This is a genomic window from Streptomyces sp. NPDC126499 (assembly GCF_040302485.1).
GTDB lineage: Bacteria > Actinomycetota > Actinomycetes > Streptomycetales > Streptomycetaceae > Streptomyces.
The window spans coordinates 339,407-394,640 of record NZ_JBEOUO010000002.1 but is presented as its reverse complement, the minus strand read 5'-3'; the positions used below and the strand labels follow the sequence as shown (position 1 = coordinate 394,640).

Here is a 55,234-nt window from a genome sequence, read left to right as displayed (position 1 = left end):
GAGGAAGTAGCTGAGGCCGCCCGCGTGGGTGTGCGGCATGAGCGACATCAGCCGGTCGTAGCTCTCGGCGGGGAAGCGCACCATGCGCGGCTGCTTGCCCTCCCAGAACTGGCGGTGCGCCAGCTTGGTGGACTTCGGCGTGCCGGTGGTCCCGGAGGAGTGGATGAGCGCGACCACGTCGTCGGGGGCGTGCCGGTACGGATAGACCTCGGGCAGCTCGGCCGACTCGGCGTCGAAGACGTGGAGTTCGGCGGCCATGGCGATGAACCGGGGACGGCGGTGCGGGGTCTCCCGGTAGGCGGCGGCGAGCCGGGTCGGGTCGTCCGCGACGACGCCCACGACCCCGACGTGGTTCAGGTACCGCACCATCACCTCGTGCCGCATGGCGTCGTTGACCAGGGCGGGGACGGCGCCCAGCGCGGAGAGCGCGAGGAAGTGCAGCAGGGGCTCCATGCCTTCGCCGACCACCACGCCGACCGGGTCGCCGGGCCGGACGCCGTTGGCCCAGTACCACGTCGCGTAGCGGTCGCGCAGCGCGGCGAGGTCGAGCAGGCTGTGGCCGCGCAGTTCGACGGCGCCCCGGTGGTCGACGCGGTGGGTGTACGCGTAGGGGACGGCGCGGTGCGGGTTGACGGCGATGGCGTGGTCGAGGAAGTTGCCGGCTCCGAGCGCGGGCTCGGCCATCAGACGCTGTCTGGCTTCGAGAGGGGCGATGGAGGTGTGCTCGCTCATGAGGGTCTCCCGTTACGGGTCGCCGGGGCGGGCCCTGTGGAGCCGGGGCCCGGCGACTGGTCGAAGGCTTGCTGTGCTCGGCGGAACGTGTGGTTCGGCGGCCTTGCCGGGGTGGTCGTGAGGCGGGCCGTACGGGCCGGGGCCGGGGCGCGTGGCGACGCGTGTGGCGGCCGGCGGAGGTGCGCCCCTCGGCGCGGTGGCGGCGGACGGGGGCGGTGGCGGTGGCGGCGGACGAGGGGGCGTCCCCGGCGGACGGGGGGTCCGTGCGGACGAGAGGGTCGGCGGCGGTGGACGAGGGGGGCGGTGGCGCGGACCGGCCGGTGCTCCGTGCCGCGGCGCTACGGGCGGGCGAGGACCTCGGCCGCCACCCGGCGGCCGGAGCGGACGGCTCCCTCCAGGAGGCCGAAGAACTCGGTGCTGGTCTCCGTGCCGGCCCAGTGCACCCGCAGGTGCGGTGCCGTCAGCGTCGGGCCGTGCCGCACCCAGTCGCCGAGGCCGAAGAGGGACGCGTAACAACCCTTGCTGTAGGGCTCGTTGACCCAGTCGGTCACATGGAAGCCCACGGGTTCGGGAAGCATCGGGAAGAGCCGGGCCGCCTGCCGGGTGGCCGCCGACCGCTGGGCGTGCGGATCGAGCGCCGCGAAGCGAGCGGCCTCGGCACCCGTGACGAAGCCGGTGAGGACACCGACCCCGGCCCCGGCTCCGGCCGGCGAGTCGTCCACGGTGGACAGCAGCGGCCCCTCGGCGTTCACCGACCACCCCGACAGACCGTGGTCCCGCCAGACGGGTGCCGGATACACCAGGTGCACCTTGACCGCGCAGCCCCGTGCGGTGCGGTCGCTCGCCCGGCGCACCGGCGGCTCGGGCCGGTGGTCGACGGCGTCGGCCAGGAGCGGCGGCAGGGCCATGACGGCGACGTCGGCCCGGTACGCCCCGCCCGTGCTGTGGACGGTGACGCCGTCGTCGTCCTGGTGCACGGCGTGGACCGGCTCGCCGAGTCGCACCCGGGTCCCGAGGCGTGCGGCCAGCCGCTCGCAGACCTGGTGGGCCCCTCGGTCGATCCGGTCCTGCTGGGCGCCGCCCTCGAAGGCGTTGAGGTAGCGCAGTCCGCCGCCCGACCGCAGGTAGAAGGCGACGTGGAGCATGGACACCCGGGCCGGGTCGGCGGCCATCATCTCGCCCAGGAAGAGCGGGAAGAACAGCCGGGCGTCCGGATGGGTGAGGTGCCGTTCCGCCCATGCCTCGGCGGTCAGGGCGTCCAGCTCCTCGGCCCCGGGGGTGAGCCACGGCGCGTCGGGCCGCACGGTCGCGGTGAGTGCGTCGAGCCGCTCGAAGAGGTCGCCGAGGGCCACGGCGTTGAGCGGCGGGAAGCGGCCGTCGCGGGTGGTCTCCCCGGTCCCGAGGGCGAAGCGGCTGGCTCCCCGCATGGTGGTGGGAGTGGTCTTGAGGTCGAGGTCGGCCAGCAGCGCGTGGAGTTCCGTGTGCCGGTCCCCCAGGTAGGCGGCGCCGGCGTCCACCCAGCCGTCGGCGGAGACCTTGATGCCGCGGGCCCGGCCGCCCACGTGCCCGCGTGCCTCCAGCACGGTCACCTCGACCCCGCCGGCGGCCAGTTCGGTCGCGGCCGTCAGTCCGGCGAACCCGGCTCCGACGACCACGGCGCTGGTGACGCCGCCGGGGCGCCGGGAGGCGGCTTCGGTGGCGGGGGAGGCCGCGAGAGCGGTGTCACGGGCGGTGGCGAGGGAGGTGTCGCGGGCGGCGACGGGGGAGGTGTCGTGGACGGTGGCGAGGGCTCTCTCGTCGGCGGTCACCGGGCGGCCGCGATCTTCTCGGCGAGCCGTCTCGGGGTCGGGGCACCGACGAAGTCCTCGAAGGTCAGCTCCACCCCGTGGAAGCGGGCGATGGCGCTGAGCACCCGGGTGGCGACCAGTGAGTCGCCGCCGAGGAGGAAGAAGTCGGAGTCCGCCGAGACGTCCTCGGTCTCCAGGACGCGCCGGAACATCACCACCACGTCCTCGGCGTCGGCACCGGCGCGGGAGCCGGCGGGCGCGCCTGGTGCGGCGGGCGGGTCACCGGCGGCTGAGGCGGAGGTGTCAACGCTCATCAACGGTCTCCTTTGACCTGTTCACGGTTGCGTATCGCTGGTGCGAGGCTCTCCTGTCGACCTTGCCGCTCGTGGTCAGCAGGAGGTGGGGGACGACGGTGATCCGGTTCGGCACGAGGTGGGCGGGCACCCGCTCGCGCAGATAGGACCGCAGGCCGACGTCGAGGTCCCGCGTCTCGGTGTCCGGCCGGGGCACCACATAGGCGACCAGTGCGGTGCGGCCCGCGGTGGTGGCTCCGGTGACGGCCACCGCGTGCACCGCGGGATGGCCGGCGAGGTGCGCCTCGACCTCACCCGGGTCGACGCGGATGCCGCGGATCTTGAGCTCGTCGTTCAGCCGGCCCTCGTGGGTGAGGAGGCCGTCGGGCGTCCTGCCGACCCGGTCGCCGGTGCGGAACCGGCGCTCGCCGCCCTCGCCCGCGAACGCCTCCTCGGTGGCGCGGGGCATCCCCAGGTAGCCGAGGGCGACCGCCGGGCCGCCGATCGACAGCTCGCCGCCGTCGCCGATGTCCTCCACGACGTGGGGCAGGGGCCGTCCGATCGGCGCCCTGGCGCCGCCGTCCCAGTCCCAGCGGGGGGTGGTGGCGCCGGGTCCGTGCAGATCGACGGCGTGGGTGATCAGGGTGGTCTCGGTGCACCCGTACGTGTTGAGCAGGCGGATCCGGCCCGTGTCGAGGCGGCTCCAGTCGGCCAGCCGGGCGGGGCTGACGGCCTCCCCGCCGATCACCATCAGCCGGACGTGCGGGGGAAGGCCGGTGCCCTCCTCCGCGAGGTGGAGCACGAGTTCGTGCCAGAAGGCGGTGGGCAGGTCGAGGACGCTGACGCGTTCGCGCTCGACCGTCCGCAGGAACCGGGGGAAGGAACCCGAGTGCGCCTCGCGGTCGAGGACCAGGGTGGCTCCCGTGGTCAGCGTCGGGAGGATCTCCTCCAGCGAGGTGTCCCAGTTCAGCGAGGCGAACTGGAGCACCCGGTCCTGCTCGGTGAGGCCGAAGAGGCCGCGGAGCGAGCGCACGGACACCGAGAGGGCGCGGCGCGGTGTCACGACCGGCTTGGGCCGGCCCGTGGAGCCCGAGGTGAAGAGGATGTACGCGGCCGCTTCGGGATCCTCGTCCTGCCCGAGGCGACCGGTCACCGCCCCTGCCTCCCCCACCCGCTCCCCCCGGAGGTCGACGACCGGTAAGCCGAGTCGGGGGTCGAGCACCGCGTCGGTGGCGATGGCCGACCGGCAGTCGGCCGCGGACGTCATGTCCCGCTGGCGTGCCAGGGGAAAGGCCGGATCGACGGGGCAGTAGACACCACCGGCCGCCAGCACCCCGAGCAGCGCGACGACGGTCTCCGGGGTGTGCGTCGCCGGCACGGCGATCGCTCCGGGCCGCCGCCCGAGCCGCCTCGCGAGGCCGTCCACGAGCTCGTACAGCCGACGGTACGTCAGGACCCGCCCGCCGTGGACGAGTGCCGCGCGCTCCGGGTTGCGGAGAGCGACTTCCGTGAAGGTCTCGATGAGGTCCGGGGTGTTTCCCTGGGTCTCGCACTGCATCGACGTGATCGCCCCAAAAATGCTTGAAAGCGCCTGTCCGTGCCCGACGAACGGGGACTCTACCTTCGAACTACCGTCGCCACAACGGAAGTTGAGGGGATTCAGGCGATCTCCGGGAAAGCGGCCCGTGCCTTCGTGATTCCGCAGGTCAGGGCCCCTGCGAAGGCTCCGCTTCCACTTCGACACGGCGGGCCGTCACCGGAGGGATGCCTTCCTGATCGGCCGGCCGATCGTCGTCCGCGAGCCGTCGCAGGTGGCGGTTTTGCGCTGCGCGGCGAGGGGACGGGCAGCTCGGCTCGGGGGCCGGCGACAGACGCGGCACCGCGGACGCGGCCGCAGACGCCAGGCCGGCTCCCGTGGCGGCTTCGCGCGTCACCTCGCCCGCGGGTCGCTCGCCGTCGCCCAGTCGCGCGTCTCGATCTTCACGCCCCCTTCGTGTTCCCCGTCGCCGTCACATGGTGCGGCGTACCAGCTCTGCAACCAGTCGAGGACGTTCTCCGATGCGGACATGGAGCGAGATCCTGGGCGACCGCGCAGGGGCCCTCGCGTGGCGGCGCGAGGGCCCCTGGTGATCGTTCCTGGTCCGCCGGCCAGGTGCGGCGCGGCCAGGCGGGCTAGGCGAGGGGAGGGCAGGGGTCGCAGCAGGCGGGGGCCGGTTCGACGCAGACGGTCACCGCGTCGGCGTCGTTGCCGGGGGCCGGGTCCTTCTCGGCGGCGGTGACCGAGGCGGCGTTCGTGATCCGGCCGGGCCTGGTCGCCTTCGCCCGCAGGACGAGCGTCGCGCCGGTGCCGGCGGCGAGTTGGCCGACCGTCCATCGTCCGGTGCCGGGATCGTACGAGCCGGGTGAGGCGTCGGCGGAGAGGAACGCGAGGCCCTCGGGGAGCCGGTCGCCGACGACGACCCCGGTCGCGGTGCTGGGGCCGGCGTTGCGGACGGTCACCCGGTAGGTCACCGTCTGCCCGACGGTCACCGTGGTGGTGTCCGCCGCCTTCGTCACCGCCAGGTCCGCGGCCGGCATGACCTCGGTGACGGCCTCGTCGGACGTGGCGGTCAGCGGTTCGGGGGTGGGGCCGAGCCGGTTCTCGTACGTGGCGGTGGCCGTGTTGGTGACGCGGGTCCCGGCCGTCTCCAGGCCGAGCACGACCCGGTACTCGACGGTGGTGCCGCCCGGCAGCGTCTCGGTGTTCGCGAGGCTGCCGCCCTCGGTGGCGGAGGCCCCGGTGCCCAGCCGGAAGACGACCGCGCGGGCCGCCGCGTCGTAGGAGGCCTGGTCGTCCCCCGCCCGGTCGGTCTTCACGCCGGCGTTCGGGCCGTCGATCACGCGGAGCGAGCCGGGCACATAGGTGGTGCCGGCGGGCAGGACGTCGGTGAGGGTCAGCCGTTCGGCCGCGCCGCCGCCCTCGTTCCTGGCGGTGATCCGGTACGTCACGACGTCGCCGACGTCCAGCGGACCGGCCGGCACCGCGGCCTTGGTGAGCACCACGTGCGGGGCGGTACCGAAGAAGATGCCGTCCAGGAAGTTGCCGATTCCGCGGTTCCCGCCCGCGGCCGAGACGGAGCGGAAGGCGAAGCGCGTGGTGGTCTGGCCGGCCGGGACGGTGTAGGTGCCGGTGTAGTGGCCCCACGCCGTGTTGCCGTCGGTGAAGGTGCGCTGCTCGACCACGCCGCCCGGGGCGCCGATGTCCAGCGCCATGGTGTCCTGCCCCTGGCGGCCGCGGTGGTAGAGCCGCCAGTAGAGCGTGGTGCCCGGCGTGGTCGCCAGGTCCTGGTAGAGCGTGGACACCTCGTTGGCGTTGAGCTCGGCGAACTGCTCGCCGTCGGCCGCCGGTACGCCGTTGAAGCCGGAGTGCCATAACTCGATCAGGTGGTCGGTGGCGGTGGTGCGCCAGCCGGGGACGTGCTGCGGGGCCTGGGTCTGCGAGGCGTCGGGGAGGAACGCCATGTCGGTGACGGGCGGTTGCTCGAAGCTTCCGTTCACGAGCGCGACGCGCGAGGGGGTGGGGGGCGGTGTGGTCATGCCGGCGTCTCCAGTCTGTCGACGGTGCACCGTGGCCCCGCCGCGCCGTACGCCCAGGGGGCGGGCCGGACGGGGGCGGGACCGGGAACGGTCACCACCTCACCGGCCGGCGAGGGCCCCGTACAGCCGGGACGGAGGAGTCCCGGCCAGTGGCCCTCGGCAGGTTTGGGCGGGCGGACACGGCCCTGGGGGTGCGGCCCGTTCCTCCCGCTCCCGCGCCCGGCGCCTGTCCCGTCACCTGCGGCACCGAGCCCCCTCCCGCCCCTGCCGTACTGACCGGAAGGGTCCGCCTCGTGACCACCCTCCGCCACCCGATGGGATTAATCGAGGAACGTCGAATTGACGCACGCCTGTGCGATCGATCCCGTCGGTCGCGGCCTCAGACGCCCTGCTGCCGCCCGGTGCCGGCCCCGTCGATGCCGGCCTCGTCGGTCGCGGCCTCGTCCCCGAGGAATGCGACGGCGGCGCCCCTCCCCGCCCGCGAGGCGGTGTAGGCGGCTTCCCGCAGGCGGCTCAGACGAGCGGTCGGGTGCAGATCCGGAAGGCGGTGCCGGTACGGGTCGTACGCCTCGGTCTCCTGGAGCACCGGGGCCGACGGCGCCCCCGTGGTCAGCGTGCCCAGTGGCCACAGCGCCGGGCGTCCGGGCTCGGACGCGCAGAGGGTGAGGACGACCGGGCCCGCCGCGAGAGCCCGGCGCAGCCCTTCGAGATCGGCCGGAAGGCCCGTCCGCGCCGTGTCGGGCCACAGCGTCAGCAGGGCGGTGCGGCCGCCGACCCGGTACGACAGCAGAGAGGAGTAGGGGCCGGCGAGCGCGCCGAGACGCGGCAGCGGCAGGTGCCTGGAACGGGACCCGCTGCCGCTGCTGGTGAACAGCAGGTCCAGCGGGTGCCCCGGCCCTCCCGCGTCCGCGACGCGCAACGCGATGCCCAGCGCGTCGGGAAGGCGCCCGGGAAGTCCGAGAGCGCGCGACCACCGCATCCGCACCGGATACTCGGCGTTCCGGTCCAGCCACGGCACGCCCCAGGGGCTCGGGGGCGGGCCGGCCGAGGTCCGTATCCGGAGCGTCGCGTGACAGGTGATGCCGTGCGGATGGAGGGCGGGCGCGGAACGCCGGGCGGCCGTCCGCTCCACCAGACGGCTCACCGCGTCAAGGGCGGCGGGCCGCAGCCGTCCCGTCTCCGGTCGGATCGCCATGCGTGACTCCTCGCATCCGTGCCGTGCGGCTTGCAGCGCCGCGTTCTCGCGTCCGTGCGGCCGTGCGGCGCTGCGTCCGTGCGGCCTTGCGTTCCGTACACCGTGGGTCCGTGCAGCCCTGCGCTCTCGCGTCCGCGCGGCCTGCGTCCGCACGACCTCGCACCGCGTCCGTGCGGCCTTGCGTCCCTGCGTCTCTGGCGTCCCTGCGTCCCTGCGTCCGTCGAGCCGTACCGACTCTGCGCCGTTACCCCTCCCGCCGCCGTTCAGTCGTGCCGCGCCCGCACCTCGCCTCTCCCCTCGCTCTCTCGTCCCGCGCGTGCGGGAGGCAGGACCGGGTAGGGGCTCGGACATGCACGAGACGCACGCCCCGGCCACGATGACGACCATCCGGTCCCTGGACGAGCTGACCGAGCTGATCGCCACGCGGCGCCATCTGTACCTGCGGTGGTCCCTCGGCCCGCAGACGGACCTGTCGACGCCCACGAGCCGGGACGGACTGACCGGCGTGGAACTGCCCGGCCTCTCCGCGAACCCGCTGGACGTCGAGGACTGGTGGGGCGAACGCTCCCTGCGTACGTGGGCGGCGCGCCGCCTGTACGACTACTCGCACCTGCCACGGGTCAGGGACGGCCGGGTCCGGCCCTGGCTGCTGTACGGCAGGGAGGTCGCCCGGGGCCCCGACAACGAGCCGCTGGTGCGGGACGTGCGGCCCGTCGGCTGGGTGGACGAGGAGGTCATCGCCCAGGCGGAGCAGGAGATCGCCCGGCAGAAGGGCCCCTGGGGGCCGCTCTCCCGTCCCTGACCGTCCGGACGGCCGAGCGAGCCGACCGAGCGACCCGAGCGAGCGACCGGCCACGCGGACGGGCGCACGCCGGCCCGCCACCTCCTAGGGTGGCGGCATGCGGCTGCTGCTCACGTCGGACACCCATCTCCCGTCCCGCGCCAGGCGTCTTCCGGAGGACCTCCTCGCGGCCGTCGACCGGGCCGACGTCGTCCTCCACGCCGGCGACTGGACCGAGGAGGCCGTCCTCGACCTGCTGGAGGCCCGTGCCCGCCGCCTGATCGGCGTGTACGGGAACAACGACGGCCCGTCCCTGAGGCGGAGGCTGCCCGAGGTCGCCCGGGCGGAACTGGGCGGACTGCGCTTCGGAGTGGTGCACGAGACGGGGGCGGCGGCGGGCCGCGAGCAGCGCTGCGCCCGGCGCTTTCCCGACCTTGACGTCCTCGTGTTCGGTCACAGCCACATCCCGTGGGACTCCACGGCCCCCGGCGGGCTGCGCCTGCTCAACCCCGGCTCCCCCACCGACCGCCGCCGCCAGCCGCACTGCACGTACATGACCGTGGACGTCTCGGACGGCGCCCTCGGTGACGTCGTCCTGCACCGACTGCCCCCGAGGGGCACCTGACGACCGGCCGGTCCGCCCGGCTCCCGGCCGTCGGAGCCGCGATGCGCCGGAGCCGGACGCCGTCGGGGAGCTTCCGCAGAGGAGACCGCGCCATGACCGGACCGCTCGATCCCGAGCCGATCGATCCCCGACCGGCCGAACCCCAACCCCTCAAACCGCACCCGCTCTTCGCCCGCTTCTACGCCGGATACGCGGGCCCCGCCCTGGAGAAGGCGGGCATCGCCGAGCACCGCGGGCGGCTCCTGGACGGCCTGGCCGGTGAGGTGATCGAGGTCGGCGCCGGCAACGGGCTGAACTTCCGGCACTGTCCGCCCGGGGTGACCCGGCTCGTCGCCGTCGAGCCGGAGCCGAACCTGCGCCGGATGGCCGAGCGTGAGGCGCGCCGCGCCCCCGTCCCGGTCGAGGTCGAGGCCGCCCGGGCCGAGCGCCTCCCTTTCCCCGACGCGTCGTTCGACGCGGCCGTGGTGTGCCTGGTCCTGTGCTCCGTCGCCGCCCCGGACAGGGCGCTCGCCGAACTCCACCGGGTGCTCCGGCCCGGCGGACAGCTCAGGTTCTTCGAGCACGTGCGGGCCGACTCCCCCGCGATGCGGCGCGTCCAGCGCGCCCTGGACGCCACCGTCTGGCCCCGGCTCGCGGGCGGCTGCCACACCGGGCGGGACACCCTGACGGCCCTCGTCACCGCCGGTTTCGCCCTCGGCACGGTCGACCGCTTCGCCTTCCCCCGGACCCGCGTCCCCCTGCCGACCGCCACCCACATCCTCGGGACCGCCGTCCGGCCCGGTGCGGACGACACCCGCTGACCGGTCCGCGCCGCCTGCCGTCACCCGGGCGGCGCTCCGCCGGTCGGCCGGTTCCATCCGCTGGGTGTACGGGCCGTCGCGGGACGGACCGTCGGCCTCGGTGCCGCCGGGCCCCGGCGTACGCCGCCCCGCCTGCCGTGAGGCGCGGGCCGAGCGGCCGCCGTGCGAAGCATCGGCCCTGGCATGTGAGATGCGGCCCGGACGGGGCAGCCGCACCATGACCGTGACATCGCAGTCGAACCAGGAGGTCGTCATGCCCCGAGGATCCAGCCCCAAGCGTGAGCGCCAGTACGAGCACATCAAGGAGTCCGGAGAGAAGCGCGGGATGTCGGAGGACCGCGCGAAGGAGATGGCCTCCCGCACGGTGAACAAGGAACGCGCCCGCTCCGGCGAGAGCAAGACGGCGAGCCGCAGTTCCACGCAGGGCAAGTCCGCTTCGCAGCGCGGCGGGGAGAAGTCCCGTGGCGGTGGCGGCGGGTCGTCCGAGCGCACCAGGGACGAGCTGTACGAGGAGGCGAAGAAGCGCGGCATCGAGGGCCGCTCCACGATGAACAAGCAGCAGCTCAAGAAGGCACTGGGCCACTGATCCCGGCCCCGCGCGGAGCGCTGGAGCCGGGCGGGCCGCGCCCGCGCGCACCAGCCCGCCCCCTCCGTCGCCCGCCCCTGGCCGATACCGGGGGCGGGCGGGACGCGCGGGTCAGGAGGGCCGGGACCAGGTGGCGGCCACCAGGGATCTCTCGGCCGCTGCCAGATGGACGGCGGAGGCGAGCCAGGCGCGGGCGTAGCCGTCCGAAGAGGCGTCGACGAGGCGGCCGAAGGAGTCGCGGGGTCGGCGGTCGGCCTCCGCCGTCAGGGCCTCGGCGAGCTCCGCTGCCACGACCAGGCCCGCCCTGCGCAGCCACGCCATCAGCCGCGCCCCTCCGCCCGTTCCACCACTCGTCAGCGCAGCACGAACCAGGGGCGCGACGCCCCTCGGCTGCGTATGCGAGCGAGATTACGCAGGGCCACTGACAACGGGTGCGGGGCCCCGGGTGAGGGACCGTCCGGAGGGCGTCGCGGCGAGGGGCCCTACGGACGGCCGGGGCAGGAACGAGCCGCCGCGGCCTGGGGCGGCCGTGGCCGGATCACCGGGCGTCGCGGTCGTCCGGGGTGGTCCACGAGTCGCCGCCCGCGCGCTGCGCCCGCGTGGGGTCGCCGACCGGCCGGCGCCTGCGGGCGACGCGACGGCTGCCCCACCAGAACGCTCCGATGAGCAGGGCGACGACCACGACTCCGATGACGACGGCGAAGAGCACGGCGTTGGAGCCGGCCGATGCGAGTGCGGGCGCGGTGGCGAGGGCGGTCATGGTCACCTCTCAGGTCTTCTCGGGCGGTCCCGGGACGCGGACGGTCGGTCGACGCCCCGTGGCGGTCCGGCAGCCCGGCGCTGCGGGCGTGCCTCCGCTCCTGTCCCCTCCTGGCCTCCGTAAACGCGCCGTCCGGCTGGCCCGCGCGGGTCCGCCCTGTGGTCAGGGTCGGTCGGCCGGCGGTGGACTGTCGGTGGGCCGTCAGCCGACCGCGTCCAGGAGGTGGGGCCCGTTGTTGCGGACGTCGTTGACCGCCGGGGAGACGGGACGGGCGTCGAGCCGGCCGTTCCCCGGCTGGACGAGCAGGGCGCGCAGGTCGTCGGTGTCCTGGTGGCGGGGGTCGAGCCAGGCGTCGTAGTGGTCCGCGGGGAGCGCGAGGGGCATGCGGGGGTGGACGCGGCCGGCCGCGTCGGTGGCCTGTGTGGTGAGGATCGTGCAGGTCACCAGCCAGGCGGCGGGGTCGTCGTCGTTCGTGACGTCCGGGTCGCGCCAGTACTCGTACAGGCCGGCCATGGCCATCACCTGACCGTCGCTGGGGTGGATGAAGTAGGGCTGTTTACGCGTCCTGCCCGTCGCCTCGTCCTTGACGGGATCCCATTCGTAGAAGCCGTCGGCGGGCAGCAGGCAGCGCCGCCTGGCGAAGGCGCGCCGGTAGGCGGGCTTCTCGTGCACGGTCTCCACGCGCGCGTTGATCAGCCGGGAGCCGATCTTGGGGTCCTTCGCCCACGAGGGCACGAGTCCCCACCGGAGCGCCCGCAGCTCCCGGCGCACCTCGTCGTCGCGGTCGTCCCGCGCGGCGCGTTCGAGGACCGCGTAGACCTCGTCGGTCGGTGCGACGTTCCAGCTGGGCGCCACTGTCTCCTCGGGGCGCCAGTCGGTGACGCCGAACAGCCGGGTCAGGTCCTCGGGCCCACGGGTGGAGGCGTAGCGGCCGCACATGGGCCCACTGTGCCACGGCGCCCCCGTCCCGCTCGACCGGACACTCCCCGAGGACCTCGAAGACTCCCGGCCGGCGCCCTGGGCGCCCTCCCGTCTCCCTCTCGCCCCTCACCGCCGAGCCGCCCGGGGTGCGGTTCTCCGAACCCCCGGTTCGGGGGCCGGCACGATCGATCGGCGGGCGCGGCGCTCCGAGGATGGGGGTCATGACGGAAACGGTGACGGAGAACGGTACGGGGACCGCGGCGCGGGCGGAGGGTCTGCACCGGGAGTACGGGCGGGGCGCGGCCGCGGTACGGGCGCTGCGGGGGGTGTCGGTGGCGCTCGCGCCGGGGACGTTCACGGCGGTGATGGGGCCCTCCGGTTCCGGCAAGACGACCTTGCTGCACTGCCTGGCGGGGATGGACCGGCCCACCCGGGGCTCGGTCTGGTGGGGTGACACGGAGGTGTCGCGGCTGCCCGAGCGGCGGCTGGCCGAACTGCGGCGCGAACGGGTCGGGTTCGTGTTCCAGGCGTTCAACCTCATGCCGGCGATGACGGTCGCGCAGAACGTCGAGCTGCCCGGCCGGCTCGCCGGGCGGCGCCCCGACAGGGACCGGGTGCGTGACGCCCTCGCCCGGGTGGGGCTGGCGGGGCGCGAGCGGCACCGGCCGGGGCAGCTGTCCGGCGGGCAGCAGCAGCGGGTGGCGATCGCGCGGGCGTGGGTCTCCCGCCCCGAGGTGCTGTTCGCCGACGAGCCGACCGGTGCTCTGGACCGGAGCACCGGCCACGAGATCCTCGCCCTGCTGCGCGAGGGGGTGGACCGGGACGGCCGGACCTGTGTGATGGTGACCCACGATCCGGTCGCCGCCGGGTACGCGGACCGGGTGCTGCTGCTGGCCGACGGCGTGGTGGTCGACGAGCTGGACCGGCCCACCGCCGCGCGGGTCGGCGAGCGCCTGAGCCGGCTGGGCGGGTGAGCGTCATGGTGTCGCTCGCTCCCGGTCCGTCGGTCGCGCTGGGTCAGATGCGCCGGCGTCCGGCCGCCTTCGCCGGTCTGGCGGCGGCGCTGTTCCTGGCCATGGCCACCGTGACGCTGTTCGGTTCGCTGTTCGCCGCCGACCTCGCCGCCCCCGCGCATGCCCGGGGGGCGGTCGACGGGCCCGACCTGAAGGTGATCGCCGGCGCCTTCGGCGAGATCGCCGTGCTGGTGGCGTTCTTCGTCGTGGTGAACGCCCTGGGCTTCGCCCTGCGTCAGCAGCACCGCGAGCTGGCGCTGCTGCGCACCATCGCGGCGACGCCCCGGCAGACCCGGCGGCTGGTACGCGGGCAGGTCCTCGCGACCACGCTGCTGGTCGCCGTACCGGCCTGGCTCGTCGGGGCGGCGGCGGCCCGGCGTTTCCTCTCGGCGCTGCAGCACCGGGGGATGGCGGCACCGGGCCTGCGGGTGCCGTGGACACCGGTCCCGATGCTGGTGGCGCTGGCGGCGGCCCTCGTCGTCGGCCTGGCCGCCACGGCCCTCGCGGCCCGGCGGATCTCCCGTATCGCCCCCGCCGCCGCCCTCACCGCGAGCACGACCGAGCACGGGCGTACGGGTGTGCCGCGGCTGCTCGCCGGCATCGGCGTCCTGGTGGGCGGCGGCCTCCTGCTGCGTCTCGCCGCCACCCGGCCGCCCCACGAACTGGACAAGGCGGGGCAGGCGGCGCTGCTGGGCTCGCTGGTGCTGCTCGTCGCCGTCGCCCTGGCCGGGCCGTTCGCTGCGCGGCTGCTCTCGACGGCGCTGGGCACGCCGGTACGGGTCCTGGCTCCCGGGGCCGGGTGGCTGGCCGACGCCAACCTGCGCGGCTACGCACGGCGGTTGTCGTCCGCCGTGGTGCCGGTCGCCCTCCTCGTCGGCCTGTCGGGCACCATGTCGATCATGACGAGCACCGCCCTCCGCTCCCCCGCCGCGACGACGAGTGCCGGCTCCGCGACGGACGTCTGGCTCCGGCAGACCGAGTTGGGGCTGCTGCTCTGCTTCGCCGCCGTCTCGACCCTCAACACCCTCGTCGCCGTGACCGCCGACCGGCGCCGCGAGTTCGCCCTGCTCCGCCTCGTCGGCGCGACCCGCGCCCAACTGCTGCGCGTGCTCACCGCGGAGGCGGTCCTCACGACGGCGGTCGGCGTCCTCCTCGGCGCGACGGTCGCCGCCGCCGCGGGCGCCGCCTTCAGCACGGCGGCGACCGGCTCCCCGGTCCCGTCCGTCCCGATGGCCGCCTGCTTGTGGACCCTCGCGGGAGCGGCGGTGCTGACCGTCCCGGCCGTCCTGGCCACGGGCCTGCGCGCCGTACGCGGCCGGGCGGCGGAGCTGGTGGGCGGCGGCCGTGACTGACGGCACGGGCGGGGCGGGGGCGCGGCCGCGTGGTGCGCGGACGGGCGAGGACGGTGTGGTGGAGACCGGGACGGGCAAGACCGGGACGGGGGACGCGGTCGCCGGGGCGGCCGGGCGTGGGGGCGGCGCGGCCGGGGAGTGGGTCTTCGCCGTCGTCGGGCTGCCGCTCGCCCTGCTCGGGGGTGTCTACGCGCTCGCGGTGCTCTACGCGGGGGCGTTGCTCTCGCTCACGGTGCTCGGGCTGCCGTTCGTCGTCGCCGGGCTGCTGGGCGCGCGGGGGCTGGGGACGGCGCACCGGCGCCTGGTCGGGCGGCTGCTCGGCGCGTACGTGGAGGGGCCGGAACCGTTGCCGCGTCCGCGCGGCGTGCTCGCGCGCGGGCGTACCGTCCTTGCCGACCCGGTGGCGTGGCGGGCGCTGCTCTACCTGGTGCTGCGGCTGCCGCTCGGGGTCGTCGGCTTCGCGGCCGCCGTCGTGCTCCCGCTCGGCTGTGGCTGGCTGGTCGGCTTCCCGCTGTGGGTGCGGCTGCTGCAACCGGGTCCGCGTCCGGCCGGCCTGCTGGATGCCGGCGCCGTCCTGCTCGGCCTGCTGCTCCTGGTCTGCGTGCCCGGAGCCGTACGGATGCTCGGCCGGGCGAACCGGTGGCTGGCGCGGCTGCTGCTCGGCCCGGCCCGCGTCCAGCGGCGGGTACGAGAGCTGGAGGGCGCCCGCGCGTCGCTGCTGGCGGAGAGCACCGAGCGGCTGCGCCGCCTGGAGCGCGATCTGCACGACGGCACCCAGGCCCGTCTGGTGGCCCTGGCGATCACCCTCTCGCTGGCGGAGGACGCGCTGGCGCCCGGGGCCGCCCCGGACCTCGGGCGGCTGCGTACCCTGGTGGACCGGGCCCGCGGCCAGACCGACGAGACGATCGGCGAGCTGCGGCGGCTCACCCGGGGCATCCACCCGGCCGCCCTGGACGGCGGTCTGCACGAGGCCCTGCCGGGGCTCACCGCCACGTCGCCGGTGCCCGTCGCGGTCCGCGTCGACCTGCCCGAGCGCCCGGATCCCGCGATCGAACGGGCCGTCTACTTCTGTGCCGCCGAGCTGCTCACCAATGTCGCCCGGCACAGCGGTGCCGCCGCGGCCGCGCTCACGGTGACCGCCGCCGACGGGCGTGTCCGTCTGGTCGTACGCGACGACGGACGCGGCGGCGCGGCCTTGGGCACAGCGCCTGCCGGGAGCCCTGCGGCCGGGACCGGTCTTTCCGGTCTGGCGGAACGGCTCGCGGCCGTGGACGGCTTCCTCCGGGTCGACAGTCCGCCCGGCGGCCCCACCGTGGTCACCGCGGAGCTGCCCGTCCGCCTGTGACGGGCCGTCAGCTGCCGTTCTCCGCGAGGTAGGTGAGGACGGCCTTCACCCGCCGGTTGTCGGTGTCCGTCGCCACCAGCCCGAACTTGCCGAACACGGCGGCCACGTGCTTCTCCACCGCCCGCTCCGACACGACGAGGGCGGCGGCGATGGAGCGGTTGGAACGGCCCTGGGCCATCAGTTCCAGCACCTCGCGCTCGCGCGGGGTCAGGGCGTCCACCAGGCGTCGCCGCCGTCCGCGCATCAGCTGGGTGACCACCTCGGGGTCGAGCGCCGCTCCCCCGTCGGCGACCCGGTGCAGCGCGTCGACGAACTCGGAGGTGCGGGCGACCCGTTCCTTCAGGAGGTATCCGACGCCCGCCGCGCCGTCCGCGAGGAGCCGGGACGCGAAGGCCGTCTCCACGTGCTGGGAGAAGACGAGGATGCCGACCTCGGGCGTCGTCGCCCGGATCTCGACGGCGGCGCGGATCCCTTCGTCCGTGTGCATGGGCGGCATCCGGATGTCGACGACGGCCACGTCGGGCCGGTGTTCGGCGACCGCGGCGAGCAGCGCGGGTGCCGTCCCGACCGCCGCGACCACCTCGCAGCCGCGGGCGCCGAGCAGTTCGGTCATGCCGTCCCGGAGCACGACGGAGTCCTCGGCCAGTACCACGCGCAGCTTCCTGTTGATCACGGCGCCATTATCGGCGGACGGGGTCCTCGGCCGTCGAGCGCTGGGTCGGCAGGGAGGGTGGGCGGAGCCGTGGTGCGGTGTCGGCGCCGGTGGCGGGGCCGGTGGGCTCGACGTGGTCGAGGAGGCGTCGCAGGGCGCGGTGGGCCTGGGGCGCGTCCAGGCGGGGGTCGAGGTGGGCGAGCGCGCGGCGGGCGCGGTGGCGGGCCCGGCCGGTGCGGCCGGCCCGGTGGTCGGCGAGGGCGCGGGCGTAGTGGGCGAGGGCCCGGGCCCAGGTGTCGTCGCGGGCGGTCGGCTGGGCGAGCGCGCGCCGTGCGGTGTGGAGTGCGGCCTCGGTGTCGGTATGGGTCTGGACGATGGCGAGGGCCGCGAGGCTGACGACGGCCGGTGGCCCGGCGGTGGCGTGTTCGGGAATGGTGGCGGCGGCGTGACGGTAGTGCTCGGCGGCGGCGCGGAGGTCGTGCCGCTGCCAGGCGAGGGTGCCGTGGGCGTGGGAGATGCGGCCGATGAGGGCGTCGTCACCGGCGAGGACGGCAGCCGGCCAGGCGGCGTCGAGGAGCCGGCGGGCGGTGGTGGGGTCGGCGGCGGTGCTGAGCCAGGCGGCGAGCCACTGCGCCCGGGCCTTCGCGGGGCCTTCGGAGGGCAGGAGGGGCAGCAGGCGCAGGAGGTGTGCGGCGCCTTCCTCGGCGTGGCCGTGGGCCGCCCACCAGAACCACAGGTGCAGCACGCTGTCCACGGCGGCCTGGGCGAGCGCCGGCCGGTGGGCGGCGCGGCGCATCAGGCCGAGCAGGTCGGCGTTTTCGTCGAGGACGAGCTGGGCGGCCTGCCGCTGCAGACCGCTGTTCCACAGGGTCTCCGCGACCACGGCCACGCTCCGGCAGTGGCGGGCGTGGCGGTCTCGTACCACGGCGGTCTCTCCGGAGGCGGTGAGGCGTTCGCGGCCGAAGTCCCGGGCGGCCCGCGCCATCCGGTAGCGCACTTCCCGTGCGGTGCCGATCTCGCCCTGCGGCTGGAGGACGCCCGTCGCGGCCAGGACGGCCAGCGCGGGCGGCACTTCGTCCGGGTCGACGCCGAGTCCTTCGCAGACGAACCCGGCGGCGGCCTCCGTGAAGGCCCCCGCGAAGACGCTCAGGCAGCGCCAGACCGTACGGACGGTGGGCTCGCACAGGGCGTGTACGGCGCCGATCGACGCGCGGACCGACCGGTGCCGGTTCACCGGGGAGCCGGCACCGGCCAGCCAGCACAGGCCGGTCTCCAGGCGTTCGGTCAGCTCGCTCATGGTGGTGTCGCCGAGCTGGGCGGCGGCGAGCTCGATCGCCAGGGGCACGCCTTCGACGAGGCGGCACACCCGTTCGACCGCGCCGAGCTCGGCGACCGCGTCGGGCCGGCCGGGGGTGGCGCGGGCGAGGAACAGCTCGGCCGCCGGGGAGGGGTTCGCGGAGTGGGCGGGGTCGCCGACGGGCAGCGGCGCGAGGCGCAGTACGTGCTCGTCACCGAGCCCCAGCGGACGGCGCGCGGTGACCAGGACCCGGAGGTCGGGCAGGCGCATCAGCAGGGACTGCACCAGCCTGGTGCATTCGGCGTGCACCGGGTCGACGTCGTCGAGGACGAGCAGCGGCCCGCCGGCCGGGGGCGGTGGGGCGGACGGCTCGACGGGAGAGAGCGGGCCGGACGGCTCAACGGGAGAGGACCGGCCGGACGGCTCGGCAGCAGAGGACCGGCCAGGCGGCCCGGACGGCTCGACGCGAGAAGGCCCGCCCGACAGCTCGGACGGCTCGACGGACGGCTCGACCGCGGAGTCCAGGGCCCGCAGGATGCGTGCGGCCAGAGCGCTGGGGGCCGCCGGGATGCCGTCGTGCCAGCGGACCTTCACCGTCCCCGCCCCCGGCACCACCCGGTCGCGGCGGTCGGCGGCCGCCATCGCCAGGTGGCTCTTGCCCACACCGGCCGCGCCCACGACGGTGACCAGCCGGCGTGCCGCCAGCGCCCGTTCCAGTGCGGCCAGCTCCGCCTCGCGGCCCACCAGCCCGCCGTGACGCCCCTCGAACGGGGCGCCGTCCCCCTCGGATCCAGCCCGCACGTCCGCTCCACCCGTCATCCGGCCCATTGCCTTCGTACGCGACGCCGCCGTCCGCCGTGCGGCGCATGACCGCAGGTCCAGCGTGCAGAACCGTCACTGCAAGCGGGTCGCACCACCCCAACGTGCGGCGGACGCTCAGGGTGGCGAGGATCCGCGCCGGACCACACGTGCGAGTGAACGAGGGCCCGGCCCGTCCCGCCTCGCGAGACCTCGTACGCCGGCATGGTCACGCCTCCTGAACCGGGCGGCCCGGCGTTTCCTGACGGGGACGGGGCGCGAGGAGTCACATCCCTGACGGCGCCGGGCCGGGCGGGCGGGTGTCGCGCAGCGGAAGGGCGCCGGCGAGTCGGGTCAGGAGGGGGCCTGCGAGGGCGAGGACGAAGACGTACGCGGTGACCAGCGGGCCGAGGGCGTCGTGCATCGTGCCGAGGAGGCCGACGATCACCAGGGAGAACTCGCCCCGCGCGATGAGCACGGTCCCGGCGCGCAGCCGTCCTTTGCGGCCGACCCGGTCGCGGGCGGCGGCGAAGTGGCCGGTGGCGACCTTGGTGACGGCGGTGACGGCGGCGAGCGCGAGCGCGGCGGGCAGCACGGGCAGGAGGTCGCCCGGGTCGACGGACAGCCCGATGGCCAGGAAGAACACCGCCGCGAACAGGTCCCGCAGCGGCCCGAGGACCGCGCGGGTACGGGTCGCGGTCTCGCCCGTCAGGGTGAGGCCGACGAGGAAGGCTCCGACCGCGGCGGAGGCGTGCACGGCCTCGGCCAGGGCGGCGACGATGAGTGTGAGGCCCAGGACGCGCAGGAGCAGTTGTTCGTCGTCCGGGTGGGCGACGAGCCTGCCGACGTGGTGGCCCCACCGGTAGGAGACCGTGAAGGCGACGACGACCGCGCCCAGGGCGGCGAGCACGCCGAGCCCCGCCTGCCACCACTGGCCGCCCGACGCGAGCACGGCGAGCACCGGGAGATAGGCGGCCATGGCGCAGTCCTCCATGACCAGGACCGAAAGCACCGCCGGGGTCTCGCGGTTGCCCAGCCGCCGCAGATCGGACAGCAGCCGGGCCACGATCCCGGAGGAGGAGATGTACGTGGCGCCGGCCAGGGCGAGGATCCCGATGCCGTCCAGACCCAGAAGCCATCCGGCGACGGCCCCGGGCACGGCGTTCAGACCGAGGTCCACCACGGCGGACGGCACATGCCGTCGCACGCCCACGGCGAACTCGGGCAGGGAGAACTCCAGACCCAGGGTGAGCAGCAGCAGGACGACACCGATCGCGGCACCGGTCTCGACGAAGTCACCGGCCGCCGGCACGGGCGCGACGCCGCCCTCGCCGATGGCGAGGCCGGCGAGGAGGTAGAGCGGGACGGGCGAGAGGGTGAGGCGGCGCGCCAGCGTGCCGAGCACGCCGAGGACCGCGAGGATCACGCCCAGCTCCAGGAGCAGGGCGACCGGGGTGCGCACGCCGCTCAGCCCCGGATGATCTGTTCCACGCCCCCGATGCCCTCGTGGGTGCCGATCACCACCAGGACGTCCCCGCCGCGCAGGACCTCCCGGGGGGCGGGCGAGGCGATCACGTCCCGGCCGCGCACGATCGCGACGACCGACGCGCCCGTGCGGGTGCGCGCCCGGGTGTCGCCCAGCGGCCGGCCGTCGTACGCGCTGCCCGGGGGCACCTCGATCCGCGCGGACAGCAGCCCGGGGACCTCCTTCGTCAGGTCCGCGAAGCGCTCCGTGATCCTCGGGGCGCCCAGGATCTCGGCGACGGCGTCGGCCTCCTCGCCGTTGAGCTGGAGCACCGGCCGCCCCTCGTCCGGGTCCTCCTCCGGGTAGACGACCAGTTCGAAGTCGCCCGTCCGGCGGGCCACGACACCCACCCGGTCCCCGCGGTGGCTGGTGAACTCGTACCGCAGCCCCACGCCCGGCAGAAGTACCTCGGTGACGTCCATGTGCTCATCATCGAGCGGCACCGGGCCACCGGCATGCGGCCGGGGGCCACGCGGGGAACGGCCCGGGGCGCCTCCTGGAGTGGCGCCCATGCCCTCGCCCGACGACCGGACCGCCCTCGAACGCCGTGCGTGGAGCGCGGCGGTGCTGCGGCTGCTCGACGACCCGTACACGTTCGTGGCCACCGGGCGGCGGTCGGCGCGCTCGCCGTGATGAGCGAGGAGTGGCAGGGGGAACCGGCTCCCGTCCGCTCCCGCCCGGGTCTTCTGGTCGATCGGGGCGTACTGAATCGGGCGGGCGGCCGGGCGCCCTGACGCCCCGCCCGGTCACCTGGTTCCGGCGGCGCCCGTCGAGACGAGTTCCAGGAGGCTGTCGTGGATCTCGGCGAACCGGGCCCGTACCGCCTCCGCGGCCTGGGCGACGTCCCGCGCGTCGGGGTCCTCCGGCCGTTCGAGCAGCAGGTGGACGGTGTCGGCGAGGGCGGTCTCGGGGTCGTCGACGCGGAGCGGGCCCGCGACCTCGGCGTCGTTCATGACCGTGCCGAACCCGACCAGTACGGCGTGCAGCGCGTACATCTGGCGGGACAGCGGGAGGTCGTCGCGCACGAGCCCGTGCTCGTGGAGGATCGTCGCGACCGCGTTGCCCATCGCGCTCGGGGTGGCGTCGGCGAAGCGCTCCTGGTCGGCGGGGCGGTGGAGCAGCTGGCGCAGGGCCCGGTCGTCGCCGCGGAGCCACCGCAGCCACGGGTTGCCCAGGGTCGTGCGGATGAGCAGCGGAGCGAGCCGGCGGGGCAGGACGGTCCACGGGTCCTGGGCGATGTGCCGGTTGAGCGTCTCGATCCAGGCCAGCACCTCACGCGCGGCCAGGCCCACGAAGAGGTCTTCCTTGGTCTCCCAGTAGAGGTAGACCGTGCCCTTGCCCACGCCCGCGGCGGCGGCGATCTCGGAGATGGTCACCTTGCGGACGCCGTGTTCGAGGACCAGTTCGCGAGCGCTGTCGAGGATTCTGGCCGCCTTGGCGGAGTCGTGTTCGATCAGCCGGCTCACCGTCGTGGTTCCTCCCGTTCGTTCTCCGGGAGCATGATGTCACGGGGGCCACGGGGGTGAGCCGGCCGTGCCGGCGGCCCGGATCCGGTCAGGACAGGGCGACGTCGACCGTCTTCATCCGGGCGGCCTTGCTGCGGTGCTGTCGCTGCGACAGGACCCGCCGGCCGAGCTCCGTGCCCACCACGCGGTCCATGACGGTGCGGATGCGGTACTCGGTGCGGCCGGCCGGGACGAAGAGCTTGCGCATGTCCATGCCGGTGCTCTGGTGGAACGCGATGAAGGGCCGCAGTTTCGCCTCCCAGGCGCGCAGCGCCCGCGGTACGTCCCCGGGGCAGCGCTCCAGCATCGTGCCCAGCAGGTCGGCCCCGGCCAGGCCGGTGGAGGCGCCCATGCCGGAGTAGAGGGTCATGCACCAGGCGGCGTCGCCGAGGAGGACCACCCTGCCCTGGTGCCAGGTGTCGAGGCGTACCTGCTCTGCGGTGTCGAACAGGTGCTCCGGTGCCTCCTCGAACCGGTCGAGCAGCCAGCCGAGGGTGCGGCCCGTGGGCCGCGGTCCGAACACCTCACGGAGCGAGGCGGCGGCGGGCCTGGAGAGCGCGCCGTCGACGTCGTCGGTGCGGTAGTTGAACAGCACGGTCGGTGGCCGGTCGGCGAACGGGAACACCCAGGCGGAGCGGCCCCGTTCGGTCATGACGATCCCGTCCGTGCCCCGGAAGCCGGGGACCGGGCCGGGCAGGGCGCACGCCGCGAGCATGTAGCCGAGGCGGTGCAGGCGTCCCTCGTCGGGCCCGAAGGCGAGCCGCCGTACGGTCGAGCGCAGGCCGTCGGCGCCGACCACGAGGTCGAAGCGCTCGGTGGTCCGCGTCCCGGCGGCCCGGTCCTCGATGTCGACGCGCACGCCGTCCTCGTCGTGGCGCAGGGCGGCCGGGACGGAGGCGTAGCGGATCTCCACGTCCTCGGGCAGGGCGTCGAAGGCGGCCTGCTCGATGTCGCCGCGGACGACGGGGCGGGCCCGGCCGGGCACGGCGTCGGTGAAGCTGAGGCAGCGCCGTCGGCGGCCCGCGCGGTCGACGGTGTAGTAGGCGATGTCCGCCGAGAAGCGGTCGGGCAGTTCGATGCCCAGGCGCTCCGCCGCGGTGATCCCGGTGCCGAAGAGGCCGATGAAGTACCCGCCGCGGCGGCGTTCCGCGGCTTTCTCCAGGACGAGGACGTCCCAGCCCGCCCGGTGGAGCCGCAGCGCGGCGGCGGTCCCGCTGACCCCGAGTCCGACTACGAGAGCCCGCCGACGCGGGCTTGTGTGCGTCTTCATGGTGCGACGGTAGACCAACTGACCAAAATGGTCATCTGGTCAGTGAGGTCCGGTACGGGACGGACCGATCCGGCAGGTGCCGTCGGCGTGGCTGGGGCTCCCGTACGGGCCGTCTTCCTACACTGGCGGCCATGGCATGCCGCATCAGTGAGCTGGTCCTCCACTGCGCCGACCCCGACCGGCTCGCCGCGTTCTGGAGCGAGGTCCTCGGCTATGTGGAGCTCGGGCGTGAGGACGGAAGCATCGAGATCGGGCCGCCCGGGGTCGGGTTCGGCGGGCCGCAGCCCACCCTCGTCCTCAGCCCCAGCAGCAACCCGCGCACCGGCCGACTCCCCCTGCACATCGACGTCAACGCCACCGACCGTGACCAGGACGCCGAGCTGGAGCGGCTCCTCGCCCTCGGCGCCCGGCCCGCCGACGTCGGCCAGACCGGTGAGGAGAACTGGCACGTCCTGGCCGACCCGGAGGGCAACGAGTTCTGCCTGCTGCACACCCGGCTCCAACCCGCCTGAGCAGCCGCCCGGCTCGCGTCCCGGCGCCGGCCCCCGACCCGTCTCACGGAGCCGACGCCCTCTTGACCTGCCTCGCGCCAGCCGTTAACTTGCGGTCAACGTCGACCCCAGGACGACCGAGAGGAGGCGACCGGCGGATGTACACCAGCTCTGACCTGAGTCGCCTCGCCCACACCACGGTCTGGGTCCCGGGTCGTATCGCGCACGGCTGCTGATCACGCCGTAGTCGAGGTGCCCTTCCGTGGCATCTCCCGGGTTGTTCCCTCACCTTTCCTGGCACGCCGCTGCCGCGTGCCGTTCCGCGCCCACTTCTGTCGCGTGGCGCCTTCGCACACAGAAAGCTGCCTGAAATTGGCGAACATGATGCATCGATCGATCCTGCTCCGAAACGAGGGCCCGTCATGGTAGCGGCGCGGATCACGGTCAACGGGAAAGAAGCGCCGATCGCTCCGGCCGCGCCCCACACCACCGTGCTCGACTTCCTGCGCGAGCGCGGCCTCACCGGCACCAAGGAGGGCTGCGCCGAGGGCGAGTGCGGTGCCTGTTCGGTCCTGGTGGCCCGTCCGGGGGTGAACAAGCCCACCGATTGGGTGGCGGTCAACGCCTGTCTGGTCCCGGTCGCGGCGCTGGACGGCCAGGAGCTCGTCACCGCCGAGGGGCTCGCCACCCCCGGCGCCCCCGGCACGCCGCCCGCCCTGCACCCGGTGCAGGAGGAGATGGCGGTCCGCGGCGGCTCCCAATGCGGTTACTGCACCCCGGGATTCGTGTGCAGCATGGCCGCCGAGTACTACCGGCCCGACCGCTGCGCCCACGCCGAGCCCGCCCCGGCCGACGGCGCCGACGCCGAGCACGGGCCGAACGGCTTCGACCTCCACGCCCTCAGCGGCAACCTGTGCCGCTGCACCGGCTACCGCCCGATCCGCGACGCCGCCTTCGCCGTCGGCGCGCCCACCGGCGACGACCCGCTGGCGCGGCGGCGCGAAGAGGACCCGCCCGCGCCCGTGGCCACCGAATACCGCCGCGACGGCGCCGAGTTCCTGCGCAGGGGCACGCTCGCGGAGACGCTGCGACTGCTGCGCGAGCGGCCCGACGCGGTGGTGGTCGCCGGCTCCACCGACTGGGGCGTGGAGGTGAACATCCGTGCCCGGCGGGCGGATTGCGTGGTCGCCGTCGACCGGCTGCCCGAACTGCGGGAACTGCGCGTCGCGTCCGACTCCGTCGAGATCGGGGCGGCGCTGACCCTCACCGAGATCGAGCGCCGGCTCAACGGCTCCGTACCGCTCCTCGCCGAACTGTTCCCGCAGTTCGCGTCCCGGCTGATCCGCAACGGTGCCACCCTCGGCGGCAACCTCGGCACCGGCTCCCCCATCGGGGACAGCCCGCCGGTGCTGCTCGCGCTCGAGGCGTCGGTGGTGCTCGCCGACGCCGACGGTGAGCGCGAGGTCCCGCTCGCGGAGTACTTCACCGGCTACCGGCAGAGCGTGCGCCGGCCCGATGAGCTGATCCGCGCCGTTCGCGTTCCGCTGCCCCTGTCACCGGTCACGGCCTTCCACAAGATCGCCAAGCGGCGCTTCGACGACATCTCCAGCGTGGCGGTCGCCTTCGCGCTCGACGTCGAGGACGGCCTCGTCCGCAAGGCCCGGATCGGTCTGGGCGGCGTGGCCGCCACCCCGGTCCGCGCCCTCGCCACCGAGGCGGCCCTGGAGGGCAGGGCCTGGACGGCACAGACCGTCGAGGCCGCCGCGGCGGTGCTCCGCACCGAGGGGACCCCGATGAGCGACCACCGCGCGAGCGCCGCGTACCGTTCCGCGATGCTCGGCCAGAGCCTGCTGAAGCTGTACGCACAGACCACCGAGGCGGTGTCGTCATGAGCCAACTGTCCGAGCGCCCCGAGAAGGCCGTCGTCGGCGTGCCGATGCCGCACGAGAGTGCCGCCCTGCACGTCACCGGCACCGCGCTGTACACCGACGACCTGGTCCACCGGACCAAGGACGTGCTGCACGCCTACCCGGTCCAGGTCATGAAGGCCCACGGCCGGATCACCGCGCTGCGCACCGAGGCCGCGCTCGCCGTGCCCGGTGTGGTCCGCGTGCTGACCGGCGCCGACGTGCCCGGGGTCAACGACGCCGGGATGAAGCACGACGAACCGCTCTTCCCCGACGAGGTCATGTTCCACGGCCACGCGGTCGCCTGGGTGCTGGGCGAGACGCTGGAGGCGGCCCGGCTCGGCGCCGCCGCCGTCGAGGTCGAACTCGACGAGCTGCCCTCGGTGATCACCCTCCAGGAGGCGATCGCGGCGGGCAGCTTCCACGGCGCCCGGCCCGTGATGGAGACCGGCGACATCGACGCCGGCTTCGCCGACTCCGCGCATGTGTTCACGGGCGAGCTGCAGTTCTCCGACCAGGAGCACTTCTACCTGGAGACGCACGCGGCCCTTGCCTACATCGACGAGGCCGAGCAGGTCTTCGTCCAGAGCAGCACCCAGCATCCGTCCGAGACCCAGGAGATCGTCGCGCACGTGCTCGGCCTGCACAGTCACGAGGTGACCGTGCAGTGTCTGCGGATGGGAGGCGGGTTCGGCGGCAAGGAGATGCAGCCGCACGGTTTCGCCGCCGTCGCCGCGCTCGGCGCCAAGCTGACCGGCCGGCCCGTCCGGGTGCGGCTGAGCCGCACCCAGGACCTGACGATGTCCGGCAAGCGGCACGGGTTCCACGCCGCGTGGCGGATCGGCTTCGACGCCGACGGCCGCATCCAGGCCCTCGACGCCACCCTGACCGCGGACGGCGGCTGGAGCCTGGACCTGTCCGAGCCGGTGGTGGCCCGCGCGCTGTGCCACATCGACAACACGTACTGGATCCCGAACGCCCGCGTCGCCGGTCGCATCGCCAGGACCAACAAGGTCTCCAACACCGCCTTCCGCGGCTTCGGCGGCCCACAGGGAATGCTGGTGATCGAGGACATCATGGGCCGGTGCGCGCCGCTGCTCGGCCTCGACCCCATCGAGCTGCGGGAGCGCAACTTCTACCGGAAGGGGCAGGGCCAGACCACGCCGTACGGGCAGCCGGTCGTCCGGCCCGAACGGATCTCGGCCGTCTGGGAGCAGGTCAAGGAGAGCGCCGGCATCGCCGACCGCACGCGCGAGATCGCCGCGTTCAACGCCGCGCACCCGCACACCAAGCGGGGGCTCGCCCTGACGGGCCTGAAGTTCGGGATCTCGTTCAACCTCACCGCCTTCAACCAGGGCGGGGCGCTGGTGCTGATCTACAAGGACGGCTCCGTCCTGATCAACCACGGCGGTACGGAGATGGGCCAGGGCCTGCACACCAAGATGCTGCAGGTGGCGGCGACCACGCTCGGCATCCCGCTGCACAAGGTGCGGCTGGCCCCGACCCGTACGGACAAGGTGCCCAACACCTCCGCCACCGCCGCCAGTGCCGGGGCGGACCTCAACGGCGCGGCGGTGAAGAACGCCTGCGAGCAGCTGCGGGAGCGGCTGGTGCGGGTGGCGGCCACCCAGCTCGGTTCGCACGCCTCGGACGTGCGCATCGTCGAAGGCGTCGCGCGCACGCTGGGCAGCGACAGGGAGCTGGCCTGGGACGACCTGGTGCGCACCGCGTACCTCCAGCGGGTCCAGCTGTCGGCGGCCGGTTTCTACCGGACGGAGGGTCTGCACTGGGACGCGAAGACGTTCCGGGGCTCGCCGTTCAAGTACTTCGCCCACGGCGCCGCCGCGGCCGAGGTGGAGGTGGACGGGTTCACCGGCGCGTACCGCATCCGGCGGGTCGACATCGTGCACGACGTCGGCGACAGCCTCTCGCCGTTGATCGACATCGGTCAGATCGAGGGCGGTTTCGTGCAGGGAGCGGGCTGGCTGACGCTGGAGGACCTGCGCTGGGACGCCGGTGACGGCCCCAACCGCGGGCGCCTCCTGACGCAGGCCGCGAGCACCTACAAGCTGCCGAGCTTCTCGGAGATGCCCGAGGAGTTCAACGTCACGCTGCTCGAGAACGCCACCGAGGAAGGCGCCGTGTACGGGTCCAAGGCGGTCGGCGAGCCCCCGCTGATGCTGGCGTTCTCGGTGCGCGAGGCCCTGCGGCAGGCCGCCGCGGCGTTCGGTCCTGCCGGGACCAGCGTCGAGCTGGCCTCGCCCGCGACCCCGGAGGCGGTGTACTGGGCGATCCAGGCCGCCCGCGGGAGCGGTGCATCGGACGGGCCGGCCGACGACGCCGCCGCGCGGATCGACAGCGCGCGGGTCGAGGGCGCGCGGGTCGAGGGCGGGCCGGCCGACGGCGGGTTCCGGGCCGACGCAGAAGCGGCGATCGGTGCCTGACATGACGTGGGTCTCCGCGGTCGCGCGGTTGCGGGCACGCCGGGAGCCCGGCGTGCTCGTGACCGTCGCGACCGTGCGGGGCCACGCCCCGCGCGACGCCGGGGCGAAGCTCGTGGTGGGACGGACCGGAACCTGGGGCTCGATCGGGGGCGGCAACGTCGAGGCCGTCGCGATCGACCGGGCCCGGGAGATGATCGACGCGGGCAAGCCGGAGCCGGAGCTGATCGACTTCGCCCTGAACGACAAGGTGACCAACCGCCACGGCGTTCAGTGCTGCGGCGGCACGGTCTCGGTGCTGCTCGAACCGCTCCCGGTGGTGCGGGCGGTGGCGATCTTCGGAGTCGGGCACGTCGGCCTCGAACTGGCGCGCATCCTGGCCCGCCAGGACCTCGACCTCCATCTGATCGACAGCCGCTCCGACATCCTCACCGAGGAGCGGCTCGGCGTCCTGGCGGACGCGGTGGCGCAGGTGCACGTGCACCACACGCCGCTGCTGCCCGAGGAGGTCCTGGAGGAACTGCCGCACGGCACCCACGTCCTGATCATGACCCACGATCACGCCGAGGACGCGGCCCTGTGCGACGCCGCCCTGCGCACCCCCCGTCTGGGCTCGATCGGGCTGATCGGCTCGGCGGCCAAGTGGGTGCGCTTCCGCCGCCGTCTTCTCACCGAGGGCGGGCACGACGAGACCACCGTCGACCGGATCAAGACCCCGATCGGCCTGCCCGACATCACCGGCAAGGAGCCCGCGACCATCGCCGTGAGCGTCGCGGCCGACCTGCTGCGCACCTTCGAGTCGGAGGAGGGTTGCTGACGGGGGCGCTGATGGGCGGGGTACGAGGTCGGGCTCAGCTCGTACGCGAAGGCTGGCCGAACCACGCGGAGTGCAGTCCGGCGTCCCGCGCCTCGCGTGCGAGCCTCAGTGTCGTCGACGGGAAGCTGCCGGGAGGTCGAGCCGAGCGTCACTCCGAGAGTCATGCACGGCACAACCAGTCGTTTCCGGGCGGGCATTCCCGGTCCTGCCGCACGCGACTGGCCCGCCGCTGGGCGGAATCGGCACGTCCCCGTCCCTCGTCGGTAACAACTCCCTGGCGGGGGTGTCGGGGACGGCCCTCCTCCGCGGACTCTGGTCACGGCAAGCGTCGAGAGTGGCCGCTCGCGGCCGACCACGGGGGAACCATCATGAACACTGCTGCCTGGAAGTCCTGGGCCGTCGGCGCGGCGGTGGTCGCCGCGCTGCTCGGGGCCACCGCCTGCGGGCCGGACGCGGCCGAGGGCTCGGCCACGGCCGCGCCGTCGGACCGGGCGAGCGCGACGAGTTCGGCGAGGCCGGGCGGATCGGCCTCGGCCACGCCGGACGCGACGGCCTCGCCGAAGCCGAGCGCCACCTCCGACGGCTCCGACGGGACCGGTGGCTCCGGCGGCAACGGCACCGGCACCGGCGCCGGCGCCGCCTGCACGACGGAGCGCCTCGCGGTCTCCGCCGTGAAGGAGCCCGCGGACAGCAAGGAGGCCAGGCACCTCCTGATCACCGTCCAGAACACGGGCGACACGACGTGCGAGCTGTACCGCTATCCCCTCGTGCGGCTCGGTGCGGATGCCCGGACCACGGTTCCGGTGATCAAGGACAGCGACCCGGACCCGGGGAAGCCGGTCACCCTCGCCCCGGGGGACGAGGCCCATGCGGCCCTGCTGGTCAGCGGGGGCGCCCGGGACGAGTACGAGGCGAAGAGCATCAGCCTCACCCTGCAGGGCGGCAAGCCGGGCAGTCGGCTGGGCGAGCCGGTCGATGTGCCGATGCCGGTCAGCACCCTGTACGCGGACGACGGCCAGCTCGTCACCTACTGGACGACCGCGTCGGGCGCCGCCCTGGACTTCATCATGTCGAAGTGACGCGGGCTCCCCGCCACGGCGGGTGCGGCGGTCCGGGCGCGAAGTCCGGGCCGCCGCACCCGTGTCAGGACGGGAGCCGCAGCGGTGGCACCCGTGTCAGGACGGGAGCCAGGTCCGCCAGGTGGCCTCGTTGGCCTTGACCCAGCGGCCGGCCGCCTCCTCCGGCGACAGCTTCTGCTCCGCGATCATGAGGGCGACGTCGTTCTGCATCTCGGTCGTCCAGCGGAACTTCTTCAGGAAGGCCGCCGCGTCGCTCCCGCCGTCCGCGAAGCGGGCGTTGAGGAACTTCTGCAGCGGGGTGTGCGGATAGGCGCAGGCCACCTTCTTCGGGTCGGCGTCGCAGCCCTCCTGGTAGGCGGGCAGCTTCACCTCCGTCATCGGGACCTTCTCGAACAGCCACTGCGGCTTGTACCAGTAGGTCAGGAACGGCTTCCGCTCCTTGGCGAACTGCTTGATCTGGGTGATCTGCGCCGCCTCGGAGCCCGCGAACACGACCTGGTAGTCCAGGTCCAGGTTCTCGACGAGCGCCTTGTCGTTGGTGACGTAGGACGGGGAGCCGTCCAGGAGCTGGCCCTTGCCGCCGCTCTCCGCGGTGCGGAAGGCGCCCGCGTACTTGTTCAGGTTCTTCCAGTCGGTGACGTCCGGGTGCTTCTCGGCGAAGTACGTCGGCACGAACCAGCCGATGTGCCCGGTCACGCCGAGGTCACCGCCCCGCGCGATGGTCCCCTTGTCGTCGACGTACCGCTTCTCCTGCTCCGGGTGGCCCCAGTCCTCCAGGATGGCGTCCACCCGGCCCTGGCTGAGCGCGTCCCAGGCGGGGACCTCGTCGATCTGGACGGTGTCGACCCGGTAGCCGAGCTCGTGCTCCAGCAGGTAACGGGCGACGGCGACGTTGGCCTGCGCGCCCACCCACGACTGGACGGACAGGGTCACCGTGCGGGCGCCCTTCGCGTCGGCGTACGGGGAGGACTGGCGGGTCATGTCGGCGGCGCCGCAGCCGGTGAGCCCGGCCGCCAGGGCGGCCACGGTCACGAGGGCGGTGAGGCGTGTGCGGGCCATCTCAGGCCCCCTTTCCGTCGCGTTCGCGTTCCGTCGGCTGGGTGACCCGGTCGAGCATCAGGCCGAGGCAGACGATCGCGGCACCGGCGACCAGGCCGGTCTCCAGGTCGCCCTGGGCGAGGCCGAAGACCGCGTCGTAGCCGAGCGCGCCGCCGCCCACCAGTCCGCCGATGACGACGACGGCGAGGACCAGGACCACGCCCTGGTTGGCGGCGAGCAGCAAGGCGGGCCGAGCGAGGGGCAGTTGGACCTGGAAGAGCTGCTGGCGGCCGGTCGCGCCCAGGGAGCGCGAGGACTCCATCGCGGCCGGGTCCACCGCGCGCACGCCCTGGGCCGTGATCCGTACGACCGCGGGCAGCGCGTAGACCACGGCGGCCGCGACGGCCGGGGCGCGGCCCACGCCGAACAGGGCGACCACGGGGATCAGATAGACGAACTGCGGCAGCGTCTGGAAGACGTCGAGCACCGGTCGCAGGGCGCGGCCGAGCCGGGTGCTGCGGGCGGCGGCGACGCCGAGGGCGAGGCCGAGCAGCAGCGTCACGGCGACGGCGGCCAGGACCTGGGACAGCGTGTCGAGCGCCGGGTCCCAGACGCCGAGCACACCGATCGCGGCCATCGCGAGGACGGCGGTGGCGGCGGTGCGCCAGGTGCCGATGAGCAGGGCGAGGGCGCCGACCGCCAGCAGGACCGCCCACCAGGGCAGCCACTGCAGGCCGTCCCGCAGCGGGTTGAGGACCCAGGTGGTGAACCGGCCCGCCCAGTCGGCGGTGCCGCCGACGAGGGGCACGCCGGAGTAGAGGTGGCCGGTCATCCAGTCGACCGCCCGGTTGACGGGTTCGGCAATGTCCGTCGTCCACGGCTCGGGCCAGGTGAGCCGGTCGGTGAGGCGCCCGAGGGCGGCGACGGCGGCGACGGCCAGGAGGACGGCGGCCCGGACGAGCCCGGCCCGGCGGCGCGGGGCGGCGCCGATCCGCTCCCCCGCCGCGGCGGTCACCCGGTCCAGGACGACGGCGAGCAGCACGATCGGCACGCCGGCGGCGAGCGCGGCGCCGACGTCGACGGAGGCCAGGGCCTGGTAGACGCGGTCGCCGAGACCGCCCGCACCGATGACGGAGGCGATCACGGCCATGCCGAGCGCCATCATGATGGCCTGGTTGACGCCGAGCAGGAGTTCCCTGCGGGCCAGCGGCAGCCGGGCGGTGAGCAGCCGCTGCCTGCCGGTGGCGCCGAGCGACGCGGCGGCCTCCATGACGCCGGCGTCCGCGCCGCGCAGGCCGAGCGCGGTGAGCCGGGCCATCGGCGGGGCGGCGTAGACGACGGTCGCGAGGACGGCGGCGGGCACACCGATGCCGAAGACCAGGACGACCGGCAGCAGATACGCGAAGGCGGGCAGCACCTGCATGGTGTCGAGCACCGGGCGCAGGATCCGGTGCATGCGGTCCGAAAGGCCGGCGGCGAGCCCGAGGAGACCGCCGAGCAGCACGGACGCGGCGACGGCGACCACCATCAGGGCGAGCGTCTGCATGGTGGGCACCCACATGCCGAGCAGTCCGCACACGGCGAAGGCGGTGACGGAGGTCAGCGCGAGCCGGACGCCCGCGACCCGCCAGGCGAGAAGGCCGGCCGCGGCGGTGACGCCGGCCCAGCCGAGGGCGAGCAGCACCAGGTACACGGCGCGGACGGACACGACCACGAGGTTGCTGACGTGGCCGAGGAAGTAGAGGAACAGCGGGTGGCTGTCGCGGTGGTCGATGATCCAGTCGCTGGCGCGCCCGAGCGGCCCGGACAGGTCGACGGCGAGGGACGCCGGCCAGTCGCCGGTGCCGAGGAGGACGGCTCCGAGGACGAGCGCGACGGCGGTGGCGGCGCCGATCAGCCGGCCGCGGTGGCGCGTGAGCGCGTGCGGTGCGGCGAACCGTCCGGCGCGGCCGGTGCCGGTGGGACGGGATCCGGTGGGACGGGTTCCAGTGGGACGGCCGGCACCGGTCATGCCCTTGGTGCCGGCTCCGGCGGCTGAGCCGGCGGCACCGGTAGGGGTGCGGCGGCCGCGGGAGGCGGGCGTGGCGGTGACGGTCATCGGCCCCACCGCCCGGTGCCGCCGGTCACGGTGCGGCGGCGCGCCTGTGCGGCGCCGGCACCGGTCGTGCCGCCGCACGGCGGCGGCCAGGTGGTATGCGAGTACATCAGGCCACCGCCTTCCCCGTCGCCGCCGGTACCCCGGCGACGACACCGAGGAGTCCCGCGTGGTCGACCACGCCGAGGCACCGGCCGCCCTCGACGACCCGGGCGTTCTCGCCGGTACGGGCCACGGCCTCGATGGCCTCGTGGACGGTGGCGCTGGGGGCGAGCGCGGGGCCCGTCTCGCGTTCGTCCGCGAGCGCGGGGCGCATCGCCGAGCGGACGGTCAGCACCTGCTCGCGCGGCACGTCCCGGACGAAGTCCCGTACGTAGTCGTCGGCGGGAGCGCCGACGATCTCCTCCGGCGTGCCGAGCTGCACGATCCGCCCGTCGCGCATCAGGGCGATGCGGTCGCCGAGCTTCAGCGCCTCGCTCAGGTCGTGCGTGATGAAGACCATCGTGCGGCCCTCCTCCCGGTGGAGGCGGACGACCTCCTCCTGCATGTCGCGGCGGATGAGCGGGTCGAGCGCGCTGAACGGCTCGTCGAAGAGCAGGACCTCGGGGTCGACGGCGAGCGCGCGGGCCAGGCCGACGCGCTGCTGCTGGCCGCCGGACAGCTGGCCCGGGGTGCGGTGCTCCATGCCGTCCAGGCCGACCTTGGTGACGAACTCGGCGGCGCGTTCGCGCCGTTCGCCGCGTCCGACGCCCTGGATCTCCAGGCCGTAGGCGACGTTGTCGAGGACCGTGCGGTGCGGCAGCAGTCCGAAGTGCTGGAAGACCATCGCCGCCCGATGCCGGCGCAGTTCGCGGAGCCGGCCCGCGTCCATGGAGAGCACGTCCTCGCCGTCGATGGCGACGGTGCCCGAGGTCGGCTCGATGAGCCGGGTCAGGCAGCGGACGAGCGTGGACTTGCCGGAGCCGGACAGGCCCATGACGACGAAGACCTCGCCCTTGCGGACGTCGAAGGAGACATCGCGTACGGCGGCGGTGCAGCCGGTGCGCTCGCGCAGCTCGGCGGCGTCGAGGGAGCCGAGCTCCGGGTCGGCGGGCACGCGCTCGGCCTTGGGGCCGAAGACCTTCCACAGGTTCCGTACGGAGAAGACGGGGTCCGTGGCGGGCCCCGGCGAAGGGTGCTGCGCGTTCATCGGGTTCATCGGATTCATCGGGTCGTGACTCCCAGCAGGTCGGCGCATTTCTCGCCGACCATGAGCACGCCGATCATGGGGTTGACGGCGGTCATGGTCGGGAAGACGGACGCGTCGGCGATCCGGATGCCGTCGAGGCCCCGGATCCTCAGGTCGGGTGCGACGACGGCGAGTTCGTCGTCGGCGGCGCCCATCTTGCAGGTGCCGGCGGGGTGGTAGACGGTGTGGGCGACCTGACGGGCGTAGGCGCTGAGCTCCTCGTCGGAGGTCACCTCGGGGCCGGGGCACACCTCGCGCTTGAGCCATCCGGCCAGCGGTTCGCTCGCGGCGATCTCGCGGGCGATGCGGATGCCGTCGACGAGGGTCCGGCCGTCGTAGTCGTCCTCGTCGGTGAAGTAGCGGAAGTCGAGCGCGGGCTTGTCCTCGGGGTCGGCGCTCGTGAGGTAGAGCCGGCCGCGGCTGCGCGGCTTGGGGATGTTGGGGGTCATCGACACGCCGTGCGCGGGGCGTTCGTAGCCGATCCGCTCGGGGTTGTCGGTGAAGGGGATCTGGTAGAAGTGGAACATCAGGTCCGGTCCCTCGGACTCCGGGTCGCGGCGGACGAACAGTCCGGCGTCGGAGTCCATGGCGGAGTTCTCCGGGATCGGGCCGTGCGTCTCCCACACGATGACCGATTCGGGGTGGTCGAGCAGGTTCTCCCCCACGCCCGGCAGGTCGTGCACGACGGGGATGCCGAGCTTCTCCAGGTCGGCGCGGGGCCCGATGCCGGAGTGCAGCAGCAGGCGGGGGGTGTCGACGGCGCCCGCGCACACCAGGATCTCGCGCCGGGCGCGTACGACGTGCTCCTCGCCGTCCTTGGTGCGGATGTGCACGCCGGTGGCGCGGGTGCCCTCGAACTCCAGGCGGAACGCCCAGGTCTCCAGGGCGATGTGGAGGTTGGGGCGGTCCAGGAAGGGGTGCAGATAGGCCACGGAGGCGGAGGACCGCTTGTTGTTCTCGGGGTGGTAGGCAAGGTCGAAGAAGCCGACGCCCTCGTGGAAGGGCTGCTTGTTGAAGCCCTCGACGCGCGGGACGCCGAGCGCGGCCTGGGCGGCGTCGACGAAGTCGCGGGCGATGGCGTTGCGGTCGGCCTCGTCGACGGGGACGATGTTGTTGCGCAGCCGGGCGAAGTACGGGTCCATGGACGCCGCGTCCCAGCCCTCGGCACCGGCCTCGGCCCACTCGTCCCAGTCGGAGGGCAGGGGCTTGAAGGCGATGAGGGTGTTGTGCGAGGAGCAGCCGCCGAGCACCCGTGCGCGGCTGTGCCGGATGTGGGAGTTTCCGCGGGGCTGTTCGGTGGTGGGGTAGTCGTAGTCCAGCTCTCCGCCGAGCAGGCCCATCCAGCGGCGCAGGGTGAGCACGTCGTCGCGGCCGACGTCGCTCGGGCCGCCCTCGATGACGGCGACGCTGACGTCGGGGTTCTCGGTCAGCCGGGAGGCGATCACCGAGCCGGCGGTGCCGCCGCCGACCACGACGTAGTCGTACAGGTGCTGGTCGTTCATGCCTGGTCCTTCTGCGTCTCGCCCGCGAACCAGCGCACGGGGCGCGGGGCGAGGTTCCGGTAGATGTGCTTGGCCTCGCGGTACTCGGCGAGACCGCCGGGGCCGAGCTCGCGGCCGATGCCGGACTTGCCGAAGCCGCCCCATTCCGCCTGCGGCAGGTAGGGGTGGAAGTCGTTGATCCAGACGGTGCCGTGGCGCAGCCGGGCGGCGACCCGGCGGGCGCGGTCCTCGTCGGCGGTCCACACCGCTCCGGCGAGGCCGTACTCGGTGTCGTTGGCGAGGGCGACGGCCTCGTCCTCGGTGCGGAAGGTCTCGACGGTGAGGACGGGGCCGAAGACCTCCTCGCGGACGACCCGCATGCGGCGGTGGCAGCGGTCGAGGACGGTGGGCCGGTAGAAGTAGCCGGGGCCGGCCGGCTTCTCGCCGCCGGCGCGCAGGACCGCGCCCTCGCCGAGGGCGGAGGCCACGTACTCCTCGGTCCGCGCCAGCTGGGCGGCGGAGACGAGCGGCCCGCACTCGACGCCCTCGTCGGTGCCGCGGCCGAGGCGGATCAGGGCGGCGCGGCGGGCGAGTTCGGCGACGAAGCGCTCGCGCAGGGACTCCTCGACGATGAGGCGGGAGCCGGCCGAGCAGACCTGGCCGCTGTGGATGAAGGCGGCGTTGAGGGCCTGGTCGACGGCGGTGTCGAAGCCTTCGGGGGTGGCACAGGCGTCGGCGAAGACGACGTTGGGGTTCTTGCCGCCCAGTTCGAGGGCGACCTTCTTCACGCTGTCGGCGGCCGCCCTGGCGACCTTGGTGCCGCTGACGAGACCGCCCGTGAAGGAGACGAGGTCGACGTCGGGGTGTTCGGCGAGGCGGGCGCCGACGGTGTCGCCGGGGCCGGTGACGATGTTGGCCGCGCCGAGCGGGAGTCCGGCCTCCAGGAGCAGTTCGATCAGCACGACGGTGCTGAGCGGGGTGATCTCGCTGGGCTTGATCACGAAGGTGTTGCCGGCGGCGAGCGCGGGGGCGATCTTCCAACTGGCTTGGAGCAGCGGGTAGTTCCACGGCGTGATGAGGGCGCAGACGCCGACCGGCTCGTGCACGACGACGCTGTGGATCTCGTCGGATCCGGCGTCGACGACCCGCCCTTCGCTGTCGCTCTCGACGAGGTCGGCGAAGTAACGGAAGGCGTCGCGGACGCAGTCGACGTCGACGCGGCCCTCCTGGAGCGTCTTGCCGGCGTCCTGGCTCTCCAGCGCGCCGATCCGCTCGCGGTCCCGCTCAAGGAGGTCGGCGACGCGCCGCAGCAGGGCAGCCCGCTCGGCGACCGGCGTGCGCGGCCAGGTGCCGTCGTCGAACGCGGCGCGCGCCGCGGCCACGGCGTCGTCCGTGTCGGGGACGCCGCCTTCCGCGACGACCGCGAAGGTGGTCGCGTCGACGGGGTCGATGATCTCGCGCGTGGCGCCGGACAGGGCCGCGCGCCACTCTCCACCCACATGGATGGTCTGCTGTGCTGCCGTCACGTCGGGTTTTGCCTTCCGTTCCTCGAGTTCCCCCTGCCGGTCGCCCGGCGATCGGGCCCCCTGCCCTGGGTCCCGGGAACCATGCGGAAAACGTGACGGAGAGTGGCCTGCTTCACTTTCCAAGACGGTGCCAAATAGGACATATTGCTCACTTTGTCGAGCAACGGCGGGAACCCTTCACCGTCGTGGCGCGTCTCACAGAGCGAGGACGATCACCGCCGGCGCATGCACCACTTCACAGAGAAGAGCCGCCCATGCAGTCGCACGCAGCGACCCCCTTCACGACGGACCTCCCCGACGGCCGCCGCATGGTCCTGTCCCTGCCTCCGCTGGACGCGCCCTGGGCCGCCGGCGGCGTCGACGGTCTGCGCCCGGTCCCGGCCCTGTACGAGGGACGGGGCGAGGAGCCGCACGAGCTGCCTCCCGTCCCCGACATGCGCGCGCTGCACCTCGCCGTGCTCGGCATCGGGGCCTGACACCGCACGGAGGCGGGGGCCCGGCTCAAGAAGAGCCGGGCCCCCGCCCCGTCCTTGCGCACCGGCCCCGCGAGCCGCCTACTTCGGCGGCTGCGGGCGCAGGCGCAGGCCGTGCATGCCGTTGTCCACGGCGAGCACCGTGCCCACCGTCCCGCCCGACAGGGGGCTCGCCAGATACGCGATGGCGCCGGCCACCTCCTCGGCCGAGACCAGACGGCCCGTCGGCTGGAAGGCGTCGAGCGCGGCCCGCGCGGCGGCCGGGTCCTCGGTGTGGCGCAGGGACCGGGCGATCCACGGCGTGTCCGCCGAGCCGGGGGCGACGCAGTTGACCCGGATGCCCTCGCGGACGTGGTCCGCCGCCATCGCCAGCGTCAGCGCGAAGACCGCGCCCTTGCTGGCCGAGTACAGCACCCGCTGCTCCACGCCGGCCCACGCCACGACCGAGCAGGTGTTGACGATCGCCGCGGCGGGTGAGCGCCGCAGGTGGGGCAGCGCGTGCCGGGCGACCCTGACCATGCCGACCACGTTGACGTCGAGGACGCGCATCCACTCGTCGTCGTCGTTCGCGGCGACGTCCCCGATCGCGCCGATGCCGGCGTTGTTCACCACCACGTCGAGCCGGCCGAAGCGCTCGACCACGGCGTCCACGGCGGACGCGACCTGGGCGTCGTCGGTGACGTCGGCCTCGATGCCCACGATGCCGTCCGGGAGCCCGTCCGGCTTGAGGTCGAGGGCGGCGACCCGGGCGCCCCTGCTCCGCAGCAGTTTCGCCGTGGCCAGGCCGATGCCCGAGGCGCCGCCGGTCACGACCGCGACCAGTCCTTCGAAGTCACTCACGAGTTCTCTCCTGTCCGTTCGTCCGTGCAGGACCGTCTGGGAGACGCCGCCGGCGCCTGGCGGCACCGGGGCGTCGGAGCGTCGGGCGTCAGGGGGCCGGCTTCTCCTCCGCCGGCGCCGTGCGGCGGCGCGGCAGGGAGAGCTGGGCGGCCAGCACCCCGGCCACGGCGACCAGCAGCCACAGGGCCCAGGGGCCGAACGCGTACAGCGCGCCGCCGATCAGCGGTCCCGCGCCCGTGCCGATCGTGTACGCGACGCCGTGCAGGCCCTGGTAGCGCCCGACCATGTGCGGCGGGGCCAGGCTGCCCAGGTAGGCCATGGCGACGGAGCTGGTGAGCATCTCGCCGAAGGTCCACAGCAGGACCGTCGCCGCGAGCATCACCATGCCGGTGGTGAAGCCGGTCAGCGCGAGGCCGACACCGGTGATCAGGTTGCCGATGGCCAGGACGTACTCCGGCCGGTAGCGGGAGATCGCGCCGGTGATGGGCAGTTCGAGCGCGAGCACCAGCAGACCGTTGAGCCCGATGAGGAGGCCGAAGTCCCGCTCGGTCAGCCCCACCTCGTTGACGTGCAGCGGCAGTCCGACGGTGGACTGGATGTACACGAACTCGCAGAACACCGTCATGAGCAGGAAGCGGACCAGGGTGCGGTCGGCGAACGCCTGCCGGTAGCCGACGGCCTGCTCGGTCTTCTGCTCGGTGTGCTCCGCGCCGTCGAGGGTCTTCGGCGCGTCCCTCAGCAGCAGTGCCACGACCACGCCGAACAGCAGGCAGGCGGCGGCGTTCACCAGGAAGAGCTCGACGTAGGAGGTGCTGGCCAGCACACCGCCGATGACCCCGCCGAGGGCGGCGCCGACGTTCATGGCGAAGCGGAACACGCCGAAGGCGGCGAGCCGTTGCTGGTTGGTCGACACGGCGTCGACCAGCACGGCGGCGGCCGCGGGCCGGTAGATCTGGGAGGTCACGCCGATGAGGCCGACCACCGTGACGATGAGCGGCAGCGCTTCCAGGAAGGGCACGACGGTCGTGAGCCCGGCGGTGGTGACGGCGGAGAGCACGATGGTCCAGCGCCGGCCGATCCTGTCGGCGAGATAGCCGCCGACGGCGTTGCCGAGCACCTTGCCGAGACCGGAGATGCCGAGCACCAGGCCCGCCGCTCCGGCGGAGTAGCCGCGTTCGGTCAGGTAGAGGACGATGAAGACGGGCAGGAAGTTGCCGACCTGGTTGACCAGGATGCCGAGGCTGATGATCCAGACCCGGACGGGTAAGCGGCGTAAGGTCTGCCGGAACTTCGGCTCCTCGACGTCCGGCTGGTCGGGTGTCGCGGTGCTCATGCGACCGGCTCGGTGCGTACGCGGACGGCCTCGGCCAGCCGCTTGCTGTGGGCGATCGCGTCGGCGGCGTCGATGCCGCGGGCGATGACGTAGCCGCCGATGTCCTCGTTCCAGGTCAGCGGGTTGACCACGTCGCCCGGCCGCAGCTTCACGTGGAGGTCGACGAACGCCGGGTCGGCGCGCACCTCGTCGACGCCGGTGATCTCCACGACCCGGCCCGGCTCCGGCGTGAGGGCCTGGAGGGCGACGCCGGCCCGCGGGGCGGGCGACTCGGTCAGCGGCTCCACCATGCCGAACCGGATGCCGAGCGTGTAGCGCTCCATGTCGACGCCGTAGGCGGTCTCGACCATCTCGTTGACGCCGTACCCGCCGATGCGGTTGTGCGACTCGATGATCCGGGGGCCGCGCGGGGTGAGCCTGATCTCGGTGTGCGCGGGGCCGTTGCGCAGTCCCACCGCGTCGAGGAAGTCGGCCACCAACCGCCGTACCTCGTCGAGGGTTTCGTCCGGGTGGACGCTGGGCTGCGAGAGGCCGAGCTCGACGAAGCCGGAACCGCCTCCGAACGCCGCCTTGTCGGTGATCCCGACGACCACGTGCCGGCCGTCGAAGCTCAGCGACTCCACGCTGATCTCGGGGCCGTCCAGGTACTCCTCCATCAGGAACTCCTGGAAGGAGTCGGCGAAGGCCAGGTCGCCCGGGGCCCACGCCTTGTCGTCGAGGGACCGGTACCGTTCGGCGACCACGTCCACCTCGGCCTCGTCGCGGACGCAGAACACGCCGACGCTGCCCGACTCGCGGACCGGCTTGACGATGACCGGCAGCCCGTGGGCCGCGACGAAGTCCCGGAGGTCCCGCGCGGACCGGCCGATCGCGGAGGCCACCGGGCTGATGCCCTTGGCGGCCAGGTGCCGGCGCATCCGCCCCTTGTCCAGGAGCAGTTCGACGGTGTCGACAGACTCGCCGTCGAGGCCGAGCTCCTCGTTGATCCGCGCCGCCGGGAGCAGCCCGAGTTCGAACAGCGCCACGGCGGCCTGGAACGGATACGTGTCGTGCAGCGCCCGGGCCAGCGGAAGGAGCCGGTCGATGTCGCCGTAGTCGACGAGCAGCGCCTGGTCGACGTACGGCCAGTGGCCTCGGTCGTAGGCGTCCGGGTACTGGGCGTGAACCACGTCCAGACCGAGCTCCCGGGCCTTGCGGACAAGCTTGAGCTTGCCGCCGATGACCAGGATGCGGGGCCGTCCGGTGGGTTCGACGTCGAGTGACACAGTGGCTCCTTCTCTCACGTTCCGACCGGCGGGTTCGCCGGGAGTCGGAAGGGGCGTCACGACGAAAGGGGGATCGGTCCGGCAGGTCCGTGCGGAAGGCCGCACGGAGGCGCGGCGGCCTCGGGTCCGTCCCCGTGGGGTCGAGACGGTCGGACTTCGGCAGACTATCGCGCACGGGGGCGGGCGGTCCGGGTCATCCGAGGACCCCGGCGATCGCCTCGACGCCGAAGTCGATCTCCTCCCGGGTGATCACCAGCGGCGGTGCCACCCGGAGGTGGCCGTTGTTCTCCTTGCAGAGCAGACCGCGCTCCAGCAGCGCGTCGGACACGTCGATCCCGGTGGCGCGGCCCTCGGCGATCTGCACGCCGGCCCACAGGCCGCGGCCCCGGACCTCGGCGACGCCGTCGAGTTCGCGGAGCCGGGCGTGCAGATACGTGCCGAGTTCGCGCGAGCGCTCCTGGAACTCGCCGGTGGCGAGCAGCCGGACGACGGCGCGGCCGACGGCACAGGCCAGCGGGTTGCCGCCGAAGGTCGAGCCGTGCTCGCCGGGCTTGAGCACATGGAGGACGTCGGCGCGGCCGACCACGGCGGACACCGGCATCAGGCCGCCGCCGAGGGACTTGCCGAGGGCGTAGAGGTCGGCGCGGACGCCGTCGTGGTCGAGGGCGAGGGTGGCGCCGGTACGGGCCATTCCGCACTGGACCTCGTCGGCGACGAACAGGGTGCGGGTGTCGTCGCACAGCTGGCGGACCTCGCTGAGGTAGCCCTTGGGCGGGACGACCACGCCCGCCTCGCCCTGGATCGGTTCGAGGAGGACGGCCGCCGTGTTCGGGCCGACGGCCTCGCGCAGGGCGTCGATGTCGCCGAAGGGCACGACCCGGAAGCCGGGGGTGAACGGGCCGAACTCCTTGCGGGCGAGCGCGTCGGTGGAGATCGAGACCATGGTGGTGGTGCGGCCGTGGAAGTTGGCGCCGGCGACAACGATCTCGGCGGCCCCGTCCGGCACGCCCTTGACCTGGTAGGCCCACTTCCTGGCGACCTTCACGGCCGACTCGACCGCCTCGGCGCCGGTGTTGGCGGGCAGCACCGACTCGGTGCCGGTCAGCTCGGCCAGTTCGCGGCAGAACAGTCCGAACTGGTCGTTGTGGAAGGACCGGCCGGTCAGGGTGAGGCGGTCGAGCTGCGCCTTGGCCGCGGCGACGATGTCGGGGTGCCGGTGGCCGAAGTTGAGCGCCGAGTAGCCGGCGACGAAGTCGAGGTGGCGCCGGCCGTCCTGGGCGGTGACCCAGGCGCCCTCCCCGTGGGTGAGCACCACCGGCAGCGGGTGGTAGTTGGGGGCGCTCCAGCGCTCGGTGAGGGCGATGTGGTCGGGAGTGGAGGTGGCGTCGGCGGTGGTGTTCATGGCCTGCTTCACCCTTTCGGCGGTGGGTCAGTGGTCCGGCTGGTGGTCGGCCCCCGCGTCGACCATGCCGGCGCTGAGGGTCGCCCCGTCCTGCGGATCGATCAGCAGGAACGAGCCGGTGCGCCGGTTGTCGGCGTAGTCGTCGACGGCGAGCGGCTCGGCGGTGAGGATCCGCACGCCGCCGATGTCGTTGCCGGCCAGTCCGTCCTGGCAGGGCAGCCGGCGGGCGACGGCGATGTCGGTGCGGTAGGTGACGCTCTCCACGAGGGCCGGGACGGTGCGGGTGGTGTGCTTGAGCAGCACCCGCTGTCCGGTGCGCAGCGGGCGGTCGTCGAGGTGGCAGACGGTGGCGGTGAGGCGCCGTTGCGGCCGGGGGGCCGGGTCGGCGGTGAGGACCTCGCCGCGCGCGACGTCGATCTCGTCGGCGAGGCGGACGGCGACGGACTGCGGGGCCCAGGCGACGTCGGTCTTTCTGCCGAGCACGCTCAGTCCCACGACGGTGCTGGTCGCGCCGGCGGGCTGCACGACGACGGGGTCGCCGACCCTGAGCAGGCCGGAGGCGAGCTGTCCGGCCAGCCAGCGTTCCACCGTCTGCCGGTCGCCGGAGGGCTGCCGGATCACGTACTGCACGGGAAGGCGCAGCGGCTTCCCGGTCGGGTCCGCTCCGAGCGGTACGTGCTCCAGGTGGGCGAGCAGCGTGTCGCCGGTGTACCAGTCCATGGCCGTGGACGCCTCGACCACGTTGTCGCCGGCCAGCGCGGACATGGGGATGGCGACGGCGCCGGTGAGTCCCAGCTCGCCCGCCCGCGCGGTGAACTCGTCGACGATCGCGGTGAAGACGGACTCCTCGCAGTCGACGGCGTCCATCTTGTTGACCGCGAGCACGACATGGGGCACCCGCAGCAGGGCCGTGATCGCCGCGTGCCGCATGGTCTGTTCGACCACGCCCTTGCGCGCGTCGACGAGGATCACCGCCAGGTCCGCGGTGGAGGCGCCGGTCACCATGTTCCGCGTGTACTGCACGTGGCCGGGTGTGTCCGCGAGGATGAAGCGCCGCCGGGGCGTCGCGAAGTAGCGGTAGGCCACGTCGATCGTGATGCCCTGCTCGCGTTCCGCCCGCAGGCCGTCGGTGAGGAGGGCCAGGTCGGGGTCGTCCTGTCCGCGGCGGCGGGACGCCTCCTCGATGGCGGCCAGCTGGTCGGCGAGCACGGACTTGGTGTCGTAGAGCAGCCGGCCGACCAGGGTGGACTTGCCGTCGTCGACCGATCCGCAGGTGGCCAGGCGCAGCAGGCCGCCCGACCGGCGCGGGGACGCGCCGGCCCGTCGCGCTTCCGCGATGTCCGTTGACATGTCTAGAAGTACCCTTCTCGCTTGCGGTCCTCCATGGCAGCCTCGGACAGGCGGTCGTCGGCCCGGCTCGCGCCGCGTTCGGTCACCCGGCTCGCCGTGATCTCGGCGATCACCGCCTCGACGGTCGCGGCGGAGGAGTCGACGGCGCCGGTGCAGGACATGTCGCCGACCGTGCGGTAGCGGATCTGCCGCTCCTCCAGGGGTTCGTCGTCCCGGGGGCCGCCCCAGTCGCCGGGCGTCAGCCACATGCCGTCGCGCCGGAACACCTTCCTGCGGTGCGCGAAGTAGATCTCGGGCAGCTCGATGCCCTCGTGCTCGATGTACTGCCACACGTCCAGCTCGGTCCAGTTGGACAGCGGGAACACCCGGACGTGTTCACCCGGCTCGTGCTGCCCGTTGTACAGCTGCCACAGTTCGGGGCGCTGCCGACGCGGGTCCCAGGCGCCGAACTGGTCCCGCAGGCTGAAGACGCGTTCCTTGGCGCGCGCCTTCTCCTCGTCGCGCCGGCCGCCGCCGAAGACCGCGCCGAAGCGCCCGTCGCGGATCGCGTCGAGGAGCGGCAGGGTCTGCAGCGGGTTGCGGGTGCCGTCGGGGCGTTCGCGGAGCGTGCCGTTGTCGATGTAGTCCTGTACGGACGCGACGTCGAGCCGCAGGCCGTGCTTCTCGACGATCCGGTCCCGGTAGGCGATCACTTCGGGGAAGTTGTGGCCGGTGTCGACGTGCAGCAGCGAGAAGGGCAGCGGCGCCGGGGCGAACGCCTTGAGCGCCACGTGCAGCATGACGATCGAGTCCTTGCCGCCCGAGAAGAGCAGCGTGGCCCGGTCGAACTCGCCCGCCACCTCGCGGAAGATGTGCGCGGCCTCGGCCTCCAGCATCTCCAGGTGGGTGAGCGGGGTGACCGCCGGTGCGGGCCGCGGTCCGGTGTCCCCCGGCCGGTCGTTCACCGCGGCCCCCGCGACGGCGGTCACGACAGCCCGCGTGCGGTGAGCAGCGCACGCAGTTCCCGGACGGACTCCTCGACCGTCCGGTCCTCGGTGTCGAGGCGCAGATCGGGGTCGACCGGTGCCTCGTAGGGGTCGTCCACCCCGGTGAGTCCCCTCAGGCCGCCGGCCGCCTGCCGGGCGTAGAGGCCCTTCACGTCCCGGCCGGCGCAGATCTCGAGTCCGGTCGCCACGTGCACCTCCAGGTACGGGACGCCCAGCGCCGCGTGCCGTTGCCGCACCGCGTCGCGGGAGACCGCGTACGGGGCGATCACGGGCACGAGGACGGTGACGCCGTGGGCGGCGAGCAGCCCGGCGACGTAGCCGATGCGCCGTACGTTGGTGTCCCGGTCCTCCTTGGAGAATCCCAGTTCCGCGGAGAGGGCGGCGCGGACCTCGTCGCCGTCGAGCACCTGGACCCGGTGTCCTTCGGTCCGCAGCCGCTCGGCGAGGCCGAGGGCGAGGGTGGTCTTTCCCGCGCTCGGCAGTCCGGTCAACCAGACCGTGCCGCCCTGCCACACGGCCGGTTCGCCGTTTGGTTCGGTCATGTTCGGTGCTCCCTTTCGCGCGGGCCGGCGGTGACCTGCCCTGCGTCCGTCATGGTTACGGTGGTGCCGCTGCCGGCCAGTGCCCGGCTGACCGGCTGGTCGGCCCGCCCGTCCGCGATGCGGACCTGCGCCACTCCGCCGGCCAGTGCCTCGCGGGCCGCGACGAGCTTGAGGGCCATGCCGCCGCCGGCGAACCGGCCGGGCGCGCCGGTCGCCGGCACCTCGTAGGCGGGCATCACGCTGGTGTCGTCGTCGGGGTCGGCGAGCACGCCGGGTGCGCCGGTCAGCAGCACCAGCCGTTCGGCGCCGAGCGCGGCGGCGAGGGCCGCCGCGGCACGGTCGGCGTCGACGTTGACGGGCTGGTCGTGCTCGTCGATCGCGGGCGGTGAGACCACCGGCACGAAGCCGGCGGCGAGCAGGGCCTTCGCCGGTCCGGTGCGCACGCCGGTGAGCCGGCCGCTGAGGTTGTCCCGGACCAGGACGGTCCGGCCGTCCACGACGGCCCGGACGGCGGCCTTGCGGCGGGCCCGCAGCATCCCGCCGTCCAGGCCGGTGAGGCCGACGGCGGGCACCCCGAGCCGGGTCAGCTCGGCGACCATCCTCGGCTTGACCGAGCCGGCCAGGGCGAGGACGACGACCTCCAGGGTGGCCGGGTCGGTGTACCGGGTGGTCACCTGGTCGGGGGCGACCAGGGTGCGCTGTGGGACACCGAGCTTCCCGGCCAGCCGGGCGATCTCCCCGGAGCCTCCGTGCACCAGGAGGACGGACTGTCCCTCGCCGACGAGTTTCGCCACGTCGGCACAGATGCCCTCGGCGTCGACGGCCGGATTGCCGCCGCACTTGACGACGGTCAGCGGTCTGGTGGTCACGGTGTCTCCAGTTCTCCGGGGCTCAGGCGGGGTGCAGACCGGTGAAGGACAGACCGAGGTTCTCGGGCCAGCCCATGCGGATGTTCAGGCACTGGACCGCGTTGCCCGCGCCGCCCTTGACGAGGTTGTCGAGTGCGGCGATGGTCACCAGCCGGCCGGTCTCCTCGTCGACGGCGTAGCCGACGTCGCAGAAGTTCGAGCCGAGCAGGATCTTCGGCTCCGGGTAGCGGAAGGTGCCGCGCTTGTGGGCCACCAGGCGGACGAACGGCTCGTCCTGGTACTGCTCGCGGAAGGCCCTGCGTACCGCCGCCTCGTCCACGCCGGGGCGCAGCGTGGCGTGGCAGAGGGTCTGGACGCCGCGCACCGCCTCGACCCCGGTCGCGGTCATGGCGGCCTCGACGCCGAGGTGCCGGGCGATCTCGGCCTCGTGGCGGTGCCCGGTGGGTGCGAACACCCGCATGGCGCCGCTGCGTTCGGCGTGCAGGTTGGCCTGGCCCGCGGTGGCGCCGGAGCCGCTGGAGCCGGTACGGGCGTCGATCTGGACCTTCGGCTCGACCAGGCCCCGCGCCACCAGCGGGTACAGCGCGAGCACGCCGGCCACCGCCATGCAGCCGGGCACGCTGACCAGGTCGGCGCTGCCCAGGCGGTCCCGGTGGAGCTCGGGGATGCCGGGGACGAAGTCGCCGAGCAGGTGCGGGGCGGCGTGCTCGACCCCGTAGTAGCGCTCGAAGACCTCGGGGTCGTCGAGCCGGAAGTCGCCGGTGAGGTCGAAGACCTGCTTGGCCCGTCCGATCCAGCGGTCCATCTGCGTCATCGCGGCGCGGTGCGGGGTGGCGAGGAAGACGGCGTCGCAGTCCTCCACCTCGTCGGCCGTGCAGAAGAGGAGATCGGTGGCGGACCGCAGGTTCGGGTGCACCCCGTCGACCCGCTTGCCGGGGAAGCGGGACGAGACGGCGCCGACCACCTCGACCTCGGGGTGGCCGACGAGCAGGCGCAGCAGTTCGCCGCCGATGTAGCCGGCCGCGCCGACCACCGCGACGCGGATCACGAGGCGGCTCCGGTGAGACGCGTGGGTACGGGCACGGCTACTCCCCCCAGTCCTCTTCGACCTCGGGCGCGAGGGCGAGCACCGCCGGGCTCAGCGCCACGATCTCCAGTTCGCTGCGGCAGCCCGCACACTCGACGATCTCGTTGAGCCGTACGGAGTCGCTGATCTGCACCGCGTCCTCGCACTCCGGGCAGGCCTGCGTTGTGGTCATGGGAAGGTGTCCTTTCGCGTTCGGCGGGTCGGGTCACGGGTCTGGGCACGGTGTCGTGCCTCAGCGGATCGTGGCGGAGAGGGCGGCGGTGTCGAGGGCGGTACGGACCGTCCTCACCACCCGCTCCGCGGTCAGGTCGTAGTGGGTGACGAGGTGTTCCTGGTTGCCGACCGTGTCGACGAACCGGTCCGGCATGCCGAGGCGCAGCACCCTGGTGGGCGAGGTCTGCTCGGCGAGCGCCTCGGCGACGGCGCCGCCGAGGCCGCCGCTGCGCCAGTGCTCCTCGACGGTGACGACGAGCCGGGCCGGGCGGGCCGCGGCCGTCAGCGTCTCCGTGTCGAAGGGCCGCAGGGTGTGCAGGTTGAGGACGGTGGCCTCGATGCCGTGCCCGGCCAGGACGTCCGCCGCGGCGAGGCAGGCGAGCACCGGGTACGGGCCGCAGGCGGCGAGCACCACGTCGCCGCCCTGGCGCAGTGTCTGCGCCTTGCCGATGACGGGCGGCGGGGCCTCGGGCAGCGCCGGCGTCGGCTTGCGGCCGAGCCGGACGTAGAGGGGCCCGGACACGTCCGCGCTCTGCGCGACGAACGCCTCCGTGGCGGCGGCGTCGGCGGGGACCACGACGGTCATGCCGGGCAGCACCCGCAGCACGGCGAGGTCTTCGAGGGCCTGGTGGGTGGGGCCGAGGTGGCCGGCGGCGAGTCCGCCGTGGGTGGCCATGATGCGCACCGGCAGCCGGTTGTAGGCGATGTCGATCTTGATGGCTTCCAGGGCGCGGGACGCGGCGAACGCGGCCATCGTGTTGACGAACGGGATCCGTCCGCACGCGGCGAGCCCGGCGGCCATGCCCATCAGGTTGTGCTCGGCGATGCCGAGGTTGACGTACTGCTCGCCGGCCGCCGCCGCGTGGTCCGCGCCGAACAGGCCGGTGTCGCTGTCCAGGCAGATCAGCTCGGGGTGCCGTTGGAGCATCGGCAGCAGGGTGTCCCGGTAGGCCTCACGGGTCGCGCGGCTCATCCGGCGCTCTCCGTGGTGCGCAGGGCGGCCCTCGCCCGCGCGTGGTTGCGCGGGGACAGGGTCACGTAGTGGCTGGCGGCCCGTCCGGCGAGGAACGGCAGGCCGTGGCCCTTGACCGTACGGGCGATCAGGACGCTCGGCCTGCCCGGCTCCCAGGGCGCGGCCGCCAGGTGGTCGGCGAGCTCGGCCGCGTCGTGGCCGTCCACGTCGCGGACCGCCCAGCCGAAGCTGCGCCAGCGGTCGGCCAGCGGTTCCATCGGCGCGATGCCGTCGGTGGCGCCGGTCAGTTGCAGGCCGTTGCGGTCGACCACGGCGACCAGGCGGTCGAGCCCGAGGGAGGCGGCGGCGATGGCCGCCTCCCACACGGACCCTTCCTGGAGTTCGCCGTCGCCGAGCAGGACGAAGCTGCGCGCGTCGCGGCCCGCGGAGCGGTGGGCGAGGGCGAATCCGCAGGCGAGCGCGAGACCGTGGCCGAGCGAGCCGGTCGGCAGCTCGACGCCGGGCACCGCCCGTACCGGGTGGCCCATCAGCCGGCTGCCGGGCCGCCCGTAGCCGGCGAGTTCCCCGACCGGGAAGAAGCCCCGTTCGGCGAGCGTCGCGTAGAGGGCGACGGCGGCATGGCCCTTGCTGAGCAGGAAGCGGTCGCGGTCCGGGTCGTCGGGCCGCTCGGGATCCACGTTCAGCACGGAGAAGTAGAGGGCGGTGAGCACCTCGACGCTGGAGAAGGCGCCGCCGAGGTGGCCGCCTTCCGGTCCGGCGCACATGTCGACGACGTGCGCGCGGATGCGTGCGGCGACCTCTTCGAGGGTGTCGAGCGCGGTTGCCTGGGGGGCGGTCATGAGGCGGCTCCCGCGAGGGTGGCCACCATGTCGGTGTTCGCCCACACCTTCTCGAAGGCGTCGGCGTAGGCCCGCAGCAGCTCGCCCGAGCCCGGGTGGAGGTGACGCTTCTGCAGGGTCAGGGAGTCGGCGATGATCGCGCGGGCCACCGGGTGGTCCTCCCCCGGCGCCGGCGCGGGGGCGCCGGTGACGGTCCAGGGGTAGCCCCTGCCGAAGCCGACCCGGTCGACGAAGACCTTCTGGTCGGGCAGCGGCATCAGCTGGTACTGCGACATCGGCACCCCCTCGGCGCGCAGCAGCCGCCGCAGGGCGGCGCGCAGGGCCTCCGGCCGTACGCCGTCCAGGCCGAGCGCGGCCGCGTCGAACCGGAAGCGCAGGATGTGCCAGGCGTGGGTGGTGTCGGGGAGCGCGGTGGGCACCCGCAGGCCGGGCAGCTCGGCGAGCCGCCCGAGGAACTCGGTGACATTGCGCTGCCGCGCGCGCTCGTAGTCGTCGAACCGGGCCAGCTGGGCGTCGGTGAAGGCGGCCTGGAGGGCGTTCATCTTGTGGTTCCAGCCGAGGCCGTAACTGATGTAGTCGCGGTCCCGGCCGGCCTCGATGACCTCGCCGAACTGGCGGCCCTTGCGCACCGCTTCGGCGAGCTCGGCGCTGCCGGTCACGAGCAGACCGCCCTCGCCGCAGGTGGGGATGTTCTTGGTGGCCTGGAGGCTGAAGGCGCCGGCGTCGCCGAGGGAGCCGACGGGCCGGCCACGGTGGGTCGCGCCCGGTGCCTGGGCGGCGTCCTCGACCACGGCGAGGCCGTGCCGGCGCGCGATGTCGGTAATGCGGTCCATGTCGGCGGGGGCGCCGTGCAGGTGGACCGGGATGATCGCCCGGGTCCGGTCGGTGATCCGGCGCTCGACGTCGTCCGGGTCGATGTTGAAGGTGACCGGGTCGACGTCGGCGAACACGGGCACGGCCATCTGGTGCACCGGCGCGAGCCCGGTGGCGATGAAGCTGAGCGCGGGCACGATCACCTCGTCGCCCGGTCCGACGCCGAGCGCGGCGAGCGCGAGGGACAGTGCGGCGGTGCCGGTGGAGACCGCCACGCAGTGTTCGTGGCCGAACTTCCGCGCCCAGCGCTCCTCCAGGGTGGACACGGGGTTCGCGCCGTCCGAGTTCGACACCAGTCTGGCGCCGTCGAGGGCGTCGATGACGGCCTTGCGGTCCTCGTCCTCGACCAGCGGCCAGTCCACCCGGCGCCGGTCCCTGGGCACGGCCGGCGAACCGCCGAACGCTGCCAGCTTGCTCATCACAGTCCTCTCGACATGGTCACGGTGGTCGGGTCGCCGTGCGCGGTCACAGGCGTGCGGCCGCCGCGCCGACGGCGTCGACCGCACGCGCGTAGGTGCCGCGCAGCACGGTGGTGTGGTGGGCGATGTCGGCCGCGACCGCCGAGGCGTCGTCGAGACCGTGCGCGCCGGTGATCCGCAGCCCGGTCCAGGCGTGCGCGACGGCCTCGACCGCCCGTCCGGCCCCGGCGAGCTGCGGGTCGCCCCACTCGTGGCCGCATCGGCGCAGCAGTTCACCGTGGAGGGAGGCCTGCGCCTGCATGCCCCAGCCGAAGGGGTACAGCTCGCGCAGCGCGCCGGCGTCTCCGGCGCGGCACCGGTCGAGGAGTTCGCCGGCGAAGGCGTCGAACCCGGCGAGGCCCGTGCGGTCCGGGCCCGCCGTGGTGAAGCCCTCGACGTCGGTGCGCAGGAAGCCGCCGAGCAGTTCGGGCGTCAGCGGCGGGGGCACGGTGTCGAGCCGGACGTCGAGGCAGCGCCGGCCGATCCGCGAGTCGCTGAAGAAGGCGTCCTGCACGTCGGTCGGGTTGGCCGAGCCCCAGCTGCGCAGGAACGCCTCGATCGGGACGGCGCCACGGAACGCGGGCGGCATCGCGTCGGAGACGTGGACCAGTCCGCGGACCTCGTCCAGGCCGTAGACCACCACGAGGTGGGCGGCGTGGACGTCTCCGTACGCGGGCCGGAACGGCAGGTGGAAGTTGTCGACGGCGGCGATGACGGGCCGGTCGTCGGCCAGCGCCTCGCGCATCTCCCGCCACACGTCGTCCTCGTCGGCGGGCTGCCACCAGCGGGCGCGCAGCTCGTGGTGCGGGGCCAGGGCGGCGCCGAGGTCGCCCGTGCCGGAGGCGTCCGGCGGGCACGGGTAGTAGAACTCCTCGGACCGTACGTCGCCCGGCAGGTGCAGGAACCGCCAGCCCGCGCCGAGCACGGCCAGCGGGTCGGCGCCCGCGCGCGCCACCAGCGTGCCGAACGTGGCCTGCAGACAGCTGATCAGGTCGCGGTACCACCACTCCGGTTCCGGCCCGATGATCATGTACGTGCGTGCCGTGACGTCGCCGGTCATGCGGCGGCCTCCGTTCGCTGCAGGGTGAGCGCGAAGACGTGCACCGCGACGTTGCGGGGCAGCCGGACGCCGGCGAGGCCGGCGCGCCGGGTGACCGGCACCCGCTGCGCCCACATCACGGCGGAGACGTCCCGCTGCACATGGTGCGGGTAGTGCATGACCAGGCTCTCGAAGGCCTTGACCTCGCCGAACCAGGCGGGCGCCGACCAGAAGTCGGAGACCCGCAGGGCCTCGGCGTCGACCGAGCCGTCGGCGAAGTGCAGTTCGACGGTGTCCTCGCAGCGCCGTTCGGACGCCGCGAGCACGTGGATCCAGTCGTAACGGCCCTCGGGCAGCGCGAGGAACTGTCCCGCGCAGCGGATGTTGTCCGGCCCGTCGCAGACCGGGGGGAACCGGAAGGGAACGCCCGCCACGTGGACGAGACTTCCGCCCGCGGGCAGGTACTCGGCGGCGAACGAGTTTCCCCACACGTTGAAGGCCCCCGCTTTGGTGTTCGTCGCCGCGGAAATCGCCGTGTTGTCGAGATGGGCGGAAATATCGACCGTTTCGCAGAGCCGATCGATGGCGGAGGGCGCCGGCATGCCCGTCAAGTGATCCCCCTCACTGGAATGCCGTGTGATGCCGTGTAGTGCCGTCTCATGGTGCCGAGCCGGATTCATGTGCGCGCATTTCTTTGGGATCGCGATTTCCCCGGAATGACGAGACGGAGATCAGGGGCGAATCGCGGCGGCGCGCAGTTCCTCGTAGTACGGCAGGTGGTAGTCGCGGTAGGCCCGCAGCACCGGATTCGCCTCGACCGTCTCGGCGCCGCGGCCGGAGCCGCGGGTGAAGCCGGCGGTCCTGCTGGTCGATTCGTGCCACCGGCTGGTCGCCTCCCACTCCGACCGCATGCCGGGCTGCCAGCTCAGGGCGTCCGGGAGGAAGGGGATGCCGACCGCCGAGCAGTATGCCCGCACGGTGTCGGCGGGCCGGTCGAGCAGGTAGTCCGAGTCGACCACGACCGGGGTGGCGCCGGTGGCGTCCCGTACGGCCGTGAAGATCTCGTGCAGCCGGGCGAAGCCGATCTCGTCCCGGCCGAGGTCCGGGTTGAGCGCATGGTGCGAGGCGATGGCCTCGGCCGGGTGACGGATGATGAAGGTGTGCGTCGCGGCCGCCAGAAAGGCCCGGTCGGCGAGCAGCGCCGGATAGTGGAAGTCCGTGGTGTCCTTGAAGAAGACGGGCGTGCGCGCCGCCATGTCCCGCAGTGCCGCGAGCACGTCCCGCTCGCCGCGCGCGACCCGGTCGCCGACCTTCACCTCACCGAAATCGACCACCTGCGAGAACGGTTCGTGCACGACGACGCGGTCGCCCCGCTCCGCCATCATCCGGGCGAATGCGGTGGAGCGACTGCGCGGTGCGCTCCACAGCGCGAGCACCGGTATCCGTTCTGATATGTGGTCCACGGTTTTCCCTTCCCTCTGGCGCGGTCGGCGTACAACCGGGCGGAAAGCGTGCGGTGAACTATTGCGTCAGGCGTTCGGAATCCCGTCAAGAGTGGCACGGGCGGCGCCCGCGCCGGGTAAGCGAGATACGCAGCCGTGCGGGCCGAAAGTAAACGCGATGCGTCGCCCCGGATGAGCTTGTCGCGGACGCGCCCGCCGCCGGCCGGCCGTAACGTCCGTGCGACGCGGCAGACCGGTTGCGCCGTCCGGTCAACCGGTGGTCCTACGACGGAGGTCACGTGTCAGCGACACCAGAGCACCCGGGGGACGGCAGGATCGCCGTACTCGCCAGCAGGGTCGGCGCGGACGAGAAACGGCTGTTCGACGCACTCGACCGGCGCGGTGTCCCCTTCGACCACGTCGACACGCGCGGGCAGTGGTTCACCGCCGGCCGGCGCGCGCTGCCGTGGACGCACGTGCTGAACCGCGAGATCGGCCAGACCCGCGCGGCGTACGCGGCCCGCTGCCTGGCGGCTGCGGGGGTCGAGGTGGTCAACAGCGCGGAGGCGACCGAGGTGTGCGGCGACAAGTGGCGCACCACCCTGGCGTTGCAGGCGGCCGGGCTGCCGACCCCGCGCACCGCGCTGGGTCTCACCCCGAAGGCCGCCCTGGACGCCCTGGACCACATCGGCTATCCGGCCCTGGTCAAACCGCTGGTCGGCTCCTGGGGCCGGCTGGTGGTCCGGCTGCCGGACCGGGCCGCCGCGGAGGGCGTGTTCGAGTACGTTGCCGCGCTGCCCGGCCCGCAGTCGCACCTGGGATACGTCCAGGAGCTGATCGACAAGCCCGGCCGGGACATCAGGGCGATCGTGGTCGGCGGTGAACTCGTGGGCGCGGTGTACCGGACCGGCGAGTTCTGGCGCACCAACGTGGCGCTCGGCGCGCAGACCCGGCCGTGCGAGCCATCGGCCGAGATCACCAAGCTGTCGGTCGAGGCCGCCTCGGCCGTCGGTGCCGACGTCGCCGGTGTCGATCTGATCGAGGACCGTGACGGCCGGCTCCTGGTCCTGGAGGTCAACCACCGGGTGGAGTTCTCCGGCTTCCAATCCGCGTTCGGCGACCGGGTCGACGTCGCGGACCGCATCGTCGAACACCTACGGGAGCGAGCGCAACGATGAACTGGGCTTTCACTTCGTCCGGGCAGGTCACCGAGACGAGCGCGGTCGGGCTGCTGCGCGGCATGCTGGAGATCCCGTCCTCCTCCTACCAGGAACGCGCGCTGGCCGACTTCCTGGCCGAGGCGATGGCGGACCTGGGCTTCGAGGCGCACATCGACGTGGTGGGCAACGTCATCGGCGTGATCGAACGCGGCGACGGCCCGACGCTGATGCTGCTCGGCCACATGGACACCGTCCCGGGTCACGTCCCGGTCCTGTCCGAGGACGGCAGGCTCTACGGCCGGGGAGCGGTGGACGCGAAGGGACCGCTCGCGGCGATGATCTGCGCGGCGGCCGGCGCGGTGGACTTCCGCGGCCGGATCGTGGTGATCGGCGTCGTCGAGGAGGAGACGCCGTGCTCCCGCGGGGCGATGGCGATCCGCTCCACCCACGACCGGCCGGACGCGCTGATCGTCGGCGAGCCGAGCGGCTGGTCCAGCGTGGTCATCGGCTACAAGGGCAAGCTGGACCTGCGCTACACCGTCAAGGTGCCCGCCACGCATCCGAGCAACCCGACGCCGAAGGCCTCCGAACTGGCCGTCGCCTGCTGGGACGCGCTGGTCGAGCTGCTCGGTCCGGACGCGGGCCACGGCGCCTTCGCCCAGCCGGGCGCCACGCTCTGTCAGCTCAACGGCGACCTGACCTCGGCGACGGCCGACCTCAGCGTCCGCACCCCGCCGGGCTTCGACGCCGACGGCCTGGTGGACGCCCTGCGCGACCGGCTGCCGGCCGGCCGGCTCGAGGTGCTGAACTCGGTGGCGGCCTGCCGCGCGGACCGGTCCAACCCGGCGGTCCGCGCCCTGGTGTCCGGCATCCGGCGGCTGCACGCCCAGCCCCGGCTGGTGGTGAAGACGGCCACCTCGGACATGAACACCCTCGCCGAGGTGTGGGACATCCCGATGGCGACCTACGGTCCGGGCGACAGCAGGCTCGATCACGCAGACACCGAGCACATCGTGCTCTCCGACTATCTGCGCGGCATCGACGTGCTGTCCGCCGCCATCGCGGAGCTGGCGCAGGTGCCGCCGCAGCGCTCGGACGACCAGGTGACCGCCGTGCCGCTCGCCGAAAGGAGTCTCGGATGACCGACCTGACCCAGCGTCTGGCCGCGCTGCCC

General features: G+C 73.8%; 54 protein-coding genes (2 of these 54 cut by a window edge). 17 read left to right on the top strand and 37 right to left on the bottom strand.

Going from position 1 to position 55,234, the window contains the following annotated elements; all coding sequences use genetic code 11:
- The 7 genes from ABTZ91_RS04455 to ABTZ91_RS04425 all read right to left on the bottom strand — a co-directional run.
- Positions 1-732, bottom strand: the beginning of a protein-coding gene (locus tag ABTZ91_RS04455; protein WP_352075616.1) for a class I adenylate-forming enzyme family protein. The gene continues 975 nt to the left of window position 1, outside the view; 732 of the gene's 1,707 nt are visible here — the first part of the coding sequence; the start codon lies at positions 730-732; the stop codon falls past the left edge of the window.
- A 338-nt stretch (positions 733-1,070) separates the two neighbouring features.
- The gene (locus ABTZ91_RS04450) at positions 1,071-2,540 is read right to left on the bottom strand and encodes an FAD-dependent oxidoreductase (RefSeq protein WP_352075615.1); all 1,470 of its coding nucleotides are present in this window, start codon (positions 2,538-2,540) and stop codon (positions 1,071-1,073) included.
- Positions 2,537-2,833: an acyl carrier protein gene (locus ABTZ91_RS04445; RefSeq protein WP_352075614.1), complete on the bottom strand. Its 297-nt coding sequence runs from the start codon at positions 2,831-2,833 to the stop codon at positions 2,537-2,539. The genes ABTZ91_RS04450 and ABTZ91_RS04445 overlap by 4 nt, the downstream gene beginning before the upstream one ends.
- Positions 2,823-4,370 carry an amino acid adenylation domain-containing protein gene (locus ABTZ91_RS04440; RefSeq protein WP_352075613.1) on the bottom strand — a complete coding sequence of 516 codons (1,548 nt, stop codon included), beginning with the start codon at positions 4,368-4,370 and terminating at the stop codon, positions 2,823-2,825. The genes ABTZ91_RS04445 and ABTZ91_RS04440 overlap by 11 nt, the downstream gene beginning before the upstream one ends.
- A 372-nt stretch (positions 4,371-4,742) precedes the next feature.
- A complete protein-coding gene (locus ABTZ91_RS04435) occupies positions 4,743-4,880 on the bottom strand; it encodes an Imm53 family immunity protein (RefSeq protein WP_352075612.1) in 138 nt (45 codons plus the stop codon).
- Between the two features lie 104 nt (positions 4,881-4,984).
- Positions 4,985-6,388 carry a hypothetical protein gene (locus ABTZ91_RS04430; RefSeq protein ID WP_352075611.1) on the bottom strand — a complete coding sequence of 468 codons (1,404 nt, stop codon included), beginning with the start codon at positions 6,386-6,388 and terminating at the stop codon, positions 4,985-4,987.
- A gap of 379 nt (positions 6,389-6,767) precedes the next feature.
- Entirely contained in the window at positions 6,768-7,583 is an 816-nt protein-coding gene (locus tag ABTZ91_RS04425) for a phosphodiesterase (RefSeq protein WP_352075610.1), read from the bottom strand.
- A gap of 349 nt (positions 7,584-7,932) precedes the next feature.
- Between ABTZ91_RS04425 and ABTZ91_RS04420 the strand changes: the two genes are divergently transcribed.
- From ABTZ91_RS04420 to ABTZ91_RS04405, 4 genes are all read left to right on the top strand, one after another.
- A complete protein-coding gene (locus ABTZ91_RS04420; RefSeq protein WP_352075609.1) occupies positions 7,933-8,385 on the top strand; it encodes a DUF6098 family protein in 453 nt (150 codons plus the stop codon).
- Between the two features lie 97 nt (positions 8,386-8,482).
- Positions 8,483-8,989, top strand: a complete 507-nt coding sequence (locus ABTZ91_RS04415; RefSeq protein ID WP_352075608.1) for a metallophosphoesterase — start codon at positions 8,483-8,485, stop codon at positions 8,987-8,989.
- Between the two features lie 92 nt (positions 8,990-9,081).
- Complete coding sequence (locus ABTZ91_RS04410) at positions 9,082-9,789, top strand: class I SAM-dependent methyltransferase (RefSeq protein WP_352075607.1); 708 nt, start codon at positions 9,082-9,084, stop codon at positions 9,787-9,789.
- Between the two features lie 253 nt (positions 9,790-10,042).
- Entirely contained in the window at positions 10,043-10,375 is a 333-nt protein-coding gene (locus ABTZ91_RS04405) for a plasmid stabilization protein (RefSeq protein WP_352075687.1), read from the top strand.
- Between the two features lie 111 nt (positions 10,376-10,486).
- Here the strand turns inward: ABTZ91_RS04405 and ABTZ91_RS04400 are convergent, their stop codons facing one another.
- From ABTZ91_RS04400 to ABTZ91_RS04390, 3 genes are all read right to left on the bottom strand, one after another.
- A complete protein-coding gene (locus ABTZ91_RS04400) occupies positions 10,487-10,696 on the bottom strand; it encodes a hypothetical protein (RefSeq protein WP_352075606.1) in 210 nt (69 codons plus the stop codon).
- Between the two features lie 217 nt (positions 10,697-10,913).
- The gene (locus ABTZ91_RS04395; RefSeq protein WP_352075686.1) at positions 10,914-11,135 is read right to left on the bottom strand and encodes a DUF6479 family protein; all 222 of its coding nucleotides are present in this window, start codon (positions 11,133-11,135) and stop codon (positions 10,914-10,916) included.
- A gap of 201 nt (positions 11,136-11,336) precedes the next feature.
- A complete protein-coding gene (locus tag ABTZ91_RS04390) occupies positions 11,337-12,074 on the bottom strand; it encodes an SOS response-associated peptidase (protein ID WP_352075605.1) in 738 nt (245 codons plus the stop codon).
- Between the two features lie 203 nt (positions 12,075-12,277).
- Here ABTZ91_RS04390 and ABTZ91_RS04385 point away from each other — a divergent pair, with 203 nt between their 5' ends.
- The 3 genes from ABTZ91_RS04385 to ABTZ91_RS04375 are packed head-to-tail and all read left to right on the top strand — an operon-like array spanning position 12,278 to position 15,766.
- Positions 12,278-13,030, top strand: a complete 753-nt coding sequence (locus ABTZ91_RS04385; protein WP_352075604.1) for an ABC transporter ATP-binding protein — start codon at positions 12,278-12,280, stop codon at positions 13,028-13,030.
- 5 nt (positions 13,031-13,035) lie between these two features.
- Positions 13,036-14,421 (top strand): ABC transporter permease, encoded by a 1,386-nt coding sequence (locus ABTZ91_RS04380; RefSeq protein WP_352075603.1) that lies wholly within the window; start codon positions 13,036-13,038, stop codon positions 14,419-14,421.
- Positions 14,414-15,766 (top strand): sensor domain-containing protein, encoded by a 1,353-nt coding sequence (locus ABTZ91_RS04375; protein WP_352075602.1) that lies wholly within the window; start codon positions 14,414-14,416, stop codon positions 15,764-15,766. Before ABTZ91_RS04380 ends, ABTZ91_RS04375 begins: the two co-directional genes overlap by 8 nt.
- A 7-nt stretch (positions 15,767-15,773) precedes the next feature.
- On the opposite strand, the gene ABTZ91_RS04370 is transcribed toward ABTZ91_RS04375, so the two are convergent.
- The 4 genes from ABTZ91_RS04370 to ABTZ91_RS04355 all read right to left on the bottom strand — a co-directional run bounded on the left by ABTZ91_RS04370 (position 15,774) and on the right by ABTZ91_RS04355 (position 20,460).
- Positions 15,774-16,439: a response regulator transcription factor gene (locus ABTZ91_RS04370; RefSeq protein ID WP_352075601.1), complete on the bottom strand. Its 666-nt coding sequence runs from the start codon at positions 16,437-16,439 to the stop codon at positions 15,774-15,776.
- Between the two features lie 7 nt (positions 16,440-16,446).
- Entirely contained in the window at positions 16,447-18,516 is a 2,070-nt protein-coding gene (locus ABTZ91_RS04365; RefSeq protein ID WP_352075600.1) for an AAA family ATPase, read from the bottom strand.
- A gap of 283 nt (positions 18,517-18,799) precedes the next feature.
- Positions 18,800-19,975, bottom strand: a complete 1,176-nt coding sequence (locus ABTZ91_RS04360; RefSeq protein WP_352075599.1) for a cation:proton antiporter — start codon at positions 19,973-19,975, stop codon at positions 18,800-18,802.
- Between the two features lie 5 nt (positions 19,976-19,980).
- The gene (locus ABTZ91_RS04355) at positions 19,981-20,460 is read right to left on the bottom strand and encodes a cation:proton antiporter regulatory subunit (protein WP_352075598.1); all 480 of its coding nucleotides are present in this window, start codon (positions 20,458-20,460) and stop codon (positions 19,981-19,983) included.
- An 88-nt stretch (positions 20,461-20,548) separates the two neighbouring features.
- On the opposite strand from ABTZ91_RS04355, the gene ABTZ91_RS04350 reads away from it, so the two are divergent.
- Entirely contained in the window at positions 20,549-20,671 is a 123-nt protein-coding gene (locus ABTZ91_RS04350) for a hypothetical protein (protein ID WP_352075597.1), read from the top strand.
- Positions 20,672-20,784: 113 nt separating this feature from the next.
- On the opposite strand, the gene ABTZ91_RS04345 is transcribed toward ABTZ91_RS04350, so the two are convergent.
- Complete coding sequence (locus tag ABTZ91_RS04345; protein ID WP_352075596.1) at positions 20,785-21,504, bottom strand: helix-turn-helix domain-containing protein; 720 nt, start codon at positions 21,502-21,504, stop codon at positions 20,785-20,787.
- 88 nt (positions 21,505-21,592) lie between these two features.
- Positions 21,593-22,813 (bottom strand): FAD-dependent monooxygenase, encoded by a 1,221-nt coding sequence (locus ABTZ91_RS04340; RefSeq protein WP_352075595.1) that lies wholly within the window; start codon positions 22,811-22,813, stop codon positions 21,593-21,595.
- Between the two features lie 131 nt (positions 22,814-22,944).
- Here ABTZ91_RS04340 and ABTZ91_RS04335 point away from each other — a divergent pair, with 131 nt between their 5' ends.
- The 5 genes from ABTZ91_RS04335 (at position 22,945) to ABTZ91_RS04315 (ending at position 29,548) form a co-directional block, all read left to right on the top strand.
- Complete coding sequence (locus tag ABTZ91_RS04335) at positions 22,945-23,325, top strand: VOC family protein (protein WP_352075594.1); 381 nt, start codon at positions 22,945-22,947, stop codon at positions 23,323-23,325.
- Positions 23,326-23,726: 401 nt separating this feature from the next.
- A complete protein-coding gene (locus ABTZ91_RS04330; RefSeq protein WP_352075593.1) occupies positions 23,727-25,196 on the top strand; it encodes an FAD binding domain-containing protein in 1,470 nt (489 codons plus the stop codon).
- The gene (gene xdhB / locus ABTZ91_RS04325) at positions 25,193-27,655 is read left to right on the top strand and encodes a xanthine dehydrogenase molybdopterin binding subunit (protein ID WP_352075592.1); all 2,463 of its coding nucleotides are present in this window, start codon (positions 25,193-25,195) and stop codon (positions 27,653-27,655) included. The genes ABTZ91_RS04330 and xdhB overlap by 4 nt, the downstream gene beginning before the upstream one ends.
- Position 27,656: 1 nt before the next feature.
- Complete coding sequence (gene xdhC / locus ABTZ91_RS04320) at positions 27,657-28,469, top strand: xanthine dehydrogenase accessory protein XdhC (protein ID WP_352075591.1); 813 nt, start codon at positions 27,657-27,659, stop codon at positions 28,467-28,469.
- A gap of 368 nt (positions 28,470-28,837) precedes the next feature.
- Positions 28,838-29,548: a DUF4232 domain-containing protein gene (locus ABTZ91_RS04315; protein ID WP_352075590.1), complete on the top strand. Its 711-nt coding sequence runs from the start codon at positions 28,838-28,840 to the stop codon at positions 29,546-29,548.
- A gap of 96 nt (positions 29,549-29,644) precedes the next feature.
- Here the strand turns inward: ABTZ91_RS04315 and ABTZ91_RS04310 are convergent, their stop codons facing one another.
- The 5 genes from ABTZ91_RS04310 to ABTZ91_RS04290 all read right to left on the bottom strand — a co-directional run bounded on the left by ABTZ91_RS04310 (position 29,645) and on the right by ABTZ91_RS04290 (position 36,916).
- Positions 29,645-30,607, bottom strand: a complete 963-nt coding sequence (locus ABTZ91_RS04310; RefSeq protein ID WP_352075589.1) for an ABC transporter substrate-binding protein — start codon at positions 30,605-30,607, stop codon at positions 29,645-29,647.
- Position 30,608: 1 nt separating this feature from the next.
- Positions 30,609-32,597, bottom strand: a complete 1,989-nt coding sequence (locus tag ABTZ91_RS04305; RefSeq protein ID WP_407077892.1) for an ABC transporter permease subunit — start codon at positions 32,595-32,597, stop codon at positions 30,609-30,611.
- Positions 32,598-32,790: 193 nt separating this feature from the next.
- Positions 32,791-33,870, bottom strand: a complete 1,080-nt coding sequence (locus ABTZ91_RS04300) for a glycine betaine/L-proline ABC transporter ATP-binding protein (protein ID WP_352075587.1) — start codon at positions 33,868-33,870, stop codon at positions 32,791-32,793.
- A 14-nt stretch (positions 33,871-33,884) separates the two neighbouring features.
- Positions 33,885-35,411, bottom strand: coding sequence for a GMC oxidoreductase (locus ABTZ91_RS04295; RefSeq protein WP_352075586.1), 1,527 nt, complete (start codon positions 35,409-35,411; stop codon positions 33,885-33,887).
- Positions 35,408-36,916 (bottom strand): aldehyde dehydrogenase family protein, encoded by a 1,509-nt coding sequence (locus tag ABTZ91_RS04290; protein ID WP_352075585.1) that lies wholly within the window; start codon positions 36,914-36,916, stop codon positions 35,408-35,410. The genes ABTZ91_RS04295 and ABTZ91_RS04290 overlap by 4 nt, the downstream gene beginning before the upstream one ends.
- A gap of 254 nt (positions 36,917-37,170) precedes the next feature.
- Between ABTZ91_RS04290 and ABTZ91_RS04285 the strand changes: the two genes are divergently transcribed.
- Entirely contained in the window at positions 37,171-37,392 is a 222-nt protein-coding gene (locus ABTZ91_RS04285; RefSeq protein WP_352075584.1) for a hypothetical protein, read from the top strand.
- A gap of 78 nt (positions 37,393-37,470) precedes the next feature.
- On the opposite strand, the gene ABTZ91_RS04280 is transcribed toward ABTZ91_RS04285, so the two are convergent.
- The 16 genes from ABTZ91_RS04280 to ABTZ91_RS04205 all read right to left on the bottom strand — a co-directional run bounded on the left by ABTZ91_RS04280 (position 37,471) and on the right by ABTZ91_RS04205 (position 52,921).
- Entirely contained in the window at positions 37,471-38,229 is a 759-nt protein-coding gene (locus ABTZ91_RS04280; protein WP_352075583.1) for an SDR family oxidoreductase, read from the bottom strand.
- Positions 38,230-38,317: 88 nt separating this feature from the next.
- Positions 38,318-39,562, bottom strand: a complete 1,245-nt coding sequence (locus ABTZ91_RS04275) for an MFS transporter (protein WP_352075582.1) — start codon at positions 39,560-39,562, stop codon at positions 38,318-38,320.
- On the bottom strand, positions 39,559-40,827 hold the full coding sequence (locus ABTZ91_RS04270) for an ATP-grasp domain-containing protein (RefSeq protein ID WP_352075581.1): 1,269 nt from the start codon (positions 40,825-40,827) through the stop codon (positions 39,559-39,561). The genes ABTZ91_RS04275 and ABTZ91_RS04270 overlap by 4 nt, the downstream gene beginning before the upstream one ends.
- Positions 40,828-41,020: 193 nt before the next feature.
- Positions 41,021-42,229, bottom strand: coding sequence for an ornithine--oxo-acid transaminase (gene rocD / locus ABTZ91_RS04265; protein ID WP_352075580.1), 1,209 nt, complete (start codon positions 42,227-42,229; stop codon positions 41,021-41,023).
- 27 nt (positions 42,230-42,256) lie between these two features.
- Entirely contained in the window at positions 42,257-43,579 is a 1,323-nt protein-coding gene (locus ABTZ91_RS04260) for a GTP-binding protein (RefSeq protein ID WP_352075579.1), read from the bottom strand.
- A 2-nt stretch (positions 43,580-43,581) separates the two neighbouring features.
- Complete coding sequence (cysD, locus tag ABTZ91_RS04255; RefSeq protein ID WP_352075685.1) at positions 43,582-44,454, bottom strand: sulfate adenylyltransferase subunit CysD; 873 nt, start codon at positions 44,452-44,454, stop codon at positions 43,582-43,584.
- 89 nt (positions 44,455-44,543) lie between these two features.
- The gene (gene cysC / locus ABTZ91_RS04250; protein WP_352075578.1) at positions 44,544-45,107 is read right to left on the bottom strand and encodes an adenylyl-sulfate kinase; all 564 of its coding nucleotides are present in this window, start codon (positions 45,105-45,107) and stop codon (positions 44,544-44,546) included.
- A complete protein-coding gene (locus ABTZ91_RS04245; protein ID WP_352075577.1) occupies positions 45,104-45,976 on the bottom strand; it encodes a [LysW]-aminoadipate kinase in 873 nt (290 codons plus the stop codon). Before ABTZ91_RS04245 ends, cysC begins: the two co-directional genes overlap by 4 nt.
- 22 nt (positions 45,977-45,998) lie before the next feature.
- Entirely contained in the window at positions 45,999-47,024 is a 1,026-nt protein-coding gene (argC, locus tag ABTZ91_RS04240; protein WP_352075576.1) for an N-acetyl-gamma-glutamyl-phosphate reductase, read from the bottom strand.
- 37 nt (positions 47,025-47,061) lie between these two features.
- On the bottom strand, positions 47,062-47,235 hold the full coding sequence (locus ABTZ91_RS04235; RefSeq protein ID WP_345491119.1) for a lysine biosynthesis protein LysW: 174 nt from the start codon (positions 47,233-47,235) through the stop codon (positions 47,062-47,064).
- A 60-nt stretch (positions 47,236-47,295) separates the two neighbouring features.
- Positions 47,296-48,249: a transketolase C-terminal domain-containing protein gene (locus ABTZ91_RS04230; protein ID WP_352075575.1), complete on the bottom strand. Its 954-nt coding sequence runs from the start codon at positions 48,247-48,249 to the stop codon at positions 47,296-47,298.
- Positions 48,246-49,088 carry a transketolase gene (locus ABTZ91_RS04225; protein WP_352075574.1) on the bottom strand — a complete coding sequence of 281 codons (843 nt, stop codon included), beginning with the start codon at positions 49,086-49,088 and terminating at the stop codon, positions 48,246-48,248. Before ABTZ91_RS04225 ends, ABTZ91_RS04230 begins: the two co-directional genes overlap by 4 nt.
- On the bottom strand, positions 49,085-50,380 hold the full coding sequence (locus tag ABTZ91_RS04220) for a DegT/DnrJ/EryC1/StrS family aminotransferase (RefSeq protein WP_352075573.1): 1,296 nt from the start codon (positions 50,378-50,380) through the stop codon (positions 49,085-49,087). Before ABTZ91_RS04220 ends, ABTZ91_RS04225 begins: the two co-directional genes overlap by 4 nt.
- A gap of 46 nt (positions 50,381-50,426) precedes the next feature.
- On the bottom strand, positions 50,427-51,479 hold the full coding sequence (locus ABTZ91_RS04215) for a BtrH N-terminal domain-containing protein (RefSeq protein ID WP_352075572.1): 1,053 nt from the start codon (positions 51,477-51,479) through the stop codon (positions 50,427-50,429).
- Complete coding sequence (locus ABTZ91_RS04210) at positions 51,476-52,060, bottom strand: hypothetical protein (RefSeq protein ID WP_352075684.1); 585 nt, start codon at positions 52,058-52,060, stop codon at positions 51,476-51,478. The genes ABTZ91_RS04215 and ABTZ91_RS04210 overlap by 4 nt, the downstream gene beginning before the upstream one ends.
- Before the next feature lie 129 nt (positions 52,061-52,189).
- The gene (locus ABTZ91_RS04205; RefSeq protein WP_352075571.1) at positions 52,190-52,921 is read right to left on the bottom strand and encodes a sulfotransferase family protein; all 732 of its coding nucleotides are present in this window, start codon (positions 52,919-52,921) and stop codon (positions 52,190-52,192) included.
- Positions 52,922-53,199: 278 nt separating this feature from the next.
- Between ABTZ91_RS04205 and ABTZ91_RS04200 the strand changes: the two genes are divergently transcribed.
- The 3 genes in view from ABTZ91_RS04200 to ABTZ91_RS04190 are tightly spaced (each overlapping or abutting the next) and all read left to right on the top strand, a layout consistent with a single transcriptional unit that may run on beyond the window.
- Positions 53,200-54,078, top strand: coding sequence for a RimK family alpha-L-glutamate ligase (locus ABTZ91_RS04200; RefSeq protein ID WP_352075570.1), 879 nt, complete (start codon positions 53,200-53,202; stop codon positions 54,076-54,078).
- The gene (locus ABTZ91_RS04195) at positions 54,075-55,202 is read left to right on the top strand and encodes a M20/M25/M40 family metallo-hydrolase (protein WP_352075569.1); all 1,128 of its coding nucleotides are present in this window, start codon (positions 54,075-54,077) and stop codon (positions 55,200-55,202) included. The genes ABTZ91_RS04200 and ABTZ91_RS04195 overlap by 4 nt, the downstream gene beginning before the upstream one ends.
- A protein-coding gene (locus ABTZ91_RS04190; RefSeq protein ID WP_352075568.1) for an amino acid adenylation domain-containing protein crosses the window boundary here: on the top strand, positions 55,199-55,234 show its 5' portion. The gene runs 4,080 nt beyond the window's last position; the window shows 36 of its 4,116 coding nt (coding positions 1-36); its start codon is at positions 55,199-55,201; the stop codon falls past the right edge of the window. Before ABTZ91_RS04195 ends, ABTZ91_RS04190 begins: the two co-directional genes overlap by 4 nt.

Bases quoted from the DNA above. Each gene is read 5' to 3' on its own strand.
- ABTZ91_RS04335 (WP_352075594.1), top strand. From the start codon at position 22,945: ATGGCATGCCGCATCAGTGAGCTGGTCCTCCACTGCGCCGACCCCGAC.
- cysD (WP_352075685.1), bottom strand. From the start codon at position 44,454: ATGCTGGAGGCCGAGGCCGCGCACATCTTCCGCGAGGTGGCGGGCGAG.
- ABTZ91_RS04330 (WP_352075593.1), top strand. From the start codon at position 23,727: ATGGTAGCGGCGCGGATCACGGTCAACGGGAAAGAAGCGCCGATCGCT.
- ABTZ91_RS04420 (WP_352075609.1), top strand. From the start codon at position 7,933: ATGCACGAGACGCACGCCCCGGCCACGATGACGACCATCCGGTCCCTG.
- ABTZ91_RS04355 (WP_352075598.1), bottom strand. From the start codon at position 20,460: ATGGACGTCACCGAGGTACTTCTGCCGGGCGTGGGGCTGCGGTACGAG.
- ABTZ91_RS04435 (WP_352075612.1), bottom strand. From the start codon at position 4,880: ATGTCCGCATCGGAGAACGTCCTCGACTGGTTGCAGAGCTGGTACGCC.
- ABTZ91_RS04430 (WP_352075611.1), bottom strand. From the start codon at position 6,388: ATGACCACACCGCCCCCCACCCCCTCGCGCGTCGCGCTCGTGAACGGA.
- ABTZ91_RS04390 (WP_352075605.1), bottom strand. From the start codon at position 12,074: ATGTGCGGCCGCTACGCCTCCACCCGTGGGCCCGAGGACCTGACCCGG.
- cysC (WP_352075578.1), bottom strand. From the start codon at position 45,107: ATGACCGAACCAAACGGCGAACCGGCCGTGTGGCAGGGCGGCACGGTC.
- ABTZ91_RS04285 (WP_352075584.1), top strand. From the start codon at position 37,171: ATGCAGTCGCACGCAGCGACCCCCTTCACGACGGACCTCCCCGACGGC.
- ABTZ91_RS04340 (WP_352075595.1), bottom strand. From the start codon at position 22,813: ATGAAGACGCACACAAGCCCGCGTCGGCGGGCTCTCGTAGTCGGACTC.
- ABTZ91_RS04445 (WP_352075614.1), bottom strand. From the start codon at position 2,833: ATGAGCGTTGACACCTCCGCCTCAGCCGCCGGTGACCCGCCCGCCGCA.
- ABTZ91_RS04225 (WP_352075574.1), bottom strand. From the start codon at position 49,088: ATGACCGCCCCCCAGGCAACCGCGCTCGACACCCTCGAAGAGGTCGCC.
- ABTZ91_RS04195 (WP_352075569.1), top strand. From the start codon at position 54,075: ATGAACTGGGCTTTCACTTCGTCCGGGCAGGTCACCGAGACGAGCGCG.
- ABTZ91_RS04230 (WP_352075575.1), bottom strand. From the start codon at position 48,249: ATGAGCCGCGCGACCCGTGAGGCCTACCGGGACACCCTGCTGCCGATG.
- ABTZ91_RS04385 (WP_352075604.1), top strand. From the start codon at position 12,278: ATGACGGAAACGGTGACGGAGAACGGTACGGGGACCGCGGCGCGGGCG.
- ABTZ91_RS04295 (WP_352075586.1), bottom strand. From the start codon at position 35,411: ATGAACGACCAGCACCTGTACGACTACGTCGTGGTCGGCGGCGGCACC.
- ABTZ91_RS04410 (WP_352075607.1), top strand. From the start codon at position 9,082: ATGACCGGACCGCTCGATCCCGAGCCGATCGATCCCCGACCGGCCGAA.
- ABTZ91_RS04380 (WP_352075603.1), top strand. From the start codon at position 13,036: ATGGTGTCGCTCGCTCCCGGTCCGTCGGTCGCGCTGGGTCAGATGCGC.
- ABTZ91_RS04315 (WP_352075590.1), top strand. From the start codon at position 28,838: ATGAACACTGCTGCCTGGAAGTCCTGGGCCGTCGGCGCGGCGGTGGTC.
- xdhC (WP_352075591.1), top strand. From the start codon at position 27,657: ATGACGTGGGTCTCCGCGGTCGCGCGGTTGCGGGCACGCCGGGAGCCC.
- ABTZ91_RS04260 (WP_352075579.1), bottom strand. From the start codon at position 43,579: ATGTCAACGGACATCGCGGAAGCGCGACGGGCCGGCGCGTCCCCGCGC.
- ABTZ91_RS04275 (WP_352075582.1), bottom strand. From the start codon at position 39,562: ATGAGCACCGCGACACCCGACCAGCCGGACGTCGAGGAGCCGAAGTTC.
- xdhB (WP_352075592.1), top strand. From the start codon at position 25,193: ATGAGCCAACTGTCCGAGCGCCCCGAGAAGGCCGTCGTCGGCGTGCCG.
- ABTZ91_RS04235 (WP_345491119.1), bottom strand. From the start codon at position 47,235: ATGACCACAACGCAGGCCTGCCCGGAGTGCGAGGACGCGGTGCAGATC.
- ABTZ91_RS04415 (WP_352075608.1), top strand. From the start codon at position 8,483: ATGCGGCTGCTGCTCACGTCGGACACCCATCTCCCGTCCCGCGCCAGG.
- ABTZ91_RS04220 (WP_352075573.1), bottom strand. From the start codon at position 50,380: ATGAGCAAGCTGGCAGCGTTCGGCGGTTCGCCGGCCGTGCCCAGGGAC.
- ABTZ91_RS04310 (WP_352075589.1), bottom strand. From the start codon at position 30,607: ATGGCCCGCACACGCCTCACCGCCCTCGTGACCGTGGCCGCCCTGGCG.
- ABTZ91_RS04395 (WP_352075686.1), bottom strand. From the start codon at position 11,135: ATGACCGCCCTCGCCACCGCGCCCGCACTCGCATCGGCCGGCTCCAAC.
- ABTZ91_RS04425 (WP_352075610.1), bottom strand. From the start codon at position 7,583: ATGGCGATCCGACCGGAGACGGGACGGCTGCGGCCCGCCGCCCTTGAC.
- ABTZ91_RS04440 (WP_352075613.1), bottom strand. From the start codon at position 4,370: ATGCAGTGCGAGACCCAGGGAAACACCCCGGACCTCATCGAGACCTTC.
- ABTZ91_RS04210 (WP_352075684.1), bottom strand. From the start codon at position 52,060: ATGCCGGCGCCCTCCGCCATCGATCGGCTCTGCGAAACGGTCGATATT.
- ABTZ91_RS04300 (WP_352075587.1), bottom strand. From the start codon at position 33,870: ATGAACGCGCAGCACCCTTCGCCGGGGCCCGCCACGGACCCCGTCTTC.
- ABTZ91_RS04400 (WP_352075606.1), bottom strand. From the start codon at position 10,696: ATGGCGTGGCTGCGCAGGGCGGGCCTGGTCGTGGCAGCGGAGCTCGCC.
- ABTZ91_RS04350 (WP_352075597.1), top strand. From the start codon at position 20,549: ATGCCCTCGCCCGACGACCGGACCGCCCTCGAACGCCGTGCGTGGAGC.
- ABTZ91_RS04215 (WP_352075572.1), bottom strand. From the start codon at position 51,479: ATGACCGGCGACGTCACGGCACGCACGTACATGATCATCGGGCCGGAA.
- ABTZ91_RS04405 (WP_352075687.1), top strand. From the start codon at position 10,043: ATGCCCCGAGGATCCAGCCCCAAGCGTGAGCGCCAGTACGAGCACATC.
- ABTZ91_RS04305 (WP_407077892.1), bottom strand. From the start codon at position 32,597: ATGACCGGTGCCGGCCGTCCCACTGGAACCCGTCCCACCGGATCCCGT.
- rocD (WP_352075580.1), bottom strand. From the start codon at position 42,229: ATGAACACCACCGCCGACGCCACCTCCACTCCCGACCACATCGCCCTC.